This window comes from Pseudomonas sp. R3-56, assembly GCF_051132075.1.
Classification (GTDB): domain Bacteria; phylum Pseudomonadota; class Gammaproteobacteria; order Pseudomonadales; family Pseudomonadaceae; genus Aquipseudomonas.
The window spans coordinates 645,001-700,994 of record NZ_CP071657.1 but is presented as its reverse complement, the minus strand read 5'-3'; the positions used below and the strand labels follow the sequence as shown (position 1 = coordinate 700,994).

General features: G+C 57.2%; 61 protein-coding genes, 4 tRNA genes and 2 rRNA genes (2 of these 67 only partly in view). 8 read left to right on the top strand and 59 right to left on the bottom strand.

The genetic code is table 11. The annotated features are described in order from the left end of the window. The 4 genes in view from J3P96_RS03325 to J3P96_RS03310 are tightly spaced (each overlapping or abutting the next) and all read left to right on the top strand, a layout consistent with a single transcriptional unit that may run on beyond the window. Positions 1-479 carry the 3' portion of a DUF72 domain-containing protein gene (locus tag J3P96_RS03325; protein ID WP_434655285.1) on the top strand. 448 nt of this gene lie to the left of the window's left edge, so 479 of the gene's 927 nt are visible here — the last part of the coding sequence; the start codon falls outside the window, past its left edge; it ends in the stop codon at positions 477-479. Further along, a complete protein-coding gene (locus J3P96_RS03320; RefSeq protein ID WP_305498461.1) occupies positions 476-1,288 on the top strand; it encodes an endonuclease/exonuclease/phosphatase family protein in 813 nt (270 codons plus the stop codon). Before J3P96_RS03325 ends, J3P96_RS03320 begins: the two co-directional genes overlap by 4 nt. Further along, positions 1,285-2,583 carry a cardiolipin synthase ClsB gene (gene clsB, locus J3P96_RS03315; protein WP_434627806.1) on the top strand — a complete coding sequence of 433 codons (1,299 nt, stop codon included), beginning with the start codon at positions 1,285-1,287 and terminating at the stop codon, positions 2,581-2,583. Before J3P96_RS03320 ends, clsB begins: the two co-directional genes overlap by 4 nt. After that, the gene (locus J3P96_RS03310; RefSeq protein ID WP_434655281.1) at positions 2,570-3,571 is read left to right on the top strand and encodes a lysylphosphatidylglycerol synthase domain-containing protein; all 1,002 of its coding nucleotides are present in this window, start codon (positions 2,570-2,572) and stop codon (positions 3,569-3,571) included. Before clsB ends, J3P96_RS03310 begins: the two co-directional genes overlap by 14 nt. A gap of 149 nt (positions 3,572-3,720) precedes the next feature. Here J3P96_RS03310 and J3P96_RS03305 read toward each other — a convergent pair whose 3' ends face one another. The 3 genes from J3P96_RS03305 to J3P96_RS03295 all read right to left on the bottom strand — a co-directional run bounded on the left by J3P96_RS03305 (position 3,721) and on the right by J3P96_RS03295 (position 6,894). Continuing rightward, the gene (locus J3P96_RS03305) at positions 3,721-4,479 is read right to left on the bottom strand and encodes an alpha/beta hydrolase family protein (protein WP_434571500.1); all 759 of its coding nucleotides are present in this window, start codon (positions 4,477-4,479) and stop codon (positions 3,721-3,723) included. After that, entirely contained in the window at positions 4,469-5,578 is a 1,110-nt protein-coding gene (locus tag J3P96_RS03300; protein WP_434627800.1) for a DUF3182 family protein, read from the bottom strand. The genes J3P96_RS03305 and J3P96_RS03300 overlap by 11 nt, the downstream gene beginning before the upstream one ends. Before the next feature lie 323 nt (positions 5,579-5,901). Next, positions 5,902-6,894 carry a GlxA family transcriptional regulator gene (locus J3P96_RS03295; protein ID WP_434655279.1) on the bottom strand — a complete coding sequence of 331 codons (993 nt, stop codon included), beginning with the start codon at positions 6,892-6,894 and terminating at the stop codon, positions 5,902-5,904. A 98-nt stretch (positions 6,895-6,992) separates the two neighbouring features. Here J3P96_RS03295 and J3P96_RS03290 point away from each other — a divergent pair, with 98 nt between their 5' ends. Next, positions 6,993-7,550: a cysteine hydrolase family protein gene (locus tag J3P96_RS03290; RefSeq protein WP_434655276.1), complete on the top strand. Its 558-nt coding sequence runs from the start codon at positions 6,993-6,995 to the stop codon at positions 7,548-7,550. A gap of 212 nt (positions 7,551-7,762) precedes the next feature. Next, positions 7,763-8,257 (top strand): hypothetical protein, encoded by a 495-nt coding sequence (locus J3P96_RS03285; protein WP_434655273.1) that lies wholly within the window; start codon positions 7,763-7,765, stop codon positions 8,255-8,257. A 49-nt stretch (positions 8,258-8,306) separates the two neighbouring features. On the opposite strand, the gene J3P96_RS03280 is transcribed toward J3P96_RS03285, so the two are convergent. After that, entirely contained in the window at positions 8,307-10,694 is a 2,388-nt protein-coding gene (locus tag J3P96_RS03280) for a TIM-barrel domain-containing protein (RefSeq protein ID WP_434655271.1), read from the bottom strand. Next, entirely contained in the window at positions 10,691-12,007 is a 1,317-nt protein-coding gene (locus J3P96_RS03275; RefSeq protein ID WP_434601986.1) for an MFS transporter, read from the bottom strand. Before J3P96_RS03275 ends, J3P96_RS03280 begins: the two co-directional genes overlap by 4 nt. A gap of 212 nt (positions 12,008-12,219) precedes the next feature. Between J3P96_RS03275 and J3P96_RS03270 the strand changes: the two genes are divergently transcribed. Next, the gene (locus J3P96_RS03270; protein ID WP_434655269.1) at positions 12,220-13,287 is read left to right on the top strand and encodes a LacI family DNA-binding transcriptional regulator; all 1,068 of its coding nucleotides are present in this window, start codon (positions 12,220-12,222) and stop codon (positions 13,285-13,287) included. Between the two features lie 170 nt (positions 13,288-13,457). Here J3P96_RS03270 and J3P96_RS03265 read toward each other — a convergent pair whose 3' ends face one another. Both J3P96_RS03265 and J3P96_RS03260 read right to left on the bottom strand, forming a co-directional pair. Beyond that, a complete protein-coding gene (locus J3P96_RS03265; protein WP_024778338.1) occupies positions 13,458-13,973 on the bottom strand; it encodes a single-stranded DNA-binding protein in 516 nt (171 codons plus the stop codon). Between the two features lie 9 nt (positions 13,974-13,982). Continuing rightward, entirely contained in the window at positions 13,983-15,380 is a 1,398-nt protein-coding gene (locus J3P96_RS03260; protein WP_305498449.1) for an MFS transporter, read from the bottom strand. A 168-nt stretch (positions 15,381-15,548) separates the two neighbouring features. On the opposite strand from J3P96_RS03260, the gene uvrA reads away from it, so the two are divergent. Further along, positions 15,549-18,383: an excinuclease ABC subunit UvrA gene (gene uvrA / locus J3P96_RS03255; protein ID WP_434571478.1), complete on the top strand. Its 2,835-nt coding sequence runs from the start codon at positions 15,549-15,551 to the stop codon at positions 18,381-18,383. Positions 18,384-18,501: 118 nt separating this feature from the next. On the opposite strand, the gene bfr is transcribed toward uvrA, so the two are convergent. The 52 genes from bfr to J3P96_RS02995 all read right to left on the bottom strand — a co-directional run. Beyond that, a complete protein-coding gene (bfr, locus tag J3P96_RS03250; RefSeq protein ID WP_024778335.1) occupies positions 18,502-18,966 on the bottom strand; it encodes a bacterioferritin in 465 nt (154 codons plus the stop codon). Between the two features lie 158 nt (positions 18,967-19,124). Next, a complete protein-coding gene (locus tag J3P96_RS03245; RefSeq protein ID WP_434655267.1) occupies positions 19,125-20,573 on the bottom strand; it encodes a catalase in 1,449 nt (482 codons plus the stop codon). Positions 20,574-20,797: 224 nt separating this feature from the next. Continuing rightward, entirely contained in the window at positions 20,798-21,184 is a 387-nt protein-coding gene (gene rplQ / locus J3P96_RS03240) for a 50S ribosomal protein L17 (RefSeq protein WP_003176402.1), read from the bottom strand. Between the two features lie 42 nt (positions 21,185-21,226). Further along, entirely contained in the window at positions 21,227-22,228 is a 1,002-nt protein-coding gene (locus J3P96_RS03235) for a DNA-directed RNA polymerase subunit alpha (RefSeq protein WP_003176403.1), read from the bottom strand. Positions 22,229-22,250: 22 nt separating this feature from the next. Next, on the bottom strand, positions 22,251-22,871 hold the full coding sequence (gene rpsD, locus J3P96_RS03230; protein WP_003176404.1) for a 30S ribosomal protein S4: 621 nt from the start codon (positions 22,869-22,871) through the stop codon (positions 22,251-22,253). Positions 22,872-22,889: 18 nt separating this feature from the next. Further along, positions 22,890-23,279 carry a 30S ribosomal protein S11 gene (rpsK, locus tag J3P96_RS03225; RefSeq protein ID WP_002555466.1) on the bottom strand — a complete coding sequence of 130 codons (390 nt, stop codon included), beginning with the start codon at positions 23,277-23,279 and terminating at the stop codon, positions 22,890-22,892. 30 nt (positions 23,280-23,309) lie between these two features. Further along, complete coding sequence (rpsM, locus tag J3P96_RS03220) at positions 23,310-23,666, bottom strand: 30S ribosomal protein S13 (RefSeq protein WP_009045849.1); 357 nt, start codon at positions 23,664-23,666, stop codon at positions 23,310-23,312. 130 nt (positions 23,667-23,796) lie between these two features. Beyond that, positions 23,797-23,913, bottom strand: a complete 117-nt coding sequence (gene rpmJ, locus J3P96_RS03215; RefSeq protein ID WP_002555468.1) for a 50S ribosomal protein L36 — start codon at positions 23,911-23,913, stop codon at positions 23,797-23,799. Positions 23,914-23,943: 30 nt separating this feature from the next. After that, complete coding sequence (gene secY, locus J3P96_RS03210) at positions 23,944-25,272, bottom strand: preprotein translocase subunit SecY (RefSeq protein ID WP_018612224.1); 1,329 nt, start codon at positions 25,270-25,272, stop codon at positions 23,944-23,946. Then, on the bottom strand, positions 25,273-25,710 hold the full coding sequence (gene rplO, locus J3P96_RS03205) for a 50S ribosomal protein L15 (RefSeq protein WP_003186032.1): 438 nt from the start codon (positions 25,708-25,710) through the stop codon (positions 25,273-25,275). 3 nt (positions 25,711-25,713) lie between these two features. After that, positions 25,714-25,890: a 50S ribosomal protein L30 gene (gene rpmD, locus J3P96_RS03200; protein WP_003176408.1), complete on the bottom strand. Its 177-nt coding sequence runs from the start codon at positions 25,888-25,890 to the stop codon at positions 25,714-25,716. Between the two features lie 2 nt (positions 25,891-25,892). After that, a complete protein-coding gene (gene rpsE / locus J3P96_RS03195) occupies positions 25,893-26,393 on the bottom strand; it encodes a 30S ribosomal protein S5 (protein WP_003186035.1) in 501 nt (166 codons plus the stop codon). Between the two features lie 3 nt (positions 26,394-26,396). Beyond that, positions 26,397-26,747 (bottom strand): 50S ribosomal protein L18, encoded by a 351-nt coding sequence (rplR, locus tag J3P96_RS03190; protein ID WP_003186037.1) that lies wholly within the window; start codon positions 26,745-26,747, stop codon positions 26,397-26,399. Positions 26,748-26,757: 10 nt separating this feature from the next. Continuing rightward, on the bottom strand, positions 26,758-27,291 hold the full coding sequence (gene rplF / locus J3P96_RS03185; protein WP_003186039.1) for a 50S ribosomal protein L6: 534 nt from the start codon (positions 27,289-27,291) through the stop codon (positions 26,758-26,760). Between the two features lie 12 nt (positions 27,292-27,303). After that, positions 27,304-27,696, bottom strand: a complete 393-nt coding sequence (rpsH, locus tag J3P96_RS03180; protein ID WP_003186040.1) for a 30S ribosomal protein S8 — start codon at positions 27,694-27,696, stop codon at positions 27,304-27,306. A 210-nt stretch (positions 27,697-27,906) separates the two neighbouring features. Then, entirely contained in the window at positions 27,907-28,212 is a 306-nt protein-coding gene (gene rpsN, locus J3P96_RS03175; protein ID WP_003186042.1) for a 30S ribosomal protein S14, read from the bottom strand. 13 nt (positions 28,213-28,225) lie between these two features. Next, positions 28,226-28,765 carry a 50S ribosomal protein L5 gene (gene rplE, locus J3P96_RS03170; protein WP_030140492.1) on the bottom strand — a complete coding sequence of 180 codons (540 nt, stop codon included), beginning with the start codon at positions 28,763-28,765 and terminating at the stop codon, positions 28,226-28,228. Between the two features lie 22 nt (positions 28,766-28,787). Beyond that, positions 28,788-29,102 carry a 50S ribosomal protein L24 gene (gene rplX, locus J3P96_RS03165; RefSeq protein ID WP_003176416.1) on the bottom strand — a complete coding sequence of 105 codons (315 nt, stop codon included), beginning with the start codon at positions 29,100-29,102 and terminating at the stop codon, positions 28,788-28,790. An 11-nt stretch (positions 29,103-29,113) separates the two neighbouring features. After that, positions 29,114-29,482 carry a 50S ribosomal protein L14 gene (gene rplN, locus J3P96_RS03160; protein ID WP_002555479.1) on the bottom strand — a complete coding sequence of 123 codons (369 nt, stop codon included), beginning with the start codon at positions 29,480-29,482 and terminating at the stop codon, positions 29,114-29,116. 23 nt (positions 29,483-29,505) lie between these two features. Further along, complete coding sequence (gene rpsQ / locus J3P96_RS03155) at positions 29,506-29,772, bottom strand: 30S ribosomal protein S17 (protein ID WP_003194644.1); 267 nt, start codon at positions 29,770-29,772, stop codon at positions 29,506-29,508. Positions 29,773-29,774: 2 nt separating this feature from the next. Continuing rightward, positions 29,775-29,966: a 50S ribosomal protein L29 gene (gene rpmC, locus J3P96_RS03150; RefSeq protein WP_002555481.1), complete on the bottom strand. Its 192-nt coding sequence runs from the start codon at positions 29,964-29,966 to the stop codon at positions 29,775-29,777. Beyond that, the gene (gene rplP / locus J3P96_RS03145; RefSeq protein WP_003186052.1) at positions 29,966-30,379 is read right to left on the bottom strand and encodes a 50S ribosomal protein L16; all 414 of its coding nucleotides are present in this window, start codon (positions 30,377-30,379) and stop codon (positions 29,966-29,968) included. Before rplP ends, rpmC begins: the two co-directional genes overlap by 1 nt. A 12-nt stretch (positions 30,380-30,391) precedes the next feature. Then, on the bottom strand, positions 30,392-31,078 hold the full coding sequence (rpsC, locus tag J3P96_RS03140; RefSeq protein WP_003176422.1) for a 30S ribosomal protein S3: 687 nt from the start codon (positions 31,076-31,078) through the stop codon (positions 30,392-30,394). 13 nt (positions 31,079-31,091) lie between these two features. Continuing rightward, entirely contained in the window at positions 31,092-31,424 is a 333-nt protein-coding gene (gene rplV, locus J3P96_RS03135; RefSeq protein ID WP_003103908.1) for a 50S ribosomal protein L22, read from the bottom strand. Positions 31,425-31,435: 11 nt separating this feature from the next. Then, complete coding sequence (gene rpsS, locus J3P96_RS03130) at positions 31,436-31,711, bottom strand: 30S ribosomal protein S19 (protein ID WP_002555486.1); 276 nt, start codon at positions 31,709-31,711, stop codon at positions 31,436-31,438. A 16-nt stretch (positions 31,712-31,727) separates the two neighbouring features. After that, positions 31,728-32,552: a 50S ribosomal protein L2 gene (gene rplB, locus J3P96_RS03125; protein WP_003186055.1), complete on the bottom strand. Its 825-nt coding sequence runs from the start codon at positions 32,550-32,552 to the stop codon at positions 31,728-31,730. 14 nt (positions 32,553-32,566) lie between these two features. After that, on the bottom strand, positions 32,567-32,866 hold the full coding sequence (gene rplW / locus J3P96_RS03120; RefSeq protein ID WP_002555488.1) for a 50S ribosomal protein L23: 300 nt from the start codon (positions 32,864-32,866) through the stop codon (positions 32,567-32,569). After that, positions 32,863-33,465 (bottom strand): 50S ribosomal protein L4, encoded by a 603-nt coding sequence (gene rplD, locus J3P96_RS03115; protein ID WP_268798240.1) that lies wholly within the window; start codon positions 33,463-33,465, stop codon positions 32,863-32,865. Before rplD ends, rplW begins: the two co-directional genes overlap by 4 nt. A 12-nt stretch (positions 33,466-33,477) precedes the next feature. Next, the gene (rplC, locus tag J3P96_RS03110; RefSeq protein WP_003186059.1) at positions 33,478-34,113 is read right to left on the bottom strand and encodes a 50S ribosomal protein L3; all 636 of its coding nucleotides are present in this window, start codon (positions 34,111-34,113) and stop codon (positions 33,478-33,480) included. A gap of 80 nt (positions 34,114-34,193) precedes the next feature. Beyond that, positions 34,194-34,505 carry a 30S ribosomal protein S10 gene (gene rpsJ / locus J3P96_RS03105; protein ID WP_003186070.1) on the bottom strand — a complete coding sequence of 104 codons (312 nt, stop codon included), beginning with the start codon at positions 34,503-34,505 and terminating at the stop codon, positions 34,194-34,196. Between the two features lie 157 nt (positions 34,506-34,662). Then, on the bottom strand, positions 34,663-35,856 hold the full coding sequence (gene tuf / locus J3P96_RS03100) for an elongation factor Tu (protein WP_003186071.1): 1,194 nt from the start codon (positions 35,854-35,856) through the stop codon (positions 34,663-34,665). Positions 35,857-35,886: 30 nt separating this feature from the next. After that, positions 35,887-37,992, bottom strand: a complete 2,106-nt coding sequence (fusA, locus tag J3P96_RS03095) for an elongation factor G (protein ID WP_053125865.1) — start codon at positions 37,990-37,992, stop codon at positions 35,887-35,889. A gap of 30 nt (positions 37,993-38,022) precedes the next feature. Beyond that, entirely contained in the window at positions 38,023-38,493 is a 471-nt protein-coding gene (rpsG, locus tag J3P96_RS03090; protein WP_003186074.1) for a 30S ribosomal protein S7, read from the bottom strand. A gap of 102 nt (positions 38,494-38,595) precedes the next feature. Further along, positions 38,596-38,967 (bottom strand): 30S ribosomal protein S12, encoded by a 372-nt coding sequence (gene rpsL, locus J3P96_RS03085; RefSeq protein WP_003186084.1) that lies wholly within the window; start codon positions 38,965-38,967, stop codon positions 38,596-38,598. 216 nt (positions 38,968-39,183) lie between these two features. Beyond that, positions 39,184-43,383 carry a DNA-directed RNA polymerase subunit beta' gene (rpoC, locus tag J3P96_RS03080; protein ID WP_434655262.1) on the bottom strand — a complete coding sequence of 1,400 codons (4,200 nt, stop codon included), beginning with the start codon at positions 43,381-43,383 and terminating at the stop codon, positions 39,184-39,186. 64 nt (positions 43,384-43,447) lie between these two features. Then, positions 43,448-47,521, bottom strand: a complete 4,074-nt coding sequence (gene rpoB, locus J3P96_RS03075; RefSeq protein WP_434571472.1) for a DNA-directed RNA polymerase subunit beta — start codon at positions 47,519-47,521, stop codon at positions 43,448-43,450. A 220-nt stretch (positions 47,522-47,741) separates the two neighbouring features. Beyond that, positions 47,742-48,107, bottom strand: a complete 366-nt coding sequence (rplL, locus tag J3P96_RS03070; RefSeq protein ID WP_053125869.1) for a 50S ribosomal protein L7/L12 — start codon at positions 48,105-48,107, stop codon at positions 47,742-47,744. A gap of 78 nt (positions 48,108-48,185) precedes the next feature. Then, entirely contained in the window at positions 48,186-48,686 is a 501-nt protein-coding gene (gene rplJ, locus J3P96_RS03065; protein WP_047230484.1) for a 50S ribosomal protein L10, read from the bottom strand. 197 nt (positions 48,687-48,883) lie between these two features. Beyond that, positions 48,884-49,579, bottom strand: coding sequence for a 50S ribosomal protein L1 (rplA, locus tag J3P96_RS03060; RefSeq protein WP_030138521.1), 696 nt, complete (start codon positions 49,577-49,579; stop codon positions 48,884-48,886). Then, positions 49,579-50,010, bottom strand: a complete 432-nt coding sequence (rplK, locus tag J3P96_RS03055) for a 50S ribosomal protein L11 (protein WP_003176435.1) — start codon at positions 50,008-50,010, stop codon at positions 49,579-49,581. Before rplK ends, rplA begins: the two co-directional genes overlap by 1 nt. 117 nt (positions 50,011-50,127) lie before the next feature. Further along, positions 50,128-50,661: a transcription termination/antitermination protein NusG gene (nusG, locus tag J3P96_RS03050; RefSeq protein ID WP_010443972.1), complete on the bottom strand. Its 534-nt coding sequence runs from the start codon at positions 50,659-50,661 to the stop codon at positions 50,128-50,130. 9 nt (positions 50,662-50,670) lie between these two features. Then, positions 50,671-51,039 carry a preprotein translocase subunit SecE gene (gene secE, locus J3P96_RS03045; RefSeq protein ID WP_024776457.1) on the bottom strand — a complete coding sequence of 123 codons (369 nt, stop codon included), beginning with the start codon at positions 51,037-51,039 and terminating at the stop codon, positions 50,671-50,673. A 45-nt stretch (positions 51,040-51,084) separates the two neighbouring features. After that, positions 51,085-51,160, bottom strand: a tRNA-Trp gene (locus J3P96_RS03040). Positions 51,161-51,213: 53 nt separating this feature from the next. Beyond that, complete coding sequence (tuf, locus tag J3P96_RS03035; protein ID WP_003186103.1) at positions 51,214-52,407, bottom strand: elongation factor Tu; 1,194 nt, start codon at positions 52,405-52,407, stop codon at positions 51,214-51,216. Positions 52,408-52,491: 84 nt separating this feature from the next. Continuing rightward, positions 52,492-52,567, bottom strand: a tRNA-Thr gene (locus J3P96_RS03030). A gap of 26 nt (positions 52,568-52,593) precedes the next feature. Next, positions 52,594-52,667 (bottom strand) — tRNA-Gly (locus tag J3P96_RS03025). A 24-nt stretch (positions 52,668-52,691) separates the two neighbouring features. Beyond that, positions 52,692-52,776 (bottom strand) — tRNA-Tyr (locus tag J3P96_RS03020). A gap of 142 nt (positions 52,777-52,918) precedes the next feature. Further along, positions 52,919-53,374, bottom strand: coding sequence for a hypothetical protein (locus tag J3P96_RS03015; RefSeq protein WP_434655260.1), 456 nt, complete (start codon positions 53,372-53,374; stop codon positions 52,919-52,921). A gap of 8 nt (positions 53,375-53,382) precedes the next feature. Then, positions 53,383-54,132, bottom strand: coding sequence for a pantothenate kinase (locus tag J3P96_RS03010; protein WP_434655257.1), 750 nt, complete (start codon positions 54,130-54,132; stop codon positions 53,383-53,385). Further along, positions 54,122-55,078, bottom strand: coding sequence for a bifunctional biotin--[acetyl-CoA-carboxylase] ligase/biotin operon repressor BirA (gene birA, locus J3P96_RS03005; protein ID WP_434655256.1), 957 nt, complete (start codon positions 55,076-55,078; stop codon positions 54,122-54,124). Before birA ends, J3P96_RS03010 begins: the two co-directional genes overlap by 11 nt. Before the next feature lie 132 nt (positions 55,079-55,210). Continuing rightward, positions 55,211-55,326 (bottom strand): 5S ribosomal RNA (gene rrf, locus J3P96_RS03000). A gap of 149 nt (positions 55,327-55,475) precedes the next feature. Beyond that, positions 55,476-55,994: ribosomal RNA gene (locus J3P96_RS02995) — 23S ribosomal RNA — on the bottom strand (it continues 2,373 nt past the right edge of the window).

Genomic DNA, 55,994 nt, shown 5'->3' with positions numbered 1-55,994 from the left:
GCCATGCCAGCACAACGACCGACAAGAAGCGTGCGCTGCGCCATGCCGTCGAAATCCGTCATGAGAGCTTTATCGATCCACGCTTCGTCGCCCTGCTCAAACGTTACGACGTCGCCCTGGTGGTGGCGGATACCGCTGGAAAATGGCCGTATCGCGAGGACGTCACCAGCGATTTCGTCTATCTGCGCCTGCACGGCGCCGAAGAGCTATACGCCAGCGGCTATACCGACGAGGCGCTGAAGCGCTGGGGCGATCGGATCGAAGCCTGGAGCCACGGCACTCAGCCGAGTGACGCCCACCTGATCGATCCGAAAAAGAAACCCCGGGCGCGCAAGAGCCGGGAAGTGTTCTGCTATTTCGACAACGACATCAAAGTCCGCGCGCCGTATGACGCGCGCCACCTGCTGGAGCGCTTCGACCTGGACAAGCATCTCGCCACCGCTCCCGGCGTGCGCCCGGCCGAAGGGGTATTGCCATGACTACGCCAGAATCCAGCGAAGCCACCCGTGACCCGACCCAGCAATCGTTGCGGGATTTCGAACGGGTCAGCCGCTTCACCGTCCTGACGGTCAATACACACAAGGGGTTCACCGCCCTGAACCGGCGTTTCATCCTGCCGGAACTGCGCGAAGCCGTGCGCAGCGTTTCCGCCGACGTGGTGTTCCTGCAAGAAGTGCATGGCACACACGAGCACCACCCCCAGCGCTACAGCAACTGGCCAAGCATCCCGCAATACGAGTTCCTCGCCGACACCCTCTGGCCGCAGTTCGCCTACGGGCGCAACGCGGTGTACCCGGCGGGCGACCATGGCAACGCGTTGCTGTCAAAATTCCAGATCATTCGCCACGAGAACCTCGACGTCTCCATCAGCGGCCACGAGAGCCGCGGCATGCTCCACAGCGTGCTGCGTCTGCCGGGTGGCGAAGGCCAGGACGTGCATGCGATCTGTGTGCACCTGGGGTTGCGCGAAGGTCATCGCGTCGAGCAACTGAAACTGCTTTGCCAGCGCCTGAGTGAGCTGCCGCCTGAAGCGCCAGTGATTGTCGCCGGTGACTTCAACGATTGGCGCGGCAAGGCCAATGACCTGCTCGCCCCCTGCGGCCTGCGGGAAGTCTTCGCCGAACAATGGGGCAAGCCGGCCCGCAGCTTTCCGGCACGCCTGCCGATCCTGCGCCTGGACCGCATCTACGTGCGCAACCTCAAGGCCCATCACGCCAAAGTATTGAATGTACGTCCCTGGTCGCACCTTTCCGACCACGCACCGCTGTCGGTGGAGATCGAATTATGAGCGCGACGATGAACAAGGCAACGGTGGAAAAGATCGAGGTCCCGCCGACCGAGAGCAACCCGGCGCTGAACGATATCGAATACGGCTGGCACGGCAACAACCGTGTCACGCTGCTGGAAAATGGCGAGGAATATTTCCCACGGGTTTTCGAGGCAATTCGCCGTGCCCAGGAAGAAATTCTCCTGGAGACTTTCATTCTGTTCGAGGACAAGGTCGGCTTTGAACTGCGCGACCTGCTGGTGGATGCGGCCAAGCGTGGAGTGCGTATTACCGTCAATCTCGACGGTTTCGGTTGTGGCGAACTGACCACCGGGTTTCTCGCGTCGTTGAGCGAGGCCGGGGTGCGCCTGCAGATGTTCGACCCGGCTCCGAGGCACCTGGGCATCCGCACCAACTGGTTCCGCCGCCTGCACCGCAAGATCGTCGTGGTGGACGGTGTGATCGCGTTTATCGGCGGGATCAATTTCTCCGCCGACCACCTGGGCGACTTCGGTCCCGAGGCCAAGCAGGATTACTCCGTGGAGATCAAGGGCCCGGCGGTGGTGGATATCCATCATTTTGCGCTGCTCCAGACCGGGCGGCCGGGCCGGGCCAAATACTGGTGGCAACGCCGCCGCAGCCGTCGCACCGAATTGGCGTTCAATGATCATGACGGCCAGGTGCGCCTGGTCTATCGCGACAACCATGAGCACCAGACCGACATCGAGGAGGTCTACCTGCAAGTGCTGCGCAGCGCCCAGCGGCGGGTAGTGATCGCCAATGCCTATTTCTTCCCCGGCTACCGGTTGCTGCGCGAGATCCGCAACGCCGCCCGGCGTGGCGTGGAGGTGCGGCTGATCCTGCAGGGGCAACCGGACATGATGATCGCCAAGCTTGCCGCGCGGATGCTCTACGACTATCTGCTCAAGGCCGGCGTGACGATCTATGAATATTGCGAGCGGCCGCTGCACGGCAAGGTCGCCCTGGTGGATGAGGACTGGAGTACCGTCGGCTCGAGCAACCTCGACCCGTTGAGCCTGTCCCTGAACCTGGAAGCCAACGTGCTGATCCGCGACCGTGCATTCAACCGCGAGCTGTTCGAGCGCCTCGATCACTTGAGCCGCACCCATTGCACCATCATGCCCGAGAACCACGCGCCGCGCGGGCTGCTCTGGCGCATGACCATCGGTTTCATGGTGTTCCACTTCCTGCGTCACTTTCCGGCCTGGGCCGGATGGCTGCCGGCCCATAAACCGCGTCTGAAACCTTTTTCACCGCCGACGGCGGTCCGGAGCGAACCCCATGAACCACTCTGAAGCGCACACCGCGCCGAGAGACGCCCAGGCGCCGGAACAGGCCAAGCCGAAGTCGCGCTGGAGCCGCTGGAAACGCCCGCTGACGCTGGCTTTTTTCCTGCTGCTGATTGTGCTGTTCACCGCGTTGGCGCGCCGCATCGACTGGTCCGAAGTATTCGCCACCCTGGCGGATTTCAAGCTGCGCACACTGCTGATCGCCGCCGCGTTGACGATCACCAGTTTCATCACCTACGCCTGCTTCGACTTGATCGGTCGCACCTACATCCGGCAGAAACTCGGCTGGCGGCAGATCCTGCCGGTGGGAGTGATCAGTTACGCCTTCAACCTGAATCTCAGTGCCTGGGTCGGCGGCATCGCCATGCGCTATCGGCTGTATTCGCGGCTCGGCGTCAGCACTGGCAACATCGCCAAGATCCTCGGCCTGAGCCTGGCCACCAACTGGTTCGGCTACATGACCCTCGCCGGCGTAGTGTTCAGCAGCGGCCTGGTGACCATGCCGCCGGGTTGGAAACTGAGCAGCAACGCGCTGCAAGGCGTCGGCGTGCTGCTGTTGCTGGCCAGTGCCGGTTACCTGGCGGCCTGCCGTTTCTCCAGGCGCCGGGCCTGGACGATTCGCGGTATGGAAATCAATCTGCCGTCCCTGCGCATGGCCGTCCTGCAATTGGCACTGGGCGCGCTGAACTGGTCGCTGATGGCGGCGGTGATCTTCACCTTGCTGCCGAGCAAACTGGACTATCCCGTGGTGCTGGGGGTGTTGTTGATCAGCAGCATCGCCGGGGTGATTACCCATATCCCCGCCGGGCTCGGAGTGCTGGAAGCGGTGTTCGTCGCGCTGCTGCAGCATGAAGTGTCGCGAGGCAGCCTGATCGCGGGACTGATTGCCTACCGGGCGATCTACTTCATCCTGCCATTGCTGATTACCGTGGTGATGTATCTGGTGATCGAGGCGAAGGCCAAGGCGTTGCGGGTCAAGCCTGGGCTCAAGTGATGCGGCGCCTGGCATGGCGCCTTCGTCGGATCGCCGCCCGGAGCAGGCTCGCTCCCACAAGAGACCTGTGTGAACCCGGGCTCAGACTTTCTGCGAGTCCTTGTGGGAGCGAGCCTGCTCGCGAAGTGGCCCGCCAGGACACCAGCTGTCTACCGCTCCTGAATGATGCTCAACCGCTCGCCCACCACCATCTCCGTGATCCAGCTCACCAGGATCGAGGTGTAGGCCTGTTGTGACACGGGGTCACTCAGGGAATGGTCGGCGCCATCGATGATTCGATGAGTCAACGAGTGAGTCTGCTGACAGGCGGCCCGGTAGCTCATGATCGTGGCGTGGGGCACATGATCGTCCGTCTCCGACTCCACCAGCAACACATCCCCGGTGAATTGCGCGCAGGCGTGCAAGGCCCGGTTGGTATCGGCGTGCACCAGGGTGCTGCGGTAATCGAGCAAGTCAGCCTTGTCGAGGTCGCGCTTGGGCGTGTGCCACTGCTCGTCGCGGTACAGCGCCGGCACCCGCAGGGCCAGCCAGCGCACCGGTCGCAATGAGGTAAGGATCGAGGCCAGGTAACCACCGTAGCTGGTACCGACCACCGCGATCGCCGAGGTGTCCAGGGCCGGGTGGGCGAGCAACCGGTCATAGGCCGCCAGCAAGTCCCGCAGGTTGTCCTCGCGCGTGACCCGCGACAGTGGAATCCCGGCCCCACCGGTGTGGCCGCGCAAGTCAAAGGTCAGGCACACGCAGCCCAGGCCGGCGATGCCTTTGGCCCGCTCGAGATCTCGCTCCTGGCTGCCGCCCCAACCGTGTACGAACAACACACCGGGAACCTTCGACTTGGGGCTGAGGAAGGTTCCATTCATGTGTTCATCATCAATCGCAATCTGGATGGTTTCGCTTCTAGCCGTCATAGGATTGAACCGTTACGTATTTGAGTAGGAAATCACCATTTTCCGCAGCGCCGCGATAAACCTCCGTGGCGCCGGGCGGCAGCGGTTGGTCGGTGTAGGTTTCGACTGAGGACACCCGAACCGCGCGGATCGATGGGTCCTCGACGAACACCTGCAAGGCAGCCAGTTCAGCGCTGCTGGCGCCGCCCATTCGCCAGGACTGCTCCAGCACGCCACCGCGAGGCTGGCCCCCGGTATCCGTCCCTTGGGCAATGTCGTAGTTGCGCCGCGAAGCAAAGAACGTGGGGAAAGCCTGGTTGGCGGCGTCATCGAATACCTGCGCCAGCCGGACCGCTTCGCGCACATCGTCCGGCAATTCCAGGCCGAGAAGCTCGATGTAGCCCCCTTGCGCCACCAGCAGGTCGGAGCCGCCGTAGACCTCTTCCCCTTCGTTGTCGTGGGTCAGGTGCTGCACGCCGCAGTAGCTCAAGACCTTGCCGTTGATAAAGCTTTGGCCGACGCTCTGGGTCTTGACCTCACTGAGATTCTGTTCCAGCACGATTCCCTCGCTGAACAATGCCTGGGCGTCTGGAGCCGCGACGATCTCATCGAATTGCCCGATGCTCCGGATGACTCGCTGGCCACGTCCGGCGCAAGCATGGATTGGCTTGAAGCGAATCGGCCCGGCGTAGAGCAAGTGCTCGGCGGCCTGGCGCGCATCCTTGAGCGAAAACACGCTGATGCCATCGAGCACAACGCCCCGGGTCAGCTTGGCGAACAGCGGTGACCAGCCCTTCGGCGCGACCGCATCCTTATTCAACAGACCATGGGCAATCGCCTTGGTGCAGATGAAATCGTGGTCGACGTAACCGCCCCAAAGATCGTCCGGTCCCTTGACGCCCAGGCGCAACGCAGCCTCGGGACCGATCAGGGTTTGCGTAGGCAACAGGTACAGATCCCGCCCGGCGTGGTTCCGGCTGTCATAGCTGCCGCCGAACTCCAGGCCAAGGATATTCGCCAGCCAGCGCGCCAGCGCCCGATTGGTCTCGACTTCATGCAGGGGTGCCTGGGGATTGACCGAGTGGGCCACTACACATTTGTCACGATGAATCTGGGTCATGCGTTGTCCTTTCAACTTCGCTAAATAGCCGTAGCTATAAGGATTGCAGAGATCAGGCCAACGGCACGGCGGGGGACGAACGGTCAAGGAAACGGGGGGATGAACGGATAATGTGGCACCGGGCCTGTTTCATTCTGCACGACGGGAAGCGGATGTCCGGCAATTTGCACGACATCCCGAGCCAGCATTTCCCCCGTGGCGAGGGAGCTTGCTCCCGCTGGGCTGCGCAGCAGCCCCAACTTTAAACTGACAAACCGCGGTGCACATTATTGGGGGGCTTCACCCCCAGCGGGAGCAAGCTCCCTCGCCACAGAGGCTCCGTGTCAGCTTTTGGCAGCACTCGGGTTCACCCCGAACCTTGCCCGGTAATCACTCGGCGCCAGCCCGGTGATTTTCTTGAACGTCGCTCGAAAGGCGCCCGGATCCTGATAACCGACGGTCCAGGCAATGTGGTCGATGGTACCGTTGGTGTACTCCAGCATTTCCCGGGCCTTGCCGACCCGCAGATGCTGACAGTATTCGGTGGGTTTGAGGCCGGTAGCCGCGCGAAACCGGCGCAGGAACGTGCGTTCCTCCAGCCCGGCCTGTTCGGCCATCGCGCCAAGGGAAACATCCACCGCGCCGCTGCGTTGCAACCAGTGCTGGACCTTCAGGATCGCTGCGTCGCCGTGACCCAGGATCGGCGCGAAATTGCTGCCGCGCTGGCTCGCGCTGTCGCTGTGCTCGATCACCAGAAACTGCGCGGTGCGTGTGGCGATGCCGGGGCCGAGCAAGCGGTCCACCAGCCGCAGCCCGAGCTCCGACCAGGCCATGAGCCCGGCGGTGGTGATCAGGTCGTCGTCGTCGACAATGGGTTTATCGGCGTTGAGCTTGATCTTCGGATAACGTGCCGCAAAGGTCTTGGCCGAGGTCCAGTGGGTCGTGGCACTACGCCCATCCAGCAAACCGCTTTCGGCCAGCAGGATCGAGCCGACGCAAACCCCGCCCAGTACCGTGCCGCTAGCGTGTTGCGCCCGGAGCCAATCCATCAGCGTCGGTGTTGCCACAGCTTCATTGAAGCCGGCAATGGACGGTGGGATCAACAAGGCCACCAATGGCGCGTGCGGACCGGCATCACTGGCAAACACCCGCAACGGCATTTTTCCGCCCGCCGTTTGCCAGTGGCTCACGCGTAGCCGCGGCAGCTGCACACTGGCATGCTCCGCCGCAATGCCATCCGCCACGGCAAACAGATCGGTCAAACCATGCACCGCGGCCATTTGCGCGCCGGGGTAGATCAGCACGCCGAGTTCGACGAATGCCTGTTCCTGCGCCATTGTCAGTTTTCCCTCGCCTATTGTCGTTACGGCCAATTCCCGCATCACCGTTCAGGACCAATACTGACTTTCCCCCTGTTGATAACCGAGGAAGTACCATGTCCAAGCAAGCGCTCATCGTAGTCGATATCCAGAACGACTACTTCCCCGAAGGCAAATGGCCTTTGGTCGGCGCCGAAGCCGCTGCCGACAATGCCGTCAGATTGATCGAGGCGTTTCGCCAGGCCGGAAACCAGGTGGTGCACATCCGTCACGAATTCACCTCCGACGAAGCGCCATTTTTTACGCCCGGCTCTGAAGGTGCGCAGTTGCATCCCAAGGTACTCAACCGCGCCGATGAACCGGTCGTGCTCAAGCACTTCGTCAATTCGTTTCGCGAAACCGAACTGCAAGCGATCCTCGAACAGCACGGCATCGAACGGTTGGTCGTGGTCGGCAGCATGAGCCACGTGTGCATCGACGGCATTACCCGCGCTGCCGCTGACATGGGCTATGAGGTCACGGTGGTGCATGATGCCTGTGCCAGCCGCGACCTGGAATTCAACGGCCTCGTCGTCCCTGCGGCCCATGTCCACGCTGCGTTCATGTCGGCGCTGGGGTTTGCCTATGCGAATGTGGTGAGTACCGAGCAATTCCTGAGCGGCAGCCAGGCGTAGACGCAGCCATCGACAGCAAGCGGAAATGACTAGGCGGGTGTGAGCGGTTACGACGAGAATGGCCAGATATCTTCCCAAGAGCCAGCCGCATGAAACGCAGACGCCCGCCGCGCCTGGTCGAATCGCCCTTCCCGACCGCTACATCAGCGCCACGGCACCCGCCCACGTGGGATTGCGCAAGCGACGTATCCAGGCCGGGATTCCTCGGAACCATGATCTACGTCGCGGCAATCTTGCTGGCCCTGCCTGCCTACTGGCTGGCAGTGTTTACCCTGATGTTGTTCAAGGTCGAAGGCCTGTCGCCGATTCACCAGCAGATCATTATGGAACCGCTGATTATCGCGCTCATGTTCATCAGTGCGTTCGCGGCCGTCTGTACGATCAACTGGCTCGTCTCCGGGCCCAAGGTGCTTGGCTTCTGTTTTGACGAACGCCAGCAACGCCTCACCTTCACCCAGCGCCGTCCTGCCCGGGAAACCACCGAGAAATGCGTGCCCTATAGCGACATCCATTACATCAAGCCCTACACCTTGAGCACTTTCGCCAATGTGAACCACTTTGATGTCGGCTACACCGGAGCCGATGGCAAGCCGATTTCGCTTCGGTTTCGGGTGGACATCACGGTGGCGGAAATGGAGTTCCATGCCACATGGTTGACGCAGTCGATTGGGGAGAGGATGCAGGAATTATTGGATCTGGACTTGTGAGCCGGTGGACTTGCCCTCCTGGACTGAGAGGGCAAGACTTACCAGCGAATCAATGAAGTTGTCCATGCTCCGGAATATCCGCCAACTTCAAAGCGCACCCACTACGGCCATTGATTCTCAAGGCTCGCGCATCCGTAATCTTCAAGGACACCTCAAGCTGCTCCCACGCCGGACAAAAGTCCCCTGTTTTAGCGATCGTCAAATCAATGAAGTCCAGGCCATATTCAAGGGTCCATTTGATGACAACGCAGTTGCCGTTTTTCCAGTCATGACTGATGCCGTCATCTTCAAACAGCACGCCGCTGGAGGCACCTGAAGGCGCAGGAAAAATCACCAGCTCGCGACGCCGATCAAGAGAGGGATCGTTAAGCTTGTGGCATTCACCGATCGGTATCGCAGCGCCCCCTCGCACCAACAAGGGCAAACGTTCCAAAGGCGCATCCAGAACAACGGATTGACCGCCTTCGTACCAGTCACCGGTATGCCAGTCGCACCATCCCGTCGCATTCAGGGGTAACCACACCTCGCGCTCGCGGGCGCCTTCCTCTACCACGCTGGCGACGAGGACATCTCGGCCAAGAAGGAACTCGTCGTTTTCCTCGAACGTTTCACGGTCATGCTCGTGGTCAAGAAACGTAGGTCGCAAGATGGGCTCATCTTCGTTACTGGCTTGCCACAGCAAGGTATAGAAGTAAGGCATCAACCTGTATCGGAGCCCGATGGCGTCACGGACCGCATCGATGACCGTTGGGTGCATCCATGGCTCATTGACGGTGCCATCGTCGTTCCAGGAGTGAATGGTGAAGCGCGGATGCATCACACCATTCTGGACCCAACGGACAAACAACTCCGGATCCGGCTTGTTACCCGAGAACCCACCTACATCGTGCCCGACGTTGTACAACCCCGACAGGCTCATGCCCAGGCCCATGCGGGTGTTGTAGCGGAGGGTTTTCCAGTTGGTTCGGTTATCACCGCTCCAAGTCTGAACGTAGCGCTGCATGCCGGCGCAACCTGAGCGTGAGATGAGATAGGGCCGTTCCGATGGCGAAAACCGCTGTTGTGCCTCTAAAGACGCTCTCATCATCAGCAATGCCATGAAAGGCCGGATATGTTTGATTGCTATTTCGCGCCCGAAGCCGTGGCAGCGTGCCTCACCGTCCCACACCTCGAACTCATTGTTATCGTTCCACGTGCATTCAATACCCAGCTCCAACAGCTGTGTTGTGACATTCGACTGCCACCAGCTGACAGCGTCCGGGTTGGTGAAGTCCAGATGAGAGCCCTCATCGTCCCAGAAGACAGAGCGCTCTGGCATGTCGTGTTCAGAGTCGCCGATGAACATCTTTCGCCTGGCTACCTCGGCGTAGCGCGGATGGTCCTGCAAGAGACAGGGCTTGATGTTGGCAACCAGCCTGACGCCGGCATCACGGTAGGCCTGGGCAAGCGCCTTGGGGTCTGGGACCTTTTCACGGTTCCAGTTGAAAACATAACGTTTTTCGCCAATGGACGTGTACCCGGATGACAGTTGAAAAGAGTCACAAGGGATATCGTGCCGACGGCACAGATCAAGAAACTCCAGCAATTGTTCCTGGGCATTTTCGGCATCGGTGTAGTGCATCGTCGAGCCGCTGTAGCCCAGGCTCCATTTAGGCAGAAACAGAGTGCGTCCGGTCAGACGAACAAAAGCCTTCGTCACATCCAGTATGCGCGGGCCTGCAAGTACCCAGTAATCGAGGTCACCGGCATCCGCTTTGTACCGACGGTAGGGCCGGTGATAATTATCCAGCTCGTTCCCCAGATCAAAGAGGCTGGTGTTCAGGTTGTCATAGAACATCCCGAAGCTGGCGTGCTCCTGGTGCGTGATGACAAAGGGGATATGTTTGTACAGCGGGTCAGTGCTCGCAGCGTCATATCCCATTGCATCCAGGTTACGCATTTCAAAGCGTTTGCCGGCGCGATTCAAATCGCCGGTCTTTTCGCCGAGCCCGTAATAGCGATGTTCCGGCGCGCGAAGCTGGTAATGCTCCAGGCCTTCACCATGAGCATCAAGCGAATAGGCACCGGTGGGCCGATCCGAAACCAACGGCCTCCAGTCCTGGCCATCGTGGTATTCCCATTGCAACCACAGCGGACGATTTACCGTGATGCGGAGTTTTCTGGTCGTGAGTACCAACCGGTCCTGAAATTCTTCGACCCGGTACGCGGGCAAAGAAAAATCCGCCAACGACTCACGGGCCCGGCCCTCCCAGGCGACATCCTCCCGGGGCGCGATGCTCCAGGTCCGATCCAGTGCCAACGCGCCTGCACGCATGAGCAGGACACGCGCCAAACCGTCTTCGAGGATACTAATTCTGAAGAGATGTCGGCCCTCGACCAGAAGCTCGATGTAGCCTTTTTCCTGGGCCTGTAATTCCCAGACTTTAAGTGACTTCATTGGGCACGCACCGCTTCAGGTTTGGACGCTCTGTCGGCGATAAACAAAATCATGAAAAACGCACCTATAAAATCAAAGAGCCCCATCGCAATGAACAATGGGTTGAATCCTATCTTGTCCACGCTGACACCGATGATCAGCGAAAAAATGAAGCTGGCAATCCAGGCGCATGAGCCTCGCATTCCGTTCACAGTCGCCAGCTCATCCCGATCAAACGTTTCGACGACCAGTGCACTTAACATGCAGGAGATAATCTGGTGGCCAAAACCGCCGACTGAAATAAGCGCAATCGCTACATAGGGGTCTTCCACCTGGGTCATCACGGCTAACGAAAACATCAGGAACGCGCCGGTGATTGAACTGGCGACAATCGAATTCACACGGGTGCATTTGAAAAAACGATGGTAAGCGCGTGACAGGTAACCGCTGGCGACACTGCCCAGATCCGCCGCCAGAAACGGAACCCAGGCAAACAGTACGATTTGCTTAAGGTCCATTCCTCTTTCGTTGGCCAGATACAGCGGCACCCAGAAACTCATGACTGCCCATGCCGGCTCTGCCATGAAGGCGGGAAGCGCGATACCGTAAAATCGCTTGTCCCGACCAATCTTTTTCAACGCTTTGAAAAAAGGCATTTGCTGGCCGATTTTTTCGCCGTCTTGTTGGATATGCTTCAACTCATCGGGCGATAAGCGCGGATGAATAGTGGGAGCGTGGTAGAGCCATCCCCAGACGGCGGCCCATATCAGGCCGATCCCGCCGGAAATCAGGAATGCGCCCTGCCAGCCCAGGCTTACATGAGCCAGATAGATGATGGGAGGGGCGAGCATCGCCCCCAGAGAAAAACCAACCCCCGCCCATCCCGCAGCGATAGGGCGTTCTTTTTTGGGAAACCAGTCCCCTATCGCCTTGGCATTGGCGGGTGTAGCCGCTGCCTCCGAAGCGCCCATGAAAAAACGCAGAATCGCCAGATGCACCCAACTCGCTGCCCCGGCATGAAGAAGGCACATCACTGACCATACGACGGCGCATATGACGAAGCCGAGCTTGAGCCCGATCGCATCGATCAGCCAGCCGCAGACGGGTTGGAAAACTGTGTAGGCAAGTTGAAACGAGGCGACGACCCACGAGTACTGTTCCGTCGACATGCTGAACGTGGTTTTCAGTTCCGGCGCCAAGATACCCAGTGAATTGCGGGTTATATAGTTGACGGTGACGCCGAGCAAAAACAGGGAAAGCATCCACCATCGCAGATGCGGGATGAATTTTAGCTTGGCCGAAAGTCGAGCATTGCGTTCGATATCGATAGTCATCAATTCTTCGCCTGTCGCCGTATTTTCCGGCGTTTTGTTTTTATTTGAGGCTTGAACGCTATGGCAACTGCTCATGATCCGTACAGAAGCAGGCGTGTATAGATTTACATCCACCTCCGACGCAGCTCGACAGAAACCCAAGCACGCTAGGATTGATGGCCCTTTTCTGCTATGAAAGCTTTTACATAAATTGTCTCAATGGATAAGGCGCGGTGGGAAAGTTACGCATTGCTGAAATTGCGGCTCAGACGGGCCTGTCCATCGCGACGGTGTCGCGGGTGCTTGCTGGCAAATCCAACACCCGCCCCGCCACGAGAGAAAAAGTGCTCGCGGCGGCTCGTCAGCAGGGCGTGATGGAAGGCCTCGCCAATGGTCGCTTCCTGCTCAACGGGCTGACCATCTTCGCGCCCTCGCGGGCCTTCAACGTACGCTCGGATATCTTCTACTACAAAGTTATCCAGGGCATCACACAGGCGGTCGCGCAACATGATGTTCGAGTTCGCTACTGCGAGCTTGAAGAGGTTGATAGCGACGCATTGCTGTTTTTACAGAAGATGAATCAGAAGGACACCGGTGCGGCGATCCTGATTGGTATTGATGATCCGCACATACACCAACTCGCGGCGGACCTCAGCAAGCCGACGGTACTGATCAACTGCATTGATCGCAGCATGCGCTTGCCCTCGATATCGCCCGACCACTTCTTGATCGGTCATTATTCGATAAATTATCTGTTTCAGATGGGGCACCGAAATGTACTGACTCTCCAGTGTCTCAGGCGGTACACGATGGATCTGCGGATACGTGGAATTCGTGATGCATGGAAGGAGCAAAATCTCGAATTCATCGAAACAAAACACCTGATGGTTGCCGAAGGTTTCGGCAGTGCTGAATCTGAAGCGCGGGTAGCGGCCTTCCTGGAAAACTGCGCCCCCGACGACCGACCGACTGCCATCCTGGCCGGGGGCGACTTCATGGCAGCCGGCGCGGTTAAAGCGCTGCAGAATGCCGGCTTGAGGGTTCCTCAGGATGTTTCAGTGATGAGCATGGACGGGTTCAACCTGGCGGACATCAACGATATACCGCTCACCACGCTTCACGTGCCCCGCGATGAACTGGGCGCGGAAGCGATAAGGGTCTTGAGACAGCAGCTTTTCGAACCGCGATCGCCTTGTGGCAATCTTCTTCTCGGTGGACACCTGATAACCGGCAGTTCGGTGCGGCGCATCAAGCACAGCGCCAAGCAAACGCCGGTCTATCAGAAGATTATCTATGACTGATCCATTCGCGGCATAACCCGTCAATCCGTGCTCATCTCACTTGATTGATCTTGGGACACCTTGGCTTACGCAGAGCGAAAAAAACCCTCCAGGCTTTGCAGCGAAGAGGGCTTTATCGAGCTTTCAGGTTTCAGTGGATGAGGAGACTCATCGAATGAAACCACTGCGGATCAGAACGGAATATCGTCATCAAAGCTGTCGAAATCCGGCGCCGGTTGCGGTGCGGCCTGTTGCGGAGCTGGGCGCTCGCGCTGTGGCTGCGGCGCCGATTGCGGACGAGGGGCTTGCTGGCGTGGAGCCGACTGCTGGTAGTTGTTGCCACCCTGCTGCTGGTCGCCTTGCGGACGGCCACCGAGCAACTGCATGGTGCCTTGCATGTCGACCACGATTTCGGTGGTGTAACGCTTGATGCCGTCTTTTTCCCACTCGCGGGTCTGCAGCTTGCCTTCGATGTAGACCTGCGAACCCTTGCGCAGGTATTCGCCGGCAATCTCCGCCACTTTGCCGAACATCGACACGCGGTGCCATTCGGTCTTCTCGACCTTCTGGCCGGTCTGCTTGTCGGTCCATTGTTCGCTGGTCGCCAGGCTCAGGTTGGTCACGGCGTTGCCGTTAGGCAGGTAGCGAACTTCTGGATCCTGGCCGCAAGTACCGACCAATATGACTTTGTTAACCCCACGGGCCATAACGTTCTCCTAGGCTTCGCACGCTGCCGGGGCCGGGTTGTTCACCAGGCGCTCAAGCGTCGCACGATCCAATAATTCGGTGTCCAGTTTGATATAAACGGCCGCCTCGTCGGCGACCACCACTGCATCGGTTACTCCAACGACGGCCCTGAGGCGCTCGGCCAGGCCTGCTTCGCGGATGGCTTCGGGCGACAACGGCAAGCGCAGGCTCGTCACATACGGAGGTTCGCGCATGGTAACAGCAAAAACCAGCCAAAGTGCAGCCAGCGCGGCACATCCCAGGAACACAACCGACAAACCGCCGTGCTGGAACAGCCAGCCGCCGAGGATCCCGCCCAATGCCGAACCGAGGAACTGGCTGGTGGAATAAACCCCCATCGCCGTGCCCTTGCCGCCCGCCGGTGACACCTTGCTGATCAGCGACGGCAACGATGCTTCCAGCAGATTGAACGCGGTGAAGAACACCACCGTGCCAATCACCAGGGCGCGCAGGCTGTCGCCGAACTGCCAGAAGAATAGCTCAGTGAGCATGAGCGTCACGACGGCGCCGAGCAAAACTCGTTTCATTTTGCGTCGCTTCTCGCCATAGATAATGAACGGAATCATGGCGAAGAACGAAATGACCAGTGCCGTCAGATAGACCCACCAGTGCTGCTCCTTGGGCAGGCCGGCCTTTTCCACCAGCGCCAGCGGCAAGGCCACGAAGCTGGACATCAACATGGCATGCAGCACGAAGATGCCCAGGTCCAGGCGCAGCAGGTCAGGATGCTTGAGCGTCGGCACCAGCGCCTGGCGGGCCACCCCGGATTCGCGGTGCTGCAACGGCCCGGTGGAGCGTGGCACGATCAACGCGACGATGAGGATGCCCACCAGTGCCATGGCGCCGGTCGCCAGGAACAGCCCGGACAACCCAAAGGCACGGGTCAACAACGGTCCTACAACCATGGCGACGGCGAACGACAGACCAATCGTCATGCCGATCATCGCCATGGCTTTCGTGCGATGTTGCTCGCGGGTCAGGTCCGACAGCAACGCCATGACAGCAGCGGAAATGGCGCCCGCTCCTTGTAGGATCCGTCCGGCGATCACGCCCCAGATCGAATCGGCATTCGCCGCCAGCACACTGCCGAGGGCGAACACGATGAGCCCCAGGTAAATCACCGGGCGCCGGCCGATCCGGTCGGAAATGATCCCGAAGGGAATCTGGAAAATCGCCTGGGTCAGGCCGTAGGCGCCGATGGCGAGCCCGATGAGGGCCGGGGTCGCGCCCGCCAGGTCCATGCCATAGGTCGCCAGTACCGGCAACACCATGAACATGCCGAGCATGCGGAAGGCGAACACCAGGGCCAGACCGCCTGCCGCGCGGGTCTCGCCGCTACTCATGCGTTCGCTGTGGGGATCTTGCATGGAAAAACCTCGTGTGAACCGGCGGGGATTCTACCAGTCCCATCGATTGAGGGGGTATATGGCGACCGTTTGCCGCGCAGTCTTCATGTATGGCTTGCAATAGTGTGCATCCATCCAGTATTTGCCCGTATACTCCTACGTTTTCGACGCCCGCCGAGCGAGGCCACTTTGGACAAGATCCTGATTCGTGGGGCCCGTACCCACAACCTGAAGAACATCGACCTGACCCTGCCCCGGGACAAGCTGATCGTCATCACCGGCCTGTCCGGATCCGGCAAATCATCCCTGGCCTTCGACACCTTGTACGCCGAAGGCCAGCGCCGCTATGTCGAATCGCTGTCGGCCTACGCCCGGCAGTTCCTGTCGATGATGGAAAAACCCGACGTCGATACCATCGAAGGCCTGTCGCCAGCGATCTCCATCGAACAGAAGTCGACGTCCCATAACCCGCGGTCGACGGTCGGTACCATTACCGAGATCTACGACTACCTGCGCTTGCTGTATGCGCGAGTCGGTATCCCCCGCTGCCCTGATCACGACACCCCGTTGGAAGCCCAGACCGTCAGCCAGATGGTCGACCTGGTGCTCGCCCAGCCGGAAGGCAGCAAGCTGATGCTGCTCGCACCGGTGATTCGCGAGCGCAAGGGCGAACACCTGATGGTCTTCGAAGAATTGCGCGCCCAGGGCTTCGTACGCGCCCGGGTCAACGGCAAGCTGTGCGAGCTCGACGAGCTGCCGAAGCTGGATAAACAGAAGAAGCACTCGATCGATGTGGTGGTAGACCGCTTCAAGGTCCGCGCCGACCTGCAGCAGCGCCTGGCCGAATCCTTCGAGACCGCGCTGAAGCTGGCCGACGGCATCGCCCTGGTGGCGCCGATGGACGACGAACCCGGTGAAGAGATTATCTTCTCGGCACGCTTCGCCTGCCCGATCTGCGGCCACGCCATCAGCGAGCTGGAACCCAAGCTGTTTTCCTTCAACAACCCGGCCGGCGCCTGCCCGACCTGCGACGGCCTGGGGGTCAAGCAGTTCTTCGACACCAAGCGGCTGGTCAACGGCGAGCTGACCCTGGCCGAAGGCGCGATTCGTGGCTGGGACAGGCGCAACGTCTATTACTTCCAGATGCTCGGGTCGCTGGCGGCCCATTACAAGTTCAGCCTGGACAAACCATTCAACGAGCTGCCCGCGGACCAGCAGAAATTCATCCTGCATGGCAGCGGCACGCAGAACGTCGATTTCAAATACCTGAACGACCGTGGTGATATCGTCAAGCGCTCCCACCCGTTCGAAGGCATCGTGCCTAACCTGGAACGGCGCTACCGCGAGACCGAATCGGCCAGCGTGCGCGAAGAACTTGCCAAGTTCCTCAGCACCCAGCCCTGCCCGGACTGCCGCGGCACCCGTTTGCGCCGGGAGGCGCGGCACGTGTGGGTGGGTGAGAAAACCCTGCCGGCGGTGACCAGCCTGCCGATCGGCGATGCCACTGACTATTTCGGTGGCTTGAAGCTCACCGGCCGTCGTGGCGAAATCGCCGACAAGATCCTCAAGGAGATCCGCGAGCGTTTGCAGTTCCTGGTGAACGTCGGCCTGGACTACCTGACCCTCGACCGCAGCGCGGATACCCTGTCCGGCGGTGAGGCCCAGCGTATCCGTCTGGCCAGCCAGATCGGTGCCGGGCTCGTGGGTGTCATGTACATCCTCGACGAACCGTCCATTGGCTTGCACCAGCGGGACAACGACCGGTTGCTCGGCACGCTGAAACACCTGCGCGACATCGGCAATACGGTGATCGTGGTCGAGCACGATGAAGACGCGATTCGCCTCGCCGATTACGTCGTGGATATCGGCCCGGGCGCGGGGGTGCACGGCGGACACATCGTCGCCCAGGGCACCGCCGCCGAAGTCATGGCGCACCCCGACTCGCTGACCGGCAAATACCTGTCGGGCCGGGTGAAGATCAAGGTGCCGGCCAAGCGTACCCCTCGCAATAAAAAGCTGTCGTTGACCCTCAAGGGCGCACGCGGCAACAACCTGCGCAACGTCGACCTGGAAATCCCGATCGGCCTGCTGACCTGCGTTACCGGTGTTTCCGGCTCCGGCAAGTCGACGCTGATCAACAACACGCTGTTTCCCCTCAGTGCCACCGCGCTGAACGGTGCCACCACCCTGGAAGCCGCCGCGCACGACAGCATCAAGGGCCTGGAGCATCTGGATAAAGTTGTCGACATCGACCAGAGCCCGATCGGCCGGACGCCGCGCTCCAACCCGGCGACCTATACCGGGTTGTTCACGCCGATCCGCGAACTGTTCGCCGGCGTACCGGAATCACGCTCGCGGGGCTACGGCCCGGGCCGCTTCTCGTTCAACGTCAAGGGCGGGCGCTGCGAAGCCTGCCAGGGCGATGGCCTGATCAAGGTGGAGATGCATTTCCTGCCTGACATCTATGTGCCGTGCGATGTGTGCAAGAGCAAGCGCTATAACCGTGAAACGCTGGAGATCAAGTACAAGGGCAAGAATATCCACGAAACCCTCGAAATGACGATCGAGGAGGCCCGAGCGTTCTTCGACGCAGTACCGGCATTGGCGCGCAAGCTCCAGACATTGATGGATGTGGGGCTTTCGTACATCAAGCTCGGGCAGTCGGCGACGACCTTGTCCGGCGGCGAGGCGCAGCGGGTCAAGCTGTCCCGTGAACTGTCCAAGCGCGATACCGGCAAGACCCTGTATATCCTCGACGAGCCGACCACAGGCCTGCATTTCGCCGATATCCAGCAATTGCTCGATGTACTGCATCGCCTTCGCGACCACGGCAACACCGTTGTGGTCATCGAGCACAACCTGGATGTGATCAAGACGGCTGACTGGCTGGTAGACCTCGGGCCGGAAGGCGGCTCCAAGGGCGGCCAGATCATCGCCGTAGGTACGCCGGAGCAAGTGGCGGAGATGAAGCAGTCTCACACCGGCTATTACCTCAAGCCGTTGCTGGAGCGTGACCGGGACTGAAGCACCATGCATGAAAAAGCCCCTGTCATCTCATCGATGGCAGGGGCTTTTTTTTGATCGTTCCCACGCTCCGCGTGGGAATGCATCTTGGGACGCTCTGCGTTCCCTTCCGCAGCAATCAGAACTGCGATTGCAGGTAATTCTCCAGCCCGATCAACTTGATCAGACCCAACTGCTTTTCAAGCCAGTAAGTGTGGTCTTCTTCAGTATCGTTGAGCTGCACCCGCAGGATCTCGCGAGTGACGTAGTCGTTGTGCTGTTCGCACAGCTCGATGCCTTTGCATAGCGCCGCGCGGACTTTGTATTCCAGACGCAGGTCGGCGGCGAGCATGTCAGGTACGGTGGTACCGATGTCAAGGTCGTCCGGGCGCATGCGTGGCGTGCCTTCGAGCATCAGGATCCGGCGCATCAACGCATCGGCGTGCTGCGCCTCTTCTTCCATCTCATGGTTGATACGTTCGTAGAGCTCGGTAAAACCCCAATCCTCGTACATCCGCGAGTGGATGAAATATTGATCACGGGCTGCCAGTTCGCCTGTCAGCAACGTGTTGAGGTAATCGATTACGTCTGGGTGACCTTGCATCGCCCTACATCTCCACAAGCTTTGAAAGGCCCTAGTTTGAACCAAGCTGACTGCAAGGTCACTCGCCTATCGCAATAAAAGTGAAGAAAATCCGAGAAAAGCAGGGTAAATAACGCAAAAACCGCCCAAATGAGGGCGGTTCTGCTTCTCGTTTAGACTTAGTTAAGCTGTACGCCCAAGGCTTTCGCGATACCTTCTCCATAAGCAGCGTCTGCCTTGAAGAAATGCTGCAACTGGCGATCGACAACATCCGCCGAGACCCCCGCCATAGCACCGGCGATATTGCTGATCAACAGCGCTTTCTGCTCATCGTTCATCAAGCGGAACAGCGCACCGGCATGGCTGTAGTAGTCGGTGTCTTCGCGATGGTCATACCGATCCGCCGCACCGCTGAGGGCCAGTGCCGGCTCCGCATAACGCGGCGCTTGCTTCGGCGTCTCCACGAAGCTGTTCGGCTCATAGTTCGGAGCCGCACCGCCATTGCTGCCGAACGCCATGGCGCCGTCGCGCTGGTAGGTATTGACCGGGCTGCGCGGCGCGTTCACCGGCAACTGCTGATGGTTGGTGCCTACGCGGTAGCGGTGTGCATCGGCATAGGCAAACACACGACCCTGCAGCATGCGATCAGGCGAGAGACCCACACCCGGCACCATGTTGCTAGGCCCGAATGCCGCTTGCTCCACTTCGGCGAAGTAGTTCAGCGGGTTGCGGTTGAGCTCCAGCTCGCCGACTTCGATCAGCGGAAACTCTTTCTGCGACCAGGTCTTGGTCACATCGAACGGGTTTTCGTAATGGGCCGCGGCCTGAGCCTCGGTCATGATCTGGATGCAGACGCTCCATTTCGGGAAGTCACCGCGCTCGATCGCGTTGAACAGGTCGCGCTGGGCATAATCCGGATCGGTGCCCGCCAGGCGTGCAGCTTCGGCCGGCGCGAGGTTCTTGATGCCTTGCTTGGTCTTGTAGTGCCATTTCACCCAGTGACGCTCACCCTGGCCATTGATCAGGCTGTAGGTGTGACTGCCGAAACCGTGCATGTGACGGTAGCCGTCAGGAATCCCCCGGTCAGAGAACAGAATGGTGACCTGGTGCAACGCTTCGGGCGAGTGCGACCAGAAGTCCCACATCATCTGGGCACTTTTGAGGTTGCTTTGTGGCAGGCGCTTCTGGGTGTGAATGAAGTCTGGAAACTTCAGTGGGTCGCGGATGAAAAACACCGGTGTGTTGTTGCCGACGATGTCCCAGTTACCTTCTTCGGTGTAGAACTTCAGGGCGAAACCGCGTGGATCGCGCTCGGTATCGGCGGAGCCGCGCTCGCCACCCACGGTAGAGAAGCGCAGGAAAGTCGGCGTCTGCTTGCCGACCGACTCGAACAACTTGGCGCTGGTGTATTGAGTGATGTCGCGAGTTACGGTGAAGGTGCCGTAAGCGCCCGAGCCCTTGGCGTGCACACGACGCTCTGGAATGTTTTCGCGATTGAAATGAGCAAGCTTCTCGATCAGGTGGAAATCGTCGAGCAGCAGCGGGCCACGTGGGCCGGCGGAGCGAGAGTTCTGGTTATCGGCGACAGGAGCGCCACTGGCGGTCGTAAGCGTTTTGGTCTGGCTCATGCTCAAATCTTCCTAGGTCGGTTCGGACTGCCGGCTAATCGGCTGGTGAGGAGTATTGATCATGTTAGTGACAGTATCCAAATTCATTAAATCATGGGCTTCGATAGTCATTATCTAATAAGCAAGATTGCCAATAGCCAGGCCAGGCGAAACGGCTAAAGCACTTTTCCATCGAGCACAAAAAACCGGGCACTAGGCCCGGTTCTTCGTTGCAGACTGTCGTCTTACTCGGCGCTTACAGCTTCGCCGGCAGTAGCACGATCAACCAACTCGACGTACGCCATAGGCGCGTTGTCGCCAGCGCGGAAACCGCACTTGAGGATGCGCAGGTAGCCACCCTCACGGGTAGCGTAACGCTTGCCCAGGTCGTTGAAGAGCTTACCAACGATAGCTTTCGAACGAGTACGGTCGAAAGCCAGGCGGCGGTTAGCCAGGCTGTCTGTCTTGGCCAGAGTGATCAGCGGCTCGGCAACGCGGCGCAGTTCTTTGGCTTTCGGCAGTGTAGTTTTGATCAGCTCGTGCTCGAACAGCGACACCGCCATGTTTTGGAACATGGCCTTGCGGTGCGAGCTGGTGCGGCTCAGGTGACGACCACTTTTACGATGACGCATGGTTCATTCCTTACCAAACACAACGTTCGGTGATTACGACGATCAGGCAGTCGCCTTGTCGTCCTTCTTAAGACTTGCAGGCGGCCAGTTGTCGAGGCGCATGCCGAGGGACAGACCGCGGGAGGCCAGAACGTCCTTGATTTCAGTCAAGGATTTCTTGCCAAGGTTCGGAGTCTTCAACAGCTCTACTTCGGTACGCTGAATCAGGTCACCGATGTAGTAGATGTTTTCCGCCTTAAGGCAGTTAGCCGAACGTACAGTCAGTTCCAGATCGTCAACCGGGCGAAGCAGGATCGGATCGATCTCGTCTTCCTGCTCGATAACCACTGGCTCACTGTCACCCTTGAGGTCGACGAACGCAGCCAACTGCTGTTGCAGGATGGTTGCAGCGCGGCGGATAGCCTCTTCAGGATCCAGGGTACCGTTGGTTTCCAGATCAATAACCAGCTTGTCCAGGTTGGTACGCTGTTCGACACGGGCGTTTTCCACCACGTATGCGATACGGCGAACCGGGCTGAACGAAGAGTCAAGCTGCAAGCGACCGATGCTGCGGCTTTCGTCTTCATCGCTCTGACGCGAGTCTGCCGGTTCATAACCACGACCACGAGCTACGGTGAGCTTCATGTTCAGGGCGCCGTTAGACGCCAGGTTAGCGATTACGTGATCGGGGTTAACGATCTCGACATCATGATCCAGCTGAATATCGGCAGCGGTAACCACCCCCGAACCCTTCTTCGACAAGGTCAGCGTAACTTCGTCACGACCGTGCAGCTTGATAGCCAGACCTTTAAGGTTCAACAGGATTTCAATTACGTCTTCCTGTACACCTTCGATGGCGCTGTACTCGTGGAGCACACCGTCAATCTCGGCCTCGACTACTGCACAGCCGGGCATTGAGGACAACAGGATGCGGCGCAGCGCGTTGCCCAGGGTGTGGCCGAAACCACGCTCGAGAGGCTCGAGTGTGATCTTGGCGCGGGTTGGACTGACAACCTGCACATCAATATGGCGGGGTGTCAGGAACTCATTTACCGAAATCTGCATGGATGCACCTATTTTCTAGCCCTTACTTGGAGTAGAGCTCGACAATCAGGCTTTCGTTGATGTCGGCGGACAGATCACTGCGAGCAGGAACGTTCTTGAAAACGCCCGACTTCTTCTCAGTGTCTACTTCTACCCATTCTACGCGGCCACGTTGGGCACACAGATCGAGAGCTTGGACAATGCGAAGTTGGTTTTTTGCTTTCTCGCGAACAGCAACCACGTCACCAGCACGAACCTGGTAGGACGGAACGTTCACGGTCTGGCCGTTAACGCTGATCGACTTGTGCGATACCAGCTGACGGGATTCGGCACGAGTAGAACCGAAACCCATACGGTATACAACGTTGTCCAGACGGCATTCGAGCAGCTGCAACAGGTTTTCGCCGGTTGCGCCTTTCTTGCCAGCAGCTTCTTTGTAGTAGCCGCTGAATTGACGCTCGAGAACGCCGTAGATACGACGGACCTTCTGCTTTTCACGCAGTTGGGTGCCGTAATCGGACTGGCGACCGCGGCGTTGGCCGTGGATACCAGGTGCTGCTTCAATGTTGCACTTCGATTCGATCGCGCGCACGCCGCTCTTCAGGAAGAGATCGGTGCCTTCGCGACGAGCGAGTTTGCATTTTGGACCAATGTAACGAGCCATTCTTTACAATCTCCTGGATTACACGCGGCGCTTCTTCGGCGGACGGCACCCGTTGTGCGGGATTGGCGTCACGTCGGTGATGCTGGCGATCTTGTAGCCACAGCCGTTCAAAGCGCGGACTGCGGATTCACGACCTGGACCTGGACCTTTGACGTTGACGTCGAGGTTTTTCAGGCCGTATTCCAGCGCAGCTTGACCAGCACGCTCAGCAGCTACTTGAGCAGCGAACGGCGTGGACTTGCGGGAACCGCGGAAACCCGAACCACCGGAGGTAGCCCAGGAAAGAGCGTTACCTTGACGGTCGGTAATGGTCACGATGGTGTTGTTAAAAGATGCATGGATGTGGGCGATGCCATCAACCACTGTCTTTTTAACTTTTTTACGAGGACGAGCAGCAGGTTTTGCCATGATTAAATTCCTGTCGATTCGCTGGGGCGATTACTTGCGGATCGGCTTACGCGGACCTTTACGGGTACGCGCGTTGGTCTTGGTACGCTGACCGCGTACTGGCAGACCACGACGATGACGCAGACCGCGATAGCAACCGAGGTCCATCAAGCGCTTGATTTTCATGTTGATTTCGCGACGCAGGTCACCTTCAGTGGTGAACTTCGCCACTTCGCCACGCAGCTGTTCAATTTGCTCGTCGCTCAGATCCTTGATCTTTGCTGCTGGGTTGACCCCAGTCTCTGCACAAATTTTCTGTGCAGTAGTGCGACCAACACCATAGATGTAGGTCAGCGAGATAACAGTATGCTTGTTATCTGGAATGTTGACGCCTGCAATACGGGCCATTCAGTGGGACTCCAATTGACAGCTACCTACGCCCCGGAAGCCAAGAAATAGGGCGCGAGATAATATCGCTGTAATAACAAATAATCAACCCGGCAGCGCACTAGCTGCCGGGCTTAAAGCACAATCACACTCAGCCTTGGCGCTGTTTGTGACGCGGTTCCGCGCTGCAAATTACCCGAACAACACCTTCGCGGCGAATAATCTTGCAGTTACGGCACAGCTTTTTCACCGATGCACGAACTTTCATCACCAACTCCTCGAACCTTATGGACGCTACTCAGCGCAACATGCCGCTGCCGTAGCCCTTCAGGTTGGCTTTCTTCATCAGGGATTCGTACTGGTGCGAAACGAGGTGCGATTGTACTTGGGACATGAAGTCCATCACAACCACGACCACGATCAGCAACGAGGTCCCGCCAAGGTAGAACGGAACGTTTGCCGCAACCACCAGGAACTGGGGAAGCAAGCACACGGCCGTCATGTAAAGAGCACCGAACAAGGTCAAACGCGTCAGAACGCCATCAATGTAGCGCGCCGACTGCTCGCCTGGACGGATACCCGGAATAAAGGCACCGGACTTCTTCAGGTTTTCCGCTACGTCTTTCGGATTGAACATCAACGCCGTATAGAAGAAGCAGAAGAAAATAATCCCTGCACTAAACAGCAGAATATTCAACGGCTGACCAGGAGCGATCGACTGCGAGATGTCCTGCAACCAGCCCATACCTTCAGACTGGCCGAACCAGGCACCCAACGAAGCCGGGAACAGCAAGATGCTGCTCGCGAAAATGGCCGGGATAACGCCGGCCATGTTCACCTTCAACGGCAAGTGGCTGGTCTGCGCAGCAAAAACCTTGCGGCCCTGCTGACGCTTGGCGTAGTGAACAGCGATACGACGCTGGCCACGCTCAATGAACACCACGAAACCGATAATCGCTACTGCCAGCAAACCGATGGCAACCAGGGCGAAGATGTTGATATCACCCTGACGCGCAGACTCGAAAGACTGCCCGATCGCTCTCGGAAGACCGGCGACGATACCTGCGAAGATCAACATCGAGATACCGTTGCCAACACCACGCTCAGTGATCTGCTCACCCAGCCACATCATGAACATCGCACCCGCCACAAAAGTGGTTACCGCGACGAAATGGAAGCCAAAGTCACCAGTGAACGCTACGCCCTGCCCCGCCAGACCGATGGACATGCCAACAGCCTGGACAAGAGCGAGGACGACAGTGAGGTAGCGGGTGTACTGGCTGATCTTGCGACGGCCAGCTTCACCTTCCTTCTTCAACTGCTCCAGCTGCGGGCTGACAGCGGACATCAGCTGCATGATGATCGATGCCGAAATGTACGGCATGATCCCCAGTGCAAAGATGCTCATCCGCTCCAGCGCGCCGCCGGAAAACATGTTGAACAAGCTAAGAATGGTCCCCTCATTCTGTCGAAACAGGTCCGCGAGTCGGTCCGGGTTGATACCTGGAACCGGGATGTGTGCGCCTATTCGGTAGACGATAATCGCCAGGAACAGAAAACGCAGACGAGCCCAGAGTTCAGACATACCGCCTTTGCCGAGCGCAGAGAGAGCACCTTGCTTAGCCATTTATTCCTCGAACTTGCCGCCAGCTGCTTCGATAGCCGCACGCGCACCTTTGGTGGCGCCGATTCCCTTTCCGATGGTGACAGCACGAGCAACTTCGCCCGACAGCATGATTTTCACACGCTGTACGTTCTGGTTGATCACGTTGGCATCCTTCAGGGACTGCACGGTGACGATATCGCCATCCACCTTGGCCAGTTCGGACAGACGCACTTCTGCGCGGTCCATGGCTTTCAGGGAAACGAAACCGAACTTCGGCAGGCGACGATGCAGCGGCTGTTGACCGCCTTCAAAGCCTGGAGCAATGGTGCCACCGGAGCGGGAGGTCTGACCCTTGTGGCCACGGCCACCGGTCTTGCCCAAACCACTACCGATACCACGGCCCGGACGATGCTTTTCGCGACGGGAACCCGGCGCTGGACTCAGATCATTGAGTTTCATCGATTAACCCTCGACACGCAGCATGTAGTAAGCCTTGTTGATCATCCCGCGATTCTCGGGAGTATCCTGGACTTCTACAGTGTGACCGATGCGACGCAGACCCAGACCCTTAACGCACAGTTTGTGGTTAGGGATGCGGCCGGTCATGCTTTTGATCAGCGTAACTTTTACGGTAGCCATGATCAGAAGATCTCCTTGACGCTTTTGCCACGCTTGGCGGCAATGGATTCAGGAGACTGCATTGCTTTCAAACCCTTGAAGGTGGCGTGAACCACGTTTACCGGGTTAGTCGAGCCGTAGCACTTGGCCAGAACGTTCTGAACGCCAGCAACTTCGAGGACAGCACGCATAGCGCCGCCAGCGATGATACCGGTACCTTCAGAAGCAGGCTGCATGTACACCTTCGAAGCGCCATGGGCAGACTTCATTGCGTACTGCAGGGTGGTGCCGTTCAGATCAACCTGGATCATGTTGCGGCGAGCAGCTTCCATTGCCTTCTGGATCGCAGCAGGCACTTCACGCGACTTGCCACGGCCGAAGCCAACACGCCCTTTACCATCACCTACCACGGTCAACGCGGTGAAAGTGAAGATACGGCCGCCTTTAACGGTTTTGGCTACGCGGTTAACTTGAACCAGCTTCTCGATGTAGCCTTCGTCGCGCTTTTGGTCGTTATTTGACATAACTTAGAACTCCAGCCCAGCTTCACGAGCAGCATCAGCCAGCGCCTTGACGCGACCGTGGTACTTGAAGCCAGAGCGGTCGAAAGCCACCTGCGAGACGCCAGCGGCTTTAGCACGCGTAGCGACCAGCTGGCCAACCTTAGTGGCCGCGTCGATGTTGCCAGTGGCGCCATCACGCAGTTCTTTATCCAAAGTCGAGGCACTTGCCAGGACTTTGTTGCCGTCGGCCGAAATGACCTGGGCGTAGATGTGCTGCGACGAGCGGAACACGCAGAGACGCACGACTTCGAGTTCGTGCATTTTCAGGCGTGCTTTGCGAGCGCGACGCAGTCGAGTAACTTTTTTGTCGGTCATTTGCTATGCCCTACTTCTTCTTGGCTTCTTTACGACGGACGACTTCGTCCGCGTAGCGCACACCTTTGCCTTTGTACGGCTCTGGTGGACGGAAGTCGCGGATCTCGGCGGCCACTTGACCTACCAGCTGCTTGTCGATGCCCTTGATCAGGATATCGGTCTGGCTAGGAGTCTCAGCGGTGATGCCTTCCGGCAGTTCATAATCCACTGGGTGCGAGAAGCCAAGAGCCAGGTTCAGCACTGTGCCTTTTGCTTGCGCTTTGTAACCAACACCGACCAGCTGGAGCTTGCGCTCGAAGCCTTGGCTTACGCCTTGGACCATGTTGTTTACCAACGCACGAGTGGTACCAGCCATTGCGCGAGTCTGTTGATCGCCATTGCGAGCAGCGAAACGCAGCTCACCAGCTTCTTCAACGATCTCAACGGACGAATGGATGTTCAGTTGCAGAGTGCCCTTGGCACCCTTCACCGAAAGCTGTTGGCCTGCGAATTTGACTTCGACACCGGCTGGCAGCTTAACGGGGTTCTTAGCGACGCGTGACATGCTTATCCCCCCTTAGAACACAGTGCAAAGAACTTCGCCGCCGACACCGGCAGCGCGCGCAGCACGATCCGTCATCACACCTTTGTTGGTGGAGACGATAGACACACCGAGACCGCCACGAACTTTTGGCAGATCATCGACGGACTTGTACTGACGCAGGCCTGGACGGCTAACGCGCTTCACTTCCTCGATGACCGGACGGCCTTCGAAGTACTTAAGCTCGATGGACAGCAGAGGCTTGATTTCGCTGCTGATCTGATAACCCGCAATGTAACCTTCGTCCTTCAGGACTTTGGCAACAGCTACCTTCAACGTAGAAGATGGCATGCTTACGACGGACTTTTCAGCCATCTGGGCATTACGGATACGAGTTAGCATGTCCGCTAACGGGTCCTGCATACTCATGGGCTAGACGCTCCTAATACACAAAAAATTAGCCTTTCGGCTAGTACGTGTCGCCGAGCGCATCCGTGCAATAAAAACACGGGCTCAGGCGAGCCGGGTATTCTAGACACACCCCACAAATGAATCAAGCCCCAAAAGGGGCTTGATTCAAGTTCAAGGTCACCAACGGTCAGGATCTTGCGATCCCGAGCGCCGCGACTTTGACAGTGCTTACCAGCTGGCCTTGACCAGACCTGGAACGTCACCACGCATTGCAGCTTGACGCAGCATGTTACGGCCGAGGCCGAACTTGCGGTACACGCCGTGCGGACGACCAGTCAGGCGGCAGCGGTTACGCATGCGCGAAGCGCTGGCGTCACGTGGCTGCTTCTGCAGTGCTACGGTAGCTTCCCAACGCGCTTCTGGACTTGCGTTCAGATCAACGATGATAGCTTTCAGCGCTGCACGCTTGGTGGCGTACTTGGCAACGGTGAGCTGACGCTTCAGCTCACGGTTCTTCATGCTCTTCTTGGCCATTGTCCTACTCCAATCAGTTGCGGAACGGGAATTTGAAAGCACGCAGCAGTGCGCGACCTTCTTCATCCGTCCGAGCAGTGGTGGTCAGGGTAATGTCCAGACCGCGGAGAGCGTCGATCTTGTCGTAATCGATTTCCGGGAAAATGATCTGCTCTTTCACGCCCATGCTGTAGTTGCCACGACCATCGAAGGACTTGGCATTCAGGCCGCGGAAGTCGCGAACCCGAGGCAGGGAGATCGACAGCAGACGATCCAGGAACTCGTACATACGCTCACGGCGCAGGGTCACTTTGACGCCGATCGGCCAACCTTCACGGACTTTGAAGCCAGCGATGGATTTCCGAGCGTAAGTCACAACGACTTTCTGACCGGTGATCTTTTCCAGGTCGGCTACAGCGTGCTCGATGACTTTTTTGTCGCCGATCGCTTCGCCCAGACCCATGTTCAGGGTGATTTTGGTAACGCGCGGAACTTCCATCACGTTCGAAAGCTTAAGTTCTTCCTTAAGCTTCGGTGCGATTTCCTTCCGGTAAATCTCTTTTAGTCGTGCCATGGTCTCATCTACCTAGCAGTGTTCAAGCATCAACCGCTTTTTGGGTCGACTTGAAGACACGAATTTTCTTGCCGTCTTCTACTTTGAAACCAACGCGGTCAGCCTTGTTGGTTTCGCCGTTGAAAATGGCGACGTTAGAAGCATCCAGTGGAGCTTCTTTTTCGACGATACCGCCCTGCACGCCCGACATCGGGTTAGGCTTGGTATGACGCTTGACCAGGTTCAGACCGCCAATAACCAAACGGTTGTTAGCGAGAACCTTAAGCACCTTACCGCGCTTACCTTTGTCTTTGCCGGCGATCACGATGATCTCGTCGTCACGACGAATCTTTTGCATGTCGGATCTCCTTACAGCACTTCTGGGGCGAGCGAGACGATCTTCATGAACTTCTCAGTACGAAGTTCACGGGTCACTGGCCCAAAGATACGGGTGCCGATTGGCTCTTGCTTGTTGTTCAGCAGAACAGCAGCGTTGCCATCAAAGCGGATGATGGAGCCGTCAGCACGACGAACACCATGGCGAGTGCGGACTACAACAGCAGTCATCACTTGACCTTTCTTCACCTTACCGCGAGGAATTGCTTCCTTGACGGTAACTTTGATGATGTCACCGATACCAGCGTAACGACGATGGGAGCCACCCAGCACCTTGATGCACATAACACGGCGAGCGCCGCTGTTATCGGCCACATCGAGCATGGATTGAGTCTGAATCATATAATTTCTCCGACCCCTAGCCCTTAGACTTCCACAGCGCGTTCGAGAACATCAACCAGCGCCCAAGATTTGGTCTTGGCCATCGGACGAGTTTCACGAATAGTGACTTTGTCGCCGATGTGGCACTGATTGGTTTCGTCGTGCGCGTGCAGCTTAGTCGAACGCTTAACGTATTTACCGTAGATCGGGTGCTTAACGCGACGCTCGATCAGAACGGTGATGGTTTTGTCCATCTTGTCGCTGACAACACGGCCAGTCAGCGTACGGACAGTTTTTTCGGCTTCAGCCATGATTACTTACCTGCCTGCTGGTTGAGCACAGTTTTCACGCGAGCGATGTCACGCTTAACTTGCGAGAGCAGATGAGACTGCCCCAACTGGCCAGTTGCTTTCTGCATACGCAGATTGAACTGGTCGCGCAGCAGGCCGAGCAGTTGCTCGTTCAGCTGCTGTGCTGATTTTTCACGAAGTTCATTCGCTTTCATCACATCACCGTCCGCTTAACAAAGGAGGTGGCGAGCGGCAGCTTTGCAGCAGCCAGGGCGAAAGCCTCACGCGCCAGCTCTTCAGAAACACCCTCGATTTCATACAGGACTTTGCCTGGCTGAATCTGGGCAACCCAGTACTCCACGTTACCCTTACCTTTACCCATCCGAACTTCGAGTGGCTTCTTGGTGACAGGCTTGTCCGGGAATACACGGATCCAGATCTTGCCGCCACGTTTTACGTGACGGGTCAGAGCACGACGCGCTGACTCGATCTGACGAGCGGTGAGACGACCACGAGCAACAGACTTCAGCGCGAACTCGCCGAAGCTGACTTTGCTACCGCGCAATGCCAGGCCACGGTTGTGACCGGTCATCTGCTTGCGGAACTTCGTACGCTTTGGTTGCAACATTTGGCGTACCCCTTACTTAGCAGCTTTTTTACGAGGCGCTGGTGCTTGTGGTTTCAGTTCTTCTTGGCGACCACCAATTACTTCGCCTTTGAAGATCCAAACCTTTACACCGATCACACCGTAAGTGGTGTGAGCTTCGTAGTTGGCATAGTCGATGTCGGCACGCAGGGTGTGCAGTGGCACACGACCTTCGCGATACCATTCAGTACGTGCGATTTCAGCACCGCCGAGACGACCGCTCACTTGGATTTTGATGCCTTTGGCACCAATGCGCATGGCGTTCTGTACAGCGCGCTTCATAGCGCGACGGAACATTACGCGACGCTCCAGCTGCTGAGCTACGCTCTGCGCAACCAGCATACCGTCGAGCTCCGGCTTGCGGATCTCTTCGATATTGATGTGCACAGGCACACCCATTTGCTTGGTCAGGTCCTGACGCAGTTTCTCAACATCTTCACCTTTCTTCCCGATAACGATACCTGGACGAGCGGTGTGGATGGTGATACGTGCAGTCTGAGCCGGACGATGGATATCGATACGGCTGACGGACGCGCTTTTTAGTTTGTCTTGGAGATACTCACGCACCTTCAGATCAGCGAACAAGTAGTCCGCATAAGTCCGACCGTCTGCGTACCAGACGGAGGTGTGCTCCTTGACGATTCCCAGGCGAATGCCAATGGGATGTACTTTCTGACCCATCTCTTCGACTCCGTTACTTGTCAGCAACCTTGACAGTGATATGGCAAGACCGCTTGACGATGCGATCAGCACGGCCTTTGGCACGTGGCATGATGCGCTTCAGCGAACGCCCTTCGTTGACGAAAACGGTGCTGACCTTCAGGTCATCAACGTCTGCGCCTTCGTTATGCTCGGCGTTGGCTACGGCCGACTCCAGCACTTTTTTCATGATCTCGGCGGCTTTCTTACTGCTGAAAGCCAACAGGTTGAGCGCTTCGCCCACCTTCTTCCCGCGGATCTGGTCGGCGACCAAGCGGGCTTTCTGGGCGGAGATTCGAGCGCCCGACAACTTAGCGGCTACTTCCATTTCCTTACCCCTTAACGCTTGGCTTTCTTGTCAGCCACGTGCCCACGATATGTGCGGGTACCGGCGAACTCGCCCAGTTTGTGGCCGACCATGTCTTCGTTCACGAGAACTGGGACGTGCTGGCGACCGTTGTGTACAGCGATGGTCAGACCGACCATCTGTGGCAGGATCATCGAACGACGCGACCAGGTCTTAACTGGTTTGCGATCGTTCTTTTCCGCCGCCACTTCGATCTTCTTCAGTAGGTGAAGATCAATAAAAGGACCTTTTTTCAGAGAACGTGGCACTGTCGTATCCCTCTATTTACTTGCGACGACGGACGATCATTTTGTCGGTACGCTTATTACCACGAGTCTTCGCGCCCTTAGTCGGGAAGCCCCATGGCGATACCGGATGACGACCACCAGAGGTACGACCTTCACCACCACCATGTGGGTGGTCAACCGGGTTCATGGCAACACCACGAACGGTTGGGCGAACGCCACGCCAGCGCTTGGCACCAGCTTTACCCAACGAACGCAGGCTGTGCTCGGAGTTCGAGACTTCGCCCAGGGTCGCACGGCATTCAGCCAGTACTTTACGCATCTCACCAGAACGCAGACGCAGGGTCACGTAGACACCTTCACGAGCGATCAGCTGAGCCGAAGCACCAGCGGAACGAGCGATCTGTGCGCCTTTACCTGGCTTCAATTCGATGCCGTGTACGGTGCTACCAACTGGAATGTTACGCAGTTGCAGAGCGTTGCCCGGCTTGATCGGCGCCAGGGCACCTGCGATCAGCTGGTCGCCAGCACTCACGCCTTTAGGGGCGATGATGTAGCGACGCTCGCCATCTGCGTACAGCAGCAGAGCGATGTGAGCAGTACGGTTTGGATCGTATTCGATACGCTCGACGGTGGCAGCGATGCCATCCTTGTCGTTGCGACGGAAGTCGACCAGACGATAATGCTGCTTATGACCACCACCGATGTGACGAGTGGTAATACGGCCATTGTTGTTACGACCACCAGACTTCGATTTTTTCTCGAGCAGCGGTGCGTGAGGAGCGCCTTTATGCAGCTCCTGGTTGACCACCTTGACCACAAAACGGCGGCCAGGGGAAGTCGGTTTGCATTTAACGATTGCCATGATGCACCCCTTCCTTACTCAGCACTGCTGCTGAAATCGAGATCTTGGCCTGGCTGAAGGGAGATAACTGCCTTCTTCCAGTCATTACGCTTGCCCAGACCGCGAGCAGTGCGCTTGCTCTTACCCAGAACGTTCAGGGTAGTAACGCGCTCTACTTTCACGCTGAACAGGCTTTCGACGGCCTTCTTGATTTCCAGCTTGGTTGCATCGGTTGCAACCTTGAAAACGAACTGGCCTTTCTTGTCTGCCAGAACCGTAGCCTTCTCGGAAACGTGCGGGCCAAGCAGAACTTTAAATACGCGTTCCTGGTTCATCCCAGCAGCTCCTCGAATTTCTTCACGGCCGACACGGTGATCAACACCTTGTCGTATGCGATCAGACTGACCGGATCGGAACCCTGCACGTCACGGACATCGACGTGTGGCAGGTTGCGAGCAGCCAGGTACAGGTTCTGATCAACAGCGTCAGACACGATCAGGACGTCAGTCAGGCCCATGTCATTCAGCTTGTTCAGCAGATCTTTGGTTTTCGGTGCTTCAACAGCGAAGTCCTGAACCACGACCAGACGATCAGTACGCACCAGCTCAGCAAGGATGGAACGCATTGCTGCGCGATACATCTTCTTGTTCAGCTTCTGGGAGTGATCCTGAGGACGAGCTGCGAAAGTGGTACCGCCGCCACGCCAGATTGGGCTACGGATAGTACCGGCACGAGCACGGCCAGTACCTTTCTGACGCCATGGGCGCTTACCGCCACCAGAAACGTCGGAACGGGTCTTTTGCTGCTTGCTACCTTGACGGCCGCCGGCCATGTAGGCCACGACTGCTTGGTGAACCAGCGTCTCGTTGAATTCGCCGCCAAATGTCAGTTCGGAAACTTCGATCGCTTGAGCGTCATTTACATTTAATTGCATGTCAGCTTCCCCTTAACCGCGAGCCTTGGCTGCTGGACGTACAACCAAGTTGCCGCCAGTAGCGCCAGGAACAGCGCCCTTGACCAACAACAGATTGCGTTCAGCGTCCACGCGCACTACTTCGAGGGACTGCACGGTCACGCGCTCGGCGCCCATATGACCGGACATTTTTTTGCCCTTGAATACACGACCAGGAGTCTGGCACTGGCCGATAGAGCCTGGAACGCGGTGGGATACGGAGTTACCGTGGGTGTTATCTTGCCCGCGGAAGTTCCAACGCTTGATCGTACCCTGGAAGCCTTTACCCTTGGACTGACCGGTTACATCAACCAGTTGACCAGCGGCGAAGATTTCAGCGTTGATCAGATCGCCGGCCTGGTACTCGCCTTCTTCAAGGCGGAATTCCATTACGGTACGACCAGCGGCAACGTTCGCCTTGGCGAAGTGGCCAGCTTGAGCAGCTGTTACACGCGAAGCACGACGCTCGCCGACAGTGACTTGCACTGCACGATAGCCATCGGTCTCTTCAGTTTTGAACTGGGTGACGCGATTCGGCTCGATCTCAATGACCGTGACCGGAATGGAGACACCTTCTTCGGTGAAAATACGGGTCATACCGCATTTACGACCGACTACACCAATAGTCATGTTGTAAACCTCATGAGTGTACGGGGCTTTCACCCGCTATGGCCGCCCATTTCAGAGCGTTACACGACTAAGACCGAGTCTTAGCCGAGGCTGATCTGCACTTCCACACCGGCCGCAAGATCGAGCTTCATAAGAGCATCAACGGTTTTATCCGTTGGCTGGACGATGTCCAGAACGCGCTTATGAGTACGGATCTCGTACTGGTCACGCGCGTCTTTGTTGACGTGCGGGGAGACCAGAACGGTGAACCGCTCTTTACGGGTAGGCAGTGGAATTGGACCACGCACTTGAGCACCAGTACGTTTCGCGGTTTCCACGATTTCCTGGGTGGATTGGTCGATCAGGCGATGGTCAAAAGCCTTCAACCTGATACGGATTTGCTGATTTTGCATTGGATTTCAGACTCCGGCTGCTATTCCCACCGGGCGCAATACGCCCGTTAAAAGGAGGCGCAATTCTATAGACGCCCCCGATAGGTGTCAACCCAATAAAAAAGCCCCCGCTAAGCGGGGGCTTTTCAATTCACCGAGCCAACTCTACAAGAGAGTCTTACTCGATGATTTTGGCTACGACGCCAGCGCCGACGGTACGACCGCCTTCACGGATAGCGAAACGCAGACCGTCTTCCATTGCGATGGTCTTGATCAGGGTGACAACCATTTTGATGTTGTCGCCTGGCATTACCATTTCAACGCCTTCCGGCAGCTCGCAGTTACCGGTCACGTCAGTGGTCCGGAAGTAGAACTGTGGACGGTAGCCTTTGAAGAACGGAGTGTGACGACCGCCTTCTTCTTTGCTCAGAACGTACACTTCAGCTTCGAACTTGGTGTGCGGCTTGACCGAACCCGGCTTAACCAGAACCTGGCCACGCTCAACGTCGTCACGCTTGGTACCACGCAGCAGAACGCCGCAGTTCTCGCCAGCACGACCTTCGTCGAGCAGCTTACGGAACATTTCAACACCGGTGCAGGTGGTGACGGTGGTGTCACGCAGACCTACGATTTCCAGCGGATCCTGAACCTTGACGATACCGCGCTCGATACGGCCAGTCACAACAGTACCGCGACCGGAGATCGAGAATACGTCCTCGATAGGCATCAGGAACGGCTTGTCGATAACACGAACTGGCTCTGGGATGTAGCTGTCCAGAGTTTCTACCAGACGCTTCACAGCGGTGGTACCCATTTCGTTGTCGTCCTGGCCGTTCAGAGCCATCAGAGCCGAACCGATGATGATTGGGGTGTCATCACCTGGGAAGTCGTAAGTGCTCAGCAGATCGCGCACTTCCATCTCAACCAGTTCCAGCAGCTCAGCGTCGTCAACCATGTCAGCCTTGTTCAGGAAGACAACGATGTACGGAACGCCTACCTGACGGGACAGCAGGATGTGCTCACGGGTTTGTGGCATCGGACCATCGGCGGCCGAGCAAACCAGGATCGCGCCGTCCATCTGGGCAGCACCGGTGATCATGTTCTTCACATAGTCAGCGTGACCTGGGCAGTCAACGTGAGCGTAGTGACGAATCGAAGAGTTGTACTCAACGTGCGCGGTGTTGATGGTGATACCACGAGCCTTTTCTTCCGGAGCGCTGTCGATTTTGTCGAAAGCAACAACGGCCGAACCGAAAACTTCGGAGCAGACGCGAGTCAGAGCAGCGGTCAGAGTGGTTTTACCGTGGTCAACGTGACCAATGGTGCCAACGTTGACGTGCGGTAGGGAACGATCAAATTTTTCTTTAGCCACGACAATTAACTCCTTGCCTAAAGGGCTGAATCAGCCTTGCTTTTTGGTAACAGTCTCGACGATATGCGACGGAGCTGTATTGTATTTTTTGAATTCCATAGAGTAGCTTGCGCGACCCTGAGACATGGAACGAACGTCGGTCGCGTAACCGAACATTTCACCCAACGGAACCTCGGCGCGGATAACCTTGCCGGAAACCGTATCTTCCATACCCAGAATCATGCCACGACGACGGTTAAGGTCGCCCATGACATCACCCATGTAGTCTTCAGGCGTAACGACTTCTACTGCCATGATCGGCTCGAGCAACTCACCACCGCCCTTCTGGGCCAGTTGCTTGGTTGCCATGGAAGCAGCCACCTTGAACGCCATCTCGTTGGAGTCGACGTCGTGGTAAGAACCATCAAACACTGTTGCCTTCAGGCCGATCAGCGGATAGCCGGCAACAACGCCGTTCTTCATCTGCTCTTCGATACCCTTCTGGATCGCCGGGATGTATTCCTTAGGAACAACACCACCTACGACTTCGTTCACGAATTGCAGACCTTCCTGACCTTCGTCAGCCGGTGCAAAACGGATCCAGCAGTGACCGAACTGGCCACGACCGCCGGACTGGCGAACGAACTTGCCTTCGATTTCACAGTTCTTCGTGATGCGCTCACGATAGGAAACCTGAGGCTTGCCGATGTTGGCTTCGACGTTGAACTCACGGCGCATCCGGTCAACCAGGATGTCCAGGTGCAGCTCGCCCATGCCGGAGATGATCGTCTGACCAGTCTCTTCATCAGTCTTGACGCGGAAAGACGGGTCTTCCTGAGCAAGTTTGCCCAGAGCGATACCCATTTTTTCCTGGTCATCCTTGGTCTTGGGCTCAACGGCAACCGAAATAACCGGCTCCGGGAAGTCCATGCGAACCAGGATGATTGGCTTGTCAGCGTTGCACAAGGTTTCGCCAGTGGTGACGTCCTTCATGCCGATCAAGGCCGCGATGTCACCAGCGCGTACTTCCTTGATTTCTTCACGGGCGTTTGCATGCATCTGCACCATACGACCCACACGCTCTTTCTTGCCTTTGACCGAGTTGATCACGCCGTCGCCGGAGGCCAACACGCCCGAGTAAACCCGGACAAAGGTCAAGGTACCCACGAATGGGTCGGTAGCGATCTTGAATGCCAAAGCCGCGAACGGCTCGTCGTCACTTGCGTGACGCTCCATTTCCTCTTCCTCGTTATCCGGGTTGGAACCCTTGATAGCAGGAATGTCGGTTGGAGCAGGCAGGAAGTCGATAACGGCGTCGAGAACCAGGGGAACACCCTTGTTCTTGAAGGAAGAACCGCAAACAGCCAGAACGATCTCACCAGCGATAGTACGCTGACGCAGAGCGGCCTTGATTTCCTCGTTGGTGAGTTCTTCACCCTCGAGGTACTTGTTCATCAGCTCTTCGTTGGCTTCGGCCGCAGCCTCGACCATGTTGCCGCGCCACTTCTCGGCTTCTTCCAGCAATTCAGCAGGAATGTCCTTGCGAACAGGAACCATGCCCTTGTCGGAATCGTTCCAGTAGACAGCTTGCATGTTGATCAGATCGATCTGACCCTGGAAGTTGTCTTCGGAACCGATAGCCAACTGGATCGGCACCGGAGTGTGACCCAGACGCTGCTTGATCTGAGCGATCACGCGCAGGAAGTTGGCACCAGCACGGTCCATCTTGTTTACGTAAACAAGACGTGGAACGCCGTATTTGTTGGCCTGACGCCATACGGTTTCCGACTGAGGCTCAACACCCGAAGTACCGCAGAACACAACGACAGCGCCGTCGAGTACACGCAGGGAACGTTCAACTTCAATGGTGAAGTCCACGTGGCCCGGGGTATCGATTACGTTGAAGCGATGCTCGTGCGGGTACTGCTTCTCGGAACCTTTCCAGAAGGCGGTGATAGCAGCAGAAGTAATGGTAATACCACGCTCCTGCTCCTGCACCATCCAGTCTGTGGTCGCGGCGCCGTCATGCACCTCGCCCATTTTGTGACTTTTGCCGGTGTAAAAAAGGACGCGCTCGGTGGTGGTGGTCTTACCAGCATCCACGTGAGCAACGATACCGATGTTACGGTAGCGATTAATCGGTGTAGTACGAGCCATAAAGCCCTCGCAAATTGAGTGACGCTAAAATTAGAAGCGGTAGTGCGAGAAAGCCTTGTTGGCTTCAGCCATACGGTGCACGTCTTCACGCTTCTTAACTGCAGCACCTTTACCTTCAGCAGCGTCCAACAGTTCACCAGCCAAACGCAGAGCCATGGACTTCTCGCCGCGCTTGCGGGCGAAGTCTACCAGCCAGCGCATTGCCAGGGCGTTACGACGGGAAGGACGAACTTCGACCGGAACCTGGTAAGTAGCACCGCCTACACGGCGCGACTTCACTTCGACCAGCGGAGCGATGGCGTCGAGAGCTTTCTCGAAGATTTCCAGGGGATCGCTGTTCTTGCGTTCCTTAACTTTGTCCAGTGCGCCATAAACAATACGCTCGGCAACGGCTTTCTTGCCGCTCTCCATAACGTGGTTCATGAACTTGGCGAGGATCTGGCTTCCGTATTTCGGATCGTCCAGAATCTCACGTTTGGCTGCTACGCGACGTCTTGGCATGATAAGCCCTCAAGCGGTCTTCAGGTTAGCCCGGGACAGCTCACGCTTGCCCGACCTTACTCTTATCGACTCAATAAAAATGAAAAACTGCAAAACGACCGATTACTTCGGACGCTTGGTACCGTACTTCGAACGACCCTGGTTACGACCTTTGACGCCGGAAGTATCCAAAGAACCGCGGACGGTGTGGTAACGAACACCTGGCAAGTCTTTTACACGACCGCCGCGGATCAGTACCACGCTGTGCTCTTGCAGGTTGTGGCCTTCACCGCCGATGTACGAGGAAACCTCGAAACCGTTGGTCAGGCGCACACGGCATACTTTACGCAGTGCCGAGTTAGGTTTTTTCGGCGTGGTGGTATACACACGGGTGCATACGCCACGACGTTGCGGGCAGTTCTGCAGCGCAGGCACGTCGGATTTCTCGACGATACGCTTACGCGGCTGACGTACCAGCTGGTTGATAGTTGCCATCTACTAGCTCCACTGTTGTCTTGCGACGCTATTGTCTTACAAGAAAAGCAAAATGGCAGGAACGAATTCCCGCCAAATTTAGGGGATCAAGAGTCTAAAGAGGATCTTGTCCCCAGTCAAGGCAAGGCCCCGACCTCCCCGCTCGCCGGATCTCGACAATTTGTCTCGATCCGCCGAACGGGGCGACCAGGGCCAGGCACTCAATCAGCTCAGAACTCAGTTACCGCTCGAGTTCAGTGCTTCGGTCAGTGCAGCTTCCACTTCACTGGCGCTTACGCGCAACGGCTTGTCTGCTTCACGGCGGCGCTTGCGCTCGCTGTGGTAGGCCAAACCGGTACCGGCCGGGATCAGACGACCCACGACCACGTTTTCTTTCAGGCCGCGCAGGTAGTCGCGCTTGCCGGTTACCGCCGCTTCGGTCAGTACCCGTGTGGTTTCCTGGAAGGAAGCCGCCGAGATGAACGATTCGGTGGACAACGACGCCTTGGTGATACCCAGCAGTACGCGAGTGAACTTGGCAAGGAACTTGTCCTCGTTCGCCAGGCGCTCGTTCTCCACCAGTACGTGAGTCAGTTCCATCTGGTCGCCCTTGATGAAGCTGGAATCGCCGGACTCGGAGATCTCAACTTTACGCAGCATCTGACGCAGGATGGTCTCGATGTGCTTGTCGTTGATCTTCACGCCTTGCAGACGATAAACGTCCTGGATCTCGTTCACGATGTACTTGGCCAGCGCACTCACACCCAGCAGACGCAGGATGTCGTGTGGATCGCTCGGACCGTCGGAGATAACTTCGCCGCGATTTACCTGTTCGCCTTCGAAGACGTTCAGGTGACGCCACTTCGGAATCAGTTCTTCGTACGGCTCGCTACCGTCGTTCGGGGTGATGACCAGACGGCGCTTGCCCTTGGTCTCTTTACCGAACGCGATGGTGCCGCTGACTTCAGCCAGAATCGAGGCTTCTTTCGGACGACGGGCTTCGAACAGGTCGGCAACACGCGGCAGACCACCGGTGATGTCACGGGTTTTCGAAGTTTCTTGCGGAATACGAGCGATAACATCACCGATCGCGATCCGCGCGCCGTCCGCCACACCGACCAGGGCGTTGGCTGGCAGGAAGTACTGAGCGATTACGTCAGTGCCTGGCAGCAACAGGTCCTTGCCGTTGTCGTCGACCATCTTCACGGCTGGACGGATGTCCTTGCCGGCAGCTGGACGATCTTTGGCGTCGAGTACTTCAATGTTGGTCATACCGGTCAATTCGTCAGTCTGACGCTTGATGGTGATGCCTTCTTCCATGCCCACGTAGGTCACGGTACCTTTCATTTCGGTAACGATCGGGTGAGTGTGCGGATCCCACTTGGCCACGATAGCGCCAGCGTCGACCTTGTCGCCTTCCTTCACCGAAATCACCGCACCGTACGGCAGCTTGTAGCGCTCGCGCTCACGACCGAAGTCGTCGGCAATCGCCAGCTCACCGGAACGGGACACAGCCACCAGGTGACCGTCGACACGCTCAACGTGCTTCAGGTTGTGCAGACGGACAGTACCGCCATTCTTCACCTGAACGCTGTCGGCCGCGGAGGTCCGGCTTGCCGCACCACCGATGTGGAACGTACGCATGGTCAGCTGGGTACCCGGCTCACCGATGGACTGGGCAGCAATAACGCCGACCGCTTCACCGATGTTCACCTGGTGACCACGAGCCAGATCGCGGCCGTAGCACTTGGCGCAGATGCCGTAGCGGGTTTCGCAGCTGATCGGCGAACGTACGATCACTTCGTCGATGCTGTTGAGCTCGATGAACTCGACCCACTTCTCGTCAACCAGGGTGCCCGCAGGAACGATGACGTCCTCGGTACCCGGCTTGAACACGTCACGGGCAATGACACGACCCAATACGCGCTCACCCAGCGGCTCGACAACGTCACCGCCTTCAATGTGCGGCGTCATGACCAGGCCGTGTTCGGTGCCGCAATCGATCTCGGTCACAACCAGATCCTGCGCCACGTCTACCAGACGACGAGTCAGGTAACCGGAGTTCGCGGTTTTCAACGCGGTATCCGCGAGACCCTTACGAGCACCGTGAGTGGAGATGAAGTACTGAAGTACGCTCAAACCTTCACGGAAGTTCGCGGTAATCGGCGTCTCGATGATGGAGCCGTCCGGCTTGGCCATCAGGCCACGCATACCGGCGAGCTGACGGATCTGCGCAGCAGAACCCCGTGCGCCCGAGTCGGCCATCATGTACATCGAGTTGAACGATTCCTGGTCGACTTCGTTGCCGTGGCGGTCGATGACCTTCTCTTTCGAGAGGTTGGCCATCATCGCCTTGGATACTTCGTCGTTCGCCTTCGACCACAGGTCGATTACCTTGTTGTACTTCTCGCCCTGGGTTACCAGGCCGGACGCGTACTGGCTCTCGATCTCTTTCACTTCCTCGGTGGCAGCACCGATGATGCGGGCTTTTTCATCAGGGATAACGAAGTCGTTAACACCGATGGAAACGCCGGAAATGGTCGAATAGGCAAAACCGGTGTACATCAGCTGGTCAGCGAAGATCACGGTCTCTTTCAGACCAACCACGCGGTAGCACTGGTTGATCAGCTTGGAGATCGCCTTTTTCTTCATCGGCAGGTTGACGACGTCAAACGACAGGCCAGGTGGAACAACCTGGAACAACAGCGCACGGCCGACAGTGGTGTCGACGATGCGAGTGTTCTTGACGCTGCCACCATCACGATCGTTAACGGTCTCGTTGATTCGCACCTTGACCTTGGCGTGCAGCGCGGCTTCGCCGGCACGGAACACCCGGTCAACTTCCTGCAGGTCCGCGAAAACACGACCTTCGCCCTTGGCGTTGATCGCTTCACGAGTCATGTAGTACAGACCCAATACAACGTCCTGCGACGGAACGATGATTGGCTCACCGTTGGCTGGCGACAGGATGTTGTTGGTCGACATCATCAACGCACGCGCTTCGAGCTGGGCTTCCAGCGTCAGCGGTACGTGCACAGCCATCTGGTCGCCGTCGAAGTCGGCGTTGTACGCAGCACAGACCAGAGGGTGCAGCTGGATAGCCTTGCCTTCGATCAGTACCGGTTCAAACGCCTGGATACCCAGACGGTGAAGGGTCGGTGCACGGTTGAGCAGCACTGGGTGTTCGCGAATTACTTCGGCAAGAACGTCCCAGACTTCTGGCAGCTCGCGCTCGACCATTTTCTTGGCGGCTTTGATGGTGGTAGCGAGACCACGCATTTCCAGCTTGCCGAAAATGAACGGCTTGAACAGTTCCAGTGCCATTTTCTTAGGCAGACCGCACTGGTGCAGACGCAGGGTCGGACCTACGGTAATTACCGAACGACCCGAGTAGTCAACACGCTTACCGAGCAAGTTCTGACGGAAACGACCTTGTTTACCCTTGATCATGTCAGCCAGGGATTTCAGAGGACGCTTGTTCGAACCGGTGATAGCGCGGCCACGGCGACCGTTGTCGAGCAGTGCGTCGACCGCTTCCTGCAACATACGCTTTTCGTTGCGCACGATGATGTCCGGAGCGGACAGATCGAGCAGGCGCTTCAAGCGGTTGTTACGGTTGATCACTCGACGATACAGATCGTTGAGGTCGGAAGTCGCGAAACGACCGCCATCCAGCGGGACCAGTGGACGCAGGTCTGGCGGCAGAACCGGCAGAACGGTCAGCACCATCCACTCTGGCAGGTTGCCGGAACCCTGGAAGGCTTCCATCAACTTCAGACGCTTGGACAGCTTCTTGATCTTGGTTTCGGAGTTGGTTTGCGGAATCTCTTCGCGCAGGCGACCAATCTCGTGCTCCAGGTCGATAGCGTGCAGCAGCTCGCGGACAGCTTCGGCCCCCATGCGGGCATCGAAATCGTCGCCGAACTCTTCCAGCGCTTCGAAGTATTGCTCGTCGTTGAGCAACTGACCTTTTTCAAGGGTGGTCATGCCTGGATCGATAACGACATAGCTCTCGAAGTAGAGAACGCGCTCGATATCACGCAGGGTCATGTCCATCAGCAAGCCGATACGGGACGGCAGCGATTTCAGGAACCAGATGTGGGCAACCGGCGAAGCCAGCTCGATGTGCGCCATACGCTCACGACGAACTTTTGCCAGCGCAACTTCAACGCCGCACTTCTCGCAGATCACGCCGCGATGCTTCAAGCGCTTGTACTTACCGCACAGGCACTCGTAATCCTTTACCGGGCCAAAGATCTTGGCGCAGAACAGGCCGTCACGCTCGGGTTTGAACGTACGGTAGTTGATGGTTTCCGGCTTTTTAACTTCACCGAACGACCACGAACGGATCATCTCAGGCGAGGCCAATCCAATACGGATGGCGTCGAACTCTTCGACTTGACCCTGGTTTTTCAGCAAATTCAGTAGGTCTTTCAAGGCCTTTCCTCCTGGCGGAGCAGAGAGCGGGCAAGACAGCCCCGCTCTCGATTCGCGTCACGTGTTATTCGGTTTCCAGATCGATATCGATGCCGAGGGAACGAATTTCCTTGATCAACACGTTGAAGGACTCGGGCATGCCCGGCTCCATACGGTGATCGCCGTCCACGATGTTCTTGTACATCTTGGTCCGGCCGTTCACATCGTCCGACTTCACTGTGAGCATTTCTTGCAGAGTGTAAGCAGCACCGTACGCTTCCAGTGCCCAGACCTCCATCTCCCCGAAACGCTGACCACCGAACTGCGCCTTACCACCCAGCGGCTGCTGGGTAACCAGGCTGTAAGAACCGGTAGAACGAGCGTGCATCTTGTCGTCTACCAAGTGGTTCAGCTTCAGCATGTACATGTAGCCAACGGTAACCGGACGCTCGAACTTGTTGCCGGTACGGCCGTCGAACAGCTGCATCTGGCCGCTTTCCGGCAGGTCTGCCAGTTTCAGCATGGCCTTGATTTCGCTTTCCTTGGCACCGTCGAACACCGGGGTAGCCATTGGAACGCCGCCGCGCAGGTTCTTCGCCAGGTCCAGGATTTCCTGGTCGGAGAAGGTATCCAGCTCTTCGTTGCGCCCGCCGATCTCGTTGTAGATCTCGTGCAGGAACTTACGCAGGTCGGCGACCTTGCGCTGCTCTTCGATCATGCGGTTGATCTTCTCGCCCAGACCTTTGGCCGCAAGGCCCAGGTGGGTTTCGAGGATCTGACCGACGTTCATACGCGAAGGTACGCCCAGCGGGTTGAGGACCACATCGACCGGGGTGCCGTTGGCATCGTGCGGCATGTCTTCAACCGGCATGATCACCGAGACCACACCTTTGTTACCGTGACGACCGGCCATCTTGTCGCCCGGCTGGATGCGACGACGGATTGCCAGGTAAACCTTGACGATCTTCAGCACGCCTGGAGCCAGGTCATCGCCCTGCTGCAGTTTGCGCTTCTTGTCTTCGAACTTGTCGTCCAGCAGACGGCGGCGATCAACGATGTAGGCCTGGGCCTTCTCGAGCTGCTCGTTCAGAGCGTCTTCAGCCATGCGCAGTTTGAACCACTGACCATGCTCAAGACCGTCGAGAACTTCGTCGGTGATTTCCTGACCTTTCTTCAGGCCTGCGCCGCCTTCGGCCTTGTGGCCTACCAGAGCGGAACGCAGACGTTCGAAAGTCGCGCCTTCAACGATACGGAACTCTTCGTTCAGATCCTTGCGGATCTCGTCGAGCTGAGTCTTCTCGATGGACAATGCACGAGCATCACGCTCGACACCGTCACGGGTGAAGACCTGTACGTCGATGACGGTACCCTTGGTGCCGGTAGGCACACGCAGGGAGGTGTCTTTCACGTCGCTGGCTTTTTCACCGAAGATGGCACGCAGCAGTTTCTCTTCCGGAGTCAGTTGGGTCTCGCCTTTCGGAGTGACCTTGCCTACCAGGATGTCGCCTGCGCCTACTTCGGCACCTACATAAACGATACCGGCTTCGTCCAGCTTGTTCAGTGCAGCCTCACCCACGTTCGGGATGTCCGCAGTGATTTCTTCTGGGCCAAGCTTGGTGTCACGGGCCACACAGGTCAGTTCCTGAATGTGGATCGTGGTGAAGCGGTCTTCCTGAACCACACGCTCGGACAGGCAGATGGAGTCTTCGAAGTTGAAGCCGTTCCACGCCATGAACGCGATGCGCATGTTCTGACCCAGTGCCAGTTCACCCATGTCGGTGGACGGGCCGTCGGCCATGATGTCGCTGCGCTGAACCCGATCACCCTTGCTCACCAGTGGACGCTGGTTGATGCAGGTGTTCTGGTTGGAGCGGGTGTACTTGGTCAGGTTGTAGATGTCGACACCGGCTTCGCCAGTTTCAACTTCGTCATCGGCAACACGAACCACGATACGGCTGGCATCGACGGAGTCGATCACGCCACCACGACGAGCCACGACGCAAACGCCGGAGTCACGGGCAACGTTACGCTCCATGCCGGTACCTACCAGCGGCTTGTCGGCACGCAGGGTCGGTACAGCTTGACGCTGCATGTTCGAACCCATCAATGCACGGTTGGCGTCGTCGTGCTCGAGGAACGGGATCAGCGAAGCAGCAACCGAAACTACCTGCTTGGGCGATACGTCCATCAGGGTGACGTCTTCCGGCGCCTTGACGGTGAACTCGTTCAAGTGACGAACAGCTACCAGCTCGTCGGTCAGGACTTTCTTGTCGTTCATCGTGGCCGAAGCCTGGGCGATCACATGATCAGCTTCTTCGATGGCGGACAGGAATACGATCTCGTCGGTAACCAGGGCGTCTTTCACCACACGGTACGGGCTCTCAAGGAAACCGTACTGGTTGGTGCGCGCATAGGCAGCCAGGGAGTTGATCAGACCGATGTTCGGACCTTCCGGCGTTTCGATCGGGCATACGCGACCGTAGTGAGTCGGGTGTACGTCACGAACTTCGAAGCCTGCACGCTCACGAGTCAGACCGCCTGGGCCGAGTGCGGAGACACGACGCTTGTGGGTGATCTCGGACAGCGGGTTGTTCTGGTCCATGAATTGCGACAGCTGGCTCGAACCGAAGAACTCCTTCACCGCCGCAGCCACTGGCTTGGCGTTGATCAGGTCTTGCGGCATCAGGCCTTCGCTTTCAGCCATCGACAGACGTTCCTTGACCGCGCGCTCGACACGCACCAGGCCAACACGGAACTGGTTCTCAGCCATCTCGCCTACGCAGCGGACACGACGGTTACCCAGGTGGTCGATGTCATCGACGATGCCTTTGCCGTTACGGATGTCGACCAGGGTCTTGAGCACCGCAACGATGTCGTCCTTGTTCAGCACGCCCGAACCTTCGATCTCGGTACGACCGATACGACGGTTGAACTTCATCCGGCCGACCGCAGACAGGTCATAGCGCTCAGGGCTGAAGAACAGGTTGTTGAACAGGGTCTCGGCGGCATCCTTGGTTGGCGGCTCGCCAGGACGCATCATGCGATAGATCTCGACCAGGGCTTCCAGTTGGTTGCCAGTGGAGTCGATCTTCAGCGTATCGGAGATGAACGGACCGCAGTCGATATCGTTGGTGTACAGCGTCTCGATGCGAACAACCTGAGCCTTGGCGATTTTCGCCAGGATCTCGGTGGTCAGCTCGGTGTTGCACTCGGCAATGATCTCGCCAGTGGCCGGATGCACGATGACCTTGGCGGTGGTGCGACCCAGGACGTAGTCCATCGGCACCTGCAGCTCTTTGATCCCGGCTTTTTCCAGCTGGTTGATGTGACGAGCGGTGATACGACGACCTTGCTCGACAATAACCTTGCCCTTGTCATCCTGGATATCCAGGACGGCGATTTCACCGCGCAGGCGCTGAGGCACCAACTCCAGGCTCAGGTTTTCACCCTGCACATGGAAAACGTTGGTGGTGTAGAACGCGTCCAGCACTTCCTCGGTGGTATAGCCGAGCGCGCGCAGCAGTACCGATGCAGGCAGCTTGCGACGACGGTCGATACGCACGAATACGCAGTCTTTCGGGTCGAACTCGAAGTCCAGCCACGAACCGCGGTAAGGAATGATGCGCGCGGAGTAGAGCAGTTTGCCGGAGCTGTGCGTCTTGCCACGGTCGTGGTCGAAGAACACGCCCGGAGAACGGTGCAGCTGGGAAACGATTACACGCTCGGTACCGTTGATTACGAAGGTACCGTTTTCAGTCATCAGGGGGATTTCACCCATGTAGACTTCTTGCTCTTTGATGTCCTTGATCGCTTTGTTCGACGATTCTTTGTCGAAAATGATCAGGCGCACTTTTACCCGCAAAGGTACGGCGTAAGTCACACCGCGCAATACGCATTCTTTGACATCAAATGCCGGTTCGCCCAGGCGATAACCGACGTACTCCAGCGCAGCATTGCCGGAGTAGCTGATGATCGGGAAAACGGATTTGAAGGCCGCATGCAGGCCCACGTCGCGGAACTGATCTTTAGTCGCTCCCGCTTGCAAGAATTCACGATACGAATCCAGCTGGATGGCCAGGAGGTACGGCACATCCATGACGTCCGGCAACTTGCTAAAGTCCTTGCGGATACGTTTTTTCTCAGTATATGAGTAAGCCATCAGCGTTCCCCAGCTTGGTCACCTGCTTGTTTGGCCCCTCCCGACGGGAGCAGCCAGAAAATCGTGCAAACCCCTTGGTTTGCGCCACCACATCGGGTGGTTACAGCGCGCGATCAGCACCGACCCAGTCGGCTGCCAATAACGGAAAAAGGCCGGTGGCAAGAGCCACCAGCCATCAGCCTGTCGCTTAACGCTCGGGCTGGAGACGCAAAGTCGATGCTTACTTCAGCTCGACTTTAGCGCCTGCTTCTTCCAGTACTGCTTTGGCTTTGTCAGCTGCGTCTTTGGCAACAGCTTCCAGAACCATGGCAGGAGCGCCGTCAACTACAGCCTTGGCTTCTTTCAGGCCCAGACCGGTCAGTTCACGTACTGCCTTGATCACGTTAACTTTCTTCTCGCCAGCTTCGGTCAGCATGACGTTGAATTCGGTTTGCTCTTCAACAACAGCGGCAGCAGCAGCTGGACCAGCGGAAGCAGCAGCAGCGGAAACGCCGAATTTTTCTTCGAAAGCTTTGATCAGCTCAACAACCTGCAGAACCGACATTTCAGCTACGGCGTTGAGGATATCGTCTTGGGAGATAGACATTACTGTATTTCCTGAATTGGGGGACGGCCTACGCGGCCATCGAAATAAACAAAAAAGCGCGAGAGAAAGTGCTCAGCCTTAGGCCGCGGCAGCTTCTTTTTGCTCGCGAACTGCAGCCAGAGTACGAGCCAGCTTGCTGGTGGCGCCTTGAATCACGCTCATCAACTGCGAAATGGCTTCGTCGCGGGTCGGCAGTGTTGCCAGTACATCGATCTGATTAGCTGCGAGGAACTTGCCCTCGAACGCAGCTGCCTTGATCTCGAACTTGTCCTGACCCTTGGCGAATTCCTTGAACAAACGGGCAGCAGCGCCTGGATGATCTTTGGAGAACGCGATCAGGGTCGGGCCGGTGAACACGTCGTTGAGAACACTGTATTCAGTGTCAGCAACAGCGCGCTTGAGCAGGGTGTTACGTACGACACGTACATAAACGCCAGCTTCACGGGCCTCTTTACGGAGTCCGGTCATTGCGCCTACTGTTACGCCACGGGCATCAGCCACGACAGCGGACAGAGCGACTTTGGCAGCCTCGTTGACTTCAGCGACGATGGCCTTCTTGTCTTCGAGATTAATTGCCACGGGTTTAACTCCTGCTTGTTACCGTTTCATCCGATCGAAACCGAATGTCGTTTTGGTGTCTGATTCGGTAAGGAACCGGGAGCACCATCTGCGTAGGCTTGTGGTTTAAGACTTGCGTCGCCTACGGTCTTGGACAGCCCCCGCCAGGCAGGGACCCCAATATGTGATTGGCGCAATCGCTTGCGCCAACCTGAGTCTTACGCGTCGAGCGAGCTCTGATCAATGATCAGACCTGGGCCCATAGTGGTGCTCAGGGTAACGCGCTTGACGTAGATACCTTTCGAAGAAGCTGGCTTGATACGCTTCAGATCAGCGATCAGGGCTTCAACGTTTTCCTTCAGCTTGACGGCGTCGAAGCCGATCTTGCCAACGGAAGTGTGGATGATGCCGTTTTTGTCGGTGCGATAACGAACCTGACCAGCCTTGGCGTTTTTAACCGCGGTGGCTACGTCTGGAGTCACGGTACCAACCTTAGGGTTAGGCATCAGGCCACGTGGACCGAGGATCTGACCCAACTGACCTACAACACGCATGGCATCCGGGGATGCGATCACGACGTCATAGTTCAGGTCGCCGCCTTTCATTTCGGCAGCCAGGTCGTCCATGCCTACGCGATCAGCGCCAGCAGCCAGAGCAGCTTCAGCTGCAGGGCCCTGGGTGAACACGGCAACACGTACGGTCTTGCCAGTGCCGTGTGGCAGCACGGTAGCGCTACGAACGACCTGGTCGGATTTACGTGGGTCAACGCCCAGGTTTACAGCAACGTCGAACGACTCGCTGAACTTGACAGTCGACAGCTCGGCCAGCAGAGCGGCGGCGTCTACAAAGTTGTAGGCCTTGCCTGCTTCGATTTTGCCGGCGATAGCCTTTTGACGCTTGGTCAGCTTAGCCATTACACACCCTCCACGTTAAGGCCCATGCTACGAGCAGAACCGGCGATAGTACGCACGGCTGCATCCATATCAGCTGCAGTCAGATCCGCGTTTTTGGTTTTCGCGATTTCTTCCAGCTGAGCACGGGTAACGGTGCCAACCTTAACGGTGTTTGGACGAGCGGAACCGCTGGTCAAACCTGCAGCCTTCTTCAGCAGAACCGAAGCAGGGGTGCTTTTTGTTTCGAAAGTGAAGCTACGGTCGCTGTAGACAGTGATGATCACTGGAGTCGGCAGACCTGGCTCAAGACCCTGGGTACGGGCGTTGAAAGCCTTGCAGAATTCCATGATGTTCACGCCGTGCTGACCCAGTGCAGGACCAACGGGTGGGCTTGGGTTAGCCTGAGCGGCCTTCACTTGCAGCTTGATGTAAGCGGTAATCTTCTTGGCCATGAGGCACTCCAATTACGGGTTCGAACGCCTCGAAAGGCTCCCCGGTTGCTTGCGCGTTTATCCCAGTGACGACAAAACCCCACAGCCTTGGGCTGCGGGGTTGGGATGCCTGCTCAATCAGACCTTTTCGACCTGACTGAACTCCAACTCTACCGGAGTAGAGCGACCGAAAATGAGCACTGCCACTTGGATCCGGCTCTTTTCGTAGTTAACTTCTTCGACCGTACCATTGAAGTCGGCGAATGGACCATCAGTGACCCGTACAACTTCACCTGGTTCAAACAACGTCTTCGGCTTCGGTTTGTCGCTACCATCAGCGACGCGACGCAGAATTGCTTCTGCCTCTTTATCAGTGATCGGCGCAGGCTTGTCGGCGGTTCCGCCGATGAAGCCCATCACCCGAGGGGTATCCTTGACCAAGTGCCAAGTCCCTTCGTTCATATCCATCTGTACCAGCACATAGCCTGGAAAGAACTTGCGTTCACTTTTGCGCTTCTGGCCGTTACGCATCTCCACCACTTCTTCAGTGGGGACCAGAATCTCGCCAAAGCCATCTTCCATGCCAGCCAGCTTTACGCGCTCTATCAGCGAGCGCATGACATGCTTCTCGTAACCCGAGTAAGCATGCACAACGTACCAACGCTTAGCCACGGGACACCCTTAGCCAACAATCAAGGAAACAAGCCAGCCGAGCAGGGAATCAAGCCCCCACAACAGCAACGCCATTACCAGAACAACAGCCACAACGATCAACGTGGTCTGCGTGGTTTCTTGGCGAGTCGGCCATACGACTTTACGAATCTCGGTGCGAGCTTCCTTAGCGAGTACAAAGAAAGACTTGCCCTTGGCTGTTTGCAGGCCTACAAAGGCAGCAACAGCAGCAATAGCGAGTAATGCAAGTACGCGGTACAGGATCGGCGAAGCAGAAAAATACTGATTGCCAACAACGCCAACAACCACCAAAGCGACTACCACTAGCCACTTGAGCAGATCGAAGCGAGAGCCTTGAGCTTCAGCTTTAGGAGTCATCTATGAAGATCCTGTGAAAAGAAAGCCAGACACACCGAGTGAATCTGGCAGGTCAGGAGGGAATCGAACCCCCAACCTACGGTTTTGGAGACCGTCGCTCTGCCAATTGAGCTACTGACCTAAAACAAAATCAGGCCGACCATTATGCCGGCCCGAAAAAGACATTACAACTGTTTACTCGATGACTTTGGCTACGACGCCGGCGCCGACGGTACGACCGCCTTCACGGATAGCGAAACGCAGACCGTCTTCCATCGCGATGGTCTTGATCAGAGTGACAGTCATCTGGATGTTGTCACCTGGCATTACCATTTCAACGCCTTCCGGCAGCTCGCAGTTACCGGTCACGTCAGTGGTCCGGAAGTAGAACTGTGGACGGTAGCCTTTGAAGAACGGGGTATGACGACCACCCTCTTCCTTGCTCAGAACATAAACTTCTGCGGTGAACTTGGTGTGCGGCTTGACGGTGCCTGGCTTGACCAGAACCTGGCCACGCTCAACGTCGTCACGCTTGGTGCCGCGCAACAGCACGCCGCAGTTCTCGCCAGCACGACCTTCGTCGAGCAGCTTGCGGAACATTTCAACGCCGGTGCAGGTAGTTTTCTGAGTGTCGCGCAAACCGACGATCTCAACTTCTTCCTGGATACGGACGATGCCACGCTCGACACGACCAGTCACAACAGTACCGCGACCAGAGATCGAGAATACATCTTCGATTGGCATCAGGAACGGCTTGTCGATAGCACGCTCAGGCTCTGGGATGTAGCTGTCCAGAGTCTCAACCAGCTTCTTCACCGCAGTGGTGCCCATTTCGTTGTCATCTTGGCCGTTCAGAGCCATCAGAGCCGAACCGATGATGATTGGAGTGTCATCACCTGGGAAGTCGTAAGTGCTCAACAGGTCGCGCACTTCCATCTCAACCAGCTCCAGCAGCTCAGCGTCGTCAACCATGTCAGCCTTGTTCAGGAAGACAACGATGTACGGAACGCCTACCTGACGGGACAGCAGGATGTGCTCACGGGTTTGTGGCATCGGACCATCGGCGGCCGAGCAAACCAGGATCGCGCCGTCCATCTGCGCAGCACCGGTGATCATGTTTTTTACGTAGTCGGCGTGACCTGGGCAGTCAACGTGTGCGTAGTGACGCACGGCCGAATCGTATTCAACGTGAGCGGTATTGATGGTGATACCGCGAGCTTTTTCTTCCGGGGCGCTGTCGATCTTGTCGAAGTCAACCTTGGCCGAGCCGAAAACTTCGGAGCAGACACGGGTCAGAGCAGCGGTCAGCGTGGTTTTACCGTGATCGACGTGACCGATGGTACCAACGTTGACGTGCGGCTTATTACGTTCGAACTTTTCCTTAGCCATCGAAATCACCCCTAGGAGAAGAATTTAGCGAGTCACACGAGCCATTAAAACAAAGGCAGATATTTTCATATCTGCCTTGTAATATGGAGCTCTTGAGCGGATTTGAACCGCTGACCTCACCCTTACCAAGGGTGTGCTCTACCAACTGAGCTACAAGAGCAAAACACTTTGCACAACCTGCAAACTTGGAGCGGGTAGCGGGAATCGAACCCGCATCATCAGCTTGGAAGGCTGAGGTTCTACCACTAAACTATACCCGCGGAGCTTGCAGCTCACGCTAAAACTGGTGGAGGGGGAAGGATTCGAACCTTCGAAGTCGTAGACGTCAGATTTACAGTCTGATCCCTTTGGCCGCTCGGGAACCCCTCCTAAGCGAGCCGGCATTCTATATCATGCCAGCCTTCTGTCAAGCATTTTCTCATAAAAAACCTGAGGTTAGCTGCGTTGACGCCGCTTCGTACCGATGACCGTTAAAGGTCTTCACTGCGAAGCGGGCGCCATTCTATGCAAACTACCCAGCAGGCGCAACCCCTTCGCAAGGCATTATTTTATGTTTTAACTCATTGAATTCTTTGGAAAGGTTTTGTAGCAGCACCTCATTCATCTTCGCCGCGCTATCCGGTGGAACCTGGACCCAGAATCCACCAGACTCTGGAGACGCTGGCGAGCTAAACGTAACGGTACGGCCCGCAACCCCCGAAGAAGCCAGTCGCTGTTCCAATTGCCTGGCCAGCTCCGGGCGTACGAAGCCACCCAGGTAATTGCAGTTCTTTTGCCCTTCACTCGATTTACCCGGCTCACGCCTGACTAGCGCATCCGCCGTCTCGCTCAGGAGATGAATGTCTTGCTGCGAACCCCGATACAGGCTCAGCGGAGTGACATCCTTGGCGCGAAGCGGGACCTCCTGCTGATGCCAGATGTAATAGAAGCCATTTAAAACCAGCAACAACAAAAACAGCCACCGCATAGAAAACCTCAAGACAAAGGACAAGCCATCGCCAAACCAACAAAAACCAGGTCAGGCACGACCTTGGCATCTGGAACAACCCCGGAAACCAGATCAGCATCCCCTCCCGTTAGAAACACCTCGAAATCCTCTCCCCAATATTGCCGCGCCAATTCGAGCTGAGTCAGCACGAAGCCTCTCAACATCAGCATACAGCCACGTTCCACCGCCTCGACCGTTGCCCTGCCAGGAGCAAGACTCTCGTGAGCCCGCTCTGCAGCAGTATCGTCATAGCGGATTCGCCGGGTATGGGTACGTAACTGGTTACGCATCAGAGGCATACCAGGACAGATGAACCCTCCCAAGTGCTGCCCGTCAGGCGCTACGAAATCTGCCGTGATTGCCGTACCAAAATCCAGAACCAGGCATGCGCCCGAAGCCAGGTGGTACCCACCGAGCAAAGCCAGCCATCGATCAAGCCCCAAGCGCTCATAGTCTTCATAACCGTTTGTAACGCCCGCCATCTCTTGGGTAGGTGTTGCGCGAGCCACGGAGACCCCAAATGTCTCTACCAGGGAGGCGACCAACGAATCGGTCTCCTCAGAAGTCCTGACGCTGACAAGACGGCATTTCTTCAGCTGAAATTTATCTGAGCCTGTCAGGCTCGCGAGCAAATCGCTATCCGAGCCGACTACCCCACCGCCGACAGGGGTGACGCCATCTGCACGAACAACACGCCACTTGATAAAACTGTTGCCGCAATCAAGCTCAAGAATCATCACGCAACCTCAAGCTGAGCTCGCCACCACTGAATATCTTTTCCACACCATCCACCTTCAAACGCAGCGCACCTTGGCGATCAATGCCCATCACCACGCCGTCGATACGATTGATACCGGCAATCAGCGACACAGCCCGCCCCTGCCACAAATGGTATTGCTCCCACTCCGACTGGATCGCTGCAAATCCCGACGCATGATGCAGCTTCAGATACCCCTGAAGCTTTCCACTCATTCGCGCCACCAGCTCGTTCCGGTCAAAATCACGACCCGCTTCAAGACTCATGGACGTCCACTGCTGATCAACCTCATCAGTCGATTGCATATTCACGTTTACCCCGACACCCAGGACAACGTGACAAACGTCCGCAGGATCCCCTACCAGCTCAAGCAGTATGCCGGCGATTTTCTTTTCACCTACCAACACATCGTTAGGCCACTTCAAGCCTGCCTCAACCACTCCCATGTCACGCAACGAATGCATGACGGCGAGCCCAACGACAAGACTGAGCCCCTCAATCTGCCGCATGCCACCGTCAATGCGCAGCACCAGGCTGTAATAGAGGTTTTCGGCGAATGGACTGACCCATTTGCGGCCGCGACGTCCCCGACCGGCTATTTGCCGCTCGGCCAGAACAAGGAATGGCGCTTCCACGCCACGCCCGATGGACCGCAGCGATTCGGCATTAGTGGAGTCAATGGAATCAAACAGGTGAACAGGCCACTCACAGCCTTCTGCCGCGCGGATTTCGGCCGCATCCAAAAGCAACAGCGGCTTCGCCAGGCGATACCCCTTGCCCCGAACCTTATGCACAGACAAGCCTAATTCCGCCTCCAGGTGCTGCAATTGTTTCCATACCGCACTACGACTGATACCTAACCCAGCACCCAGCGCCTGGCCCGAATGGAAACGGCCGTCCTTCAGAAGTTTTAGCAACGTGAGCATACGAACTGCGCCTGATAACGAGGCCCGCATGATAGCCATGCACAAGACGGTTGCATAGAAACACCCAAGCGCTTTCCTGCGGGCAAAACAAAACCCCTACCTGCGTCAGCAGATAGGGGTTTCGGAATTTAATCTTGACGATGACCTACTCTCACATGGGGAAACCCCACACTACCATCGGCGATGCATCGTTTCACTTCTGAGTTCGGGATGGGATCAGGTGGTTCCAATGCTCTATGGTCGTCAAGAAATTCGGTAGCCAGCGCGTGCCTTGCGGTCACGTTCCAGCGAATGGGTATGCGATAGTTTGTGGGTTTTGACTCGAACTTTCGGTTCATCTCGTCTTCACACACCGCAATCTGGCCTCTTTCGAGTCTACAGATTGCTTGGGTGTTATATGGTCAAGCCTCACGGGCAATTAGTACAGGTTAGCTCAACGCCTCACAGCGCTTACACACCCTGCCTATCAACGTCGTAGTCTTCGACGGCCCTTCAGGGGACTCAAGGTCCCAGTGAGATCTCATCTTGAGGCAAGTTTCCCGCTTAGATGCTTTCAGCGGTTATCTTTTCCGAACATAGCTACCCGGCAATGCCACTGGCGTGACAACCGGAACACCAGAGGTTCGTCCACTCCGGTCCTCTCGTACTAGGAGCAGCCCCTCTCAAATCTCAAACGTCCACGGCAGATAGGGACCGAACTGTCTCACGACGTTCTAAACCCAGCTCGCGTACCACTTTAAATGGCGAACAGCCATACCCTTGGGACCGGCTTCAGCCCCAGGATGTGATGAGCCGACATCGAGGTGCCAAACACCGCCGTCGATATGAACTCTTGGGCGGTATCAGCCTGTTATCCCCGGAGTACCTTTTATCCGTTGAGCGATGGCCCTTCCATACAGAACCACCGGATCACTAA

Coding starts and splice junctions, on each gene's coding strand:
- rplN (WP_002555479.1), bottom strand. CDS start 29,482: ATGATTCAGACTCAATCCATGCTCGATGTGGCCGATAACAGCGGCGCT.
- J3P96_RS03320 (WP_305498461.1), top strand. CDS start 476: ATGACTACGCCAGAATCCAGCGAAGCCACCCGTGACCCGACCCAGCAA.
- secY (WP_018612224.1), bottom strand. CDS start 25,272: ATGGCTAAGCAAGGTGCTCTCTCTGCGCTCGGCAAAGGCGGTATGTCT.
- rpsE (WP_003186035.1), bottom strand. CDS start 26,393: ATGTCAAATAACGACCAAAAGCGCGACGAAGGCTACATCGAGAAGCTG.
- rpoB (WP_434571472.1), bottom strand. CDS start 47,521: ATGGCTTACTCATATACTGAGAAAAAACGTATCCGCAAGGACTTTAGC.
- rpsQ (WP_003194644.1), bottom strand. CDS start 29,772: ATGGCTGAAGCCGAAAAAACTGTCCGTACGCTGACTGGCCGTGTTGTC.
- tuf (WP_003186103.1), bottom strand. CDS start 52,407: ATGGCTAAGGAAAAGTTCGAACGTAATAAGCCGCACGTCAACGTTGGT.
- rplK (WP_003176435.1), bottom strand. CDS start 50,010: ATGGCCAAGAAGATTACCGCTTACATCAAGCTGCAAGTGAAGGCCGCT.
- rplV (WP_003103908.1), bottom strand. CDS start 31,424: ATGGAAGTAGCCGCTAAGTTGTCGGGCGCTCGAATCTCCGCCCAGAAA.
- fusA (WP_053125865.1), bottom strand. CDS start 37,992: ATGGCTCGTACTACACCGATTAATCGCTACCGTAACATCGGTATCGTT.
- rpsM (WP_009045849.1), bottom strand. CDS start 23,666: ATGGCCCGTATTGCAGGCGTCAACATTCCAGATAACAAGCATACTGTT.
- rplF (WP_003186039.1), bottom strand. CDS start 27,291: ATGTCACGCGTCGCTAAGAACCCCGTTAAGCTGCCAGCCGGTGTCGAA.
- rplP (WP_003186052.1), bottom strand. CDS start 30,379: ATGTTGCAACCAAAGCGTACGAAGTTCCGCAAGCAGATGACCGGTCAC.
- rpsL (WP_003186084.1), bottom strand. CDS start 38,967: ATGGCAACTATCAACCAGCTGGTACGTCAGCCGCGTAAGCGTATCGTC.
- rplL (WP_053125869.1), bottom strand. CDS start 48,107: ATGTCTATCTCCCAAGACGATATCCTCAACGCCGTAGCTGAAATGTCG.
- rpsC (WP_003176422.1), bottom strand. CDS start 31,078: ATGGGTCAGAAAGTACATCCCATTGGCATTCGCCTGGGAATCGTCAAG.
- rplE (WP_030140492.1), bottom strand. CDS start 28,765: ATGGCACGACTAAAAGAGATTTACCGGAAGGAAATCGCACCGAAGCTT.
- J3P96_RS03285 (WP_434655273.1), top strand. CDS start 7,763: ATGATCTACGTCGCGGCAATCTTGCTGGCCCTGCCTGCCTACTGGCTG.
- rplB (WP_003186055.1), bottom strand. CDS start 32,552: ATGGCAATCGTTAAATGCAAACCGACTTCCCCTGGCCGCCGTTTTGTG.
- J3P96_RS03275 (WP_434601986.1), bottom strand. CDS start 12,007: ATGACTATCGATATCGAACGCAATGCTCGACTTTCGGCCAAGCTAAAA.
- J3P96_RS03265 (WP_024778338.1), bottom strand. CDS start 13,973: ATGGCCCGTGGGGTTAACAAAGTCATATTGGTCGGTACTTGCGGCCAG.
- bfr (WP_024778335.1), bottom strand. CDS start 18,966: ATGCAAGGTCACCCAGACGTAATCGATTACCTCAACACGTTGCTGACA.
- J3P96_RS03245 (WP_434655267.1), bottom strand. CDS start 20,573: ATGAGCCAGACCAAAACGCTTACGACCGCCAGTGGCGCTCCTGTCGCC.
- rpsN (WP_003186042.1), bottom strand. CDS start 28,212: ATGGCCAAGAAGAGCATGAAGAACCGTGAGCTGAAGCGTCAGCTCACC.
- rpmJ (WP_002555468.1), bottom strand. CDS start 23,913: ATGAAAGTTCGTGCATCGGTGAAAAAGCTGTGCCGTAACTGCAAGATT.
- J3P96_RS03305 (WP_434571500.1), bottom strand. CDS start 4,479: ATGACGGCTAGAAGCGAAACCATCCAGATTGCGATTGATGATGAACAC.
- rplC (WP_003186059.1), bottom strand. CDS start 34,113: ATGACTATTGGTGTAGTCGGTCGTAAATGCGGTATGACCCGTATTTTC.
- rplA (WP_030138521.1), bottom strand. CDS start 49,579: ATGGCTAAGCTGACCAAGCGTCAAAAGGCTATCGCCGGCAAAATCGAA.
- rplX (WP_003176416.1), bottom strand. CDS start 29,102: ATGCAAAAGATTCGTCGTGACGACGAGATCATCGTGATCGCCGGCAAA.
- rpmD (WP_003176408.1), bottom strand. CDS start 25,890: ATGGCTACCGTAAAAGTTACGCTGATCAAAAGCATGACCGGCCGCATC.
- J3P96_RS03290 (WP_434655276.1), top strand. CDS start 6,993: ATGTCCAAGCAAGCGCTCATCGTAGTCGATATCCAGAACGACTACTTC.
- J3P96_RS03015 (WP_434655260.1), bottom strand. CDS start 53,374: ATGCGGTGGCTGTTTTTGTTGTTGCTGGTTTTAAATGGCTTCTATTAC.
- rpsJ (WP_003186070.1), bottom strand. CDS start 34,505: ATGCAAAATCAGCAAATCCGTATCAGGTTGAAGGCTTTTGACCATCGC.
- J3P96_RS03280 (WP_434655271.1), bottom strand. CDS start 10,694: ATGAAGTCACTTAAAGTCTGGGAATTACAGGCCCAGGAAAAAGGCTAC.
- J3P96_RS03300 (WP_434627800.1), bottom strand. CDS start 5,578: ATGACCCAGATTCATCGTGACAAATGTGTAGTGGCCCACTCGGTCAAT.
- clsB (WP_434627806.1), top strand. CDS start 1,285: ATGAGCGCGACGATGAACAAGGCAACGGTGGAAAAGATCGAGGTCCCG.
- J3P96_RS03295 (WP_434655279.1), bottom strand. CDS start 6,894: ATGGCGCAGGAACAGGCATTCGTCGAACTCGGCGTGCTGATCTACCCC.
- J3P96_RS03010 (WP_434655257.1), bottom strand. CDS start 54,132: ATGATTCTTGAGCTTGATTGCGGCAACAGTTTTATCAAGTGGCGTGTT.
- rplQ (WP_003176402.1), bottom strand. CDS start 21,184: ATGCGTCATCGTAAAAGTGGTCGTCACCTGAGCCGCACCAGCTCGCAC.
- rpsD (WP_003176404.1), bottom strand. CDS start 22,871: ATGGCTCGTTACATTGGTCCAAAATGCAAACTCGCTCGTCGCGAAGGC.
- J3P96_RS03260 (WP_305498449.1), bottom strand. CDS start 15,380: ATGCAAGATCCCCACAGCGAACGCATGAGTAGCGGCGAGACCCGCGCG.
- rplO (WP_003186032.1), bottom strand. CDS start 25,710: ATGAAACTCAATGATCTGAGTCCAGCGCCGGGTTCCCGTCGCGAAAAG.
- rplD (WP_268798240.1), bottom strand. CDS start 33,465: ATGCAATTAAATGTAAATGACGCTCAAGCGATCGAAGTTTCCGAACTG.
- J3P96_RS03310 (WP_434655281.1), top strand. CDS start 2,570: ATGAACCACTCTGAAGCGCACACCGCGCCGAGAGACGCCCAGGCGCCG.
- rplR (WP_003186037.1), bottom strand. CDS start 26,747: ATGACCGACAAAAAAGTTACTCGACTGCGTCGCGCTCGCAAAGCACGC.
- J3P96_RS03235 (WP_003176403.1), bottom strand. CDS start 22,228: ATGCAGATTTCGGTAAATGAGTTCCTGACACCCCGCCATATTGATGTG.
- secE (WP_024776457.1), bottom strand. CDS start 51,039: ATGACTCCTAAAGCTGAAGCTCAAGGCTCTCGCTTCGATCTGCTCAAG.
- rpmC (WP_002555481.1), bottom strand. CDS start 29,966: ATGAAAGCGAATGAACTTCGTGAAAAATCAGCACAGCAGCTGAACGAG.
- birA (WP_434655256.1), bottom strand. CDS start 55,078: ATGCTCACGTTGCTAAAACTTCTGAAGGACGGCCGTTTCCATTCGGGC.
- rplW (WP_002555488.1), bottom strand. CDS start 32,866: ATGAACCAGGAACGCGTATTTAAAGTTCTGCTTGGCCCGCACGTTTCC.
- rpsH (WP_003186040.1), bottom strand. CDS start 27,696: ATGAGTATGCAGGACCCGTTAGCGGACATGCTAACTCGTATCCGTAAT.
- rpsK (WP_002555466.1), bottom strand. CDS start 23,279: ATGGCAAAACCTGCTGCTCGTCCTCGTAAAAAAGTTAAAAAGACAGTG.
- rpsG (WP_003186074.1), bottom strand. CDS start 38,493: ATGCCAAGACGTCGCGTAGCAGCCAAACGTGAGATTCTGGACGATCCG.